This is a genomic window from Clostridium sp. LS, from assembly GCF_002760435.1.
Taxonomy (GTDB): domain Bacteria; phylum Bacillota; class Clostridia; order Clostridiales; family Clostridiaceae; genus Clostridium.
The window spans coordinates 57,672-115,342 of the sequence record NZ_AUUU01000046.1 but is presented as its reverse complement, the minus strand read 5'-3'; the positions used below and the strand labels follow the sequence as shown (position 1 = coordinate 115,342).

The 57,671-nt window shown below is 30.3% G+C and carries 55 protein-coding genes and 1 pseudogene (2 of these 56 cut by a window edge); 53 read left to right on the top strand and 3 right to left on the bottom strand.

Going from position 1 to position 57,671, the window contains the following annotated elements:
• Positions 1-541: the 3' portion of a caspase family protein gene (locus COL3_RS12225; RefSeq protein WP_008423770.1), read on the top strand. The gene continues 404 nt to the left of window position 1, outside the view; 541 of the gene's 945 nt are visible here — the last part of the coding sequence; its start codon lies off the left edge, out of view; it ends in the stop codon at positions 539-541.
• 45 nt (positions 542-586) lie between these two features.
• Here COL3_RS12225 and COL3_RS12220 read toward each other — a convergent pair whose 3' ends face one another.
• On the bottom strand, positions 587-802 hold the full coding sequence (locus tag COL3_RS12220) for a helix-turn-helix transcriptional regulator (protein WP_008423772.1): 216 nt from the start codon (positions 800-802) through the stop codon (positions 587-589).
• 181 nt (positions 803-983) lie between these two features.
• Here COL3_RS12220 and COL3_RS12215 point away from each other — a divergent pair, with 181 nt between their 5' ends.
• The 51 genes and pseudogenes from COL3_RS12215 to COL3_RS11965 all read left to right on the top strand — a co-directional run bounded on the left by COL3_RS12215 (position 984) and on the right by COL3_RS11965 (position 55,745).
• A complete protein-coding gene (locus COL3_RS12215; RefSeq protein WP_008423775.1) occupies positions 984-1,769 on the top strand; it encodes an AAA family ATPase in 786 nt (261 codons plus the stop codon).
• Positions 1,766-2,755, top strand: a complete 990-nt coding sequence (locus COL3_RS12210; RefSeq protein WP_008423777.1) for a ParB/RepB/Spo0J family partition protein — start codon at positions 1,766-1,768, stop codon at positions 2,753-2,755. The genes COL3_RS12215 and COL3_RS12210 overlap by 4 nt, the downstream gene beginning before the upstream one ends.
• Positions 2,748-9,290 (top strand): helicase-related protein, encoded by a 6,543-nt coding sequence (locus COL3_RS12200; protein ID WP_008423778.1) that lies wholly within the window; start codon positions 2,748-2,750, stop codon positions 9,288-9,290. The genes COL3_RS12210 and COL3_RS12200 overlap by 8 nt, the downstream gene beginning before the upstream one ends.
• 29 nt (positions 9,291-9,319) lie before the next feature.
• Positions 9,320-9,550, top strand: coding sequence for a hypothetical protein (locus COL3_RS12195; RefSeq protein WP_008423780.1), 231 nt, complete (start codon positions 9,320-9,322; stop codon positions 9,548-9,550).
• On the top strand, positions 9,551-10,267 hold the full coding sequence (locus tag COL3_RS12190) for a JAB domain-containing protein (RefSeq protein WP_008423782.1): 717 nt from the start codon (positions 9,551-9,553) through the stop codon (positions 10,265-10,267). It abuts the gene before it with no gap.
• A 25-nt stretch (positions 10,268-10,292) separates the two neighbouring features.
• Positions 10,293-11,282 (top strand): DUF3991 domain-containing protein, encoded by a 990-nt coding sequence (locus tag COL3_RS12185; RefSeq protein ID WP_008423785.1) that lies wholly within the window; start codon positions 10,293-10,295, stop codon positions 11,280-11,282.
• 155 nt (positions 11,283-11,437) lie between these two features.
• Positions 11,438-11,749 (top strand): plasmid mobilization relaxosome protein MobC, encoded by a 312-nt coding sequence (mobC, locus tag COL3_RS12180; RefSeq protein WP_008423787.1) that lies wholly within the window; start codon positions 11,438-11,440, stop codon positions 11,747-11,749.
• A gap of 9 nt (positions 11,750-11,758) precedes the next feature.
• The gene (locus COL3_RS12175; RefSeq protein WP_008423789.1) at positions 11,759-12,715 is read left to right on the top strand and encodes a relaxase/mobilization nuclease domain-containing protein; all 957 of its coding nucleotides are present in this window, start codon (positions 11,759-11,761) and stop codon (positions 12,713-12,715) included.
• A gap of 68 nt (positions 12,716-12,783) precedes the next feature.
• A pseudogene (locus tag COL3_RS29295) lies at positions 12,784-13,428 on the top strand (DNA alkylation repair protein).
• A gap of 33 nt (positions 13,429-13,461) precedes the next feature.
• On the top strand, positions 13,462-13,920 hold the full coding sequence (locus tag COL3_RS12165; RefSeq protein ID WP_008423793.1) for a ParB N-terminal domain-containing protein: 459 nt from the start codon (positions 13,462-13,464) through the stop codon (positions 13,918-13,920).
• A gap of 83 nt (positions 13,921-14,003) precedes the next feature.
• A complete protein-coding gene (locus COL3_RS12160; RefSeq protein WP_008423795.1) occupies positions 14,004-16,184 on the top strand; it encodes a VirD4-like conjugal transfer protein, CD1115 family in 2,181 nt (726 codons plus the stop codon).
• The gene (locus COL3_RS12155) at positions 16,174-16,524 is read left to right on the top strand and encodes an Mbov_0395 family pilin-like conjugal transfer protein (protein WP_008423796.1); all 351 of its coding nucleotides are present in this window, start codon (positions 16,174-16,176) and stop codon (positions 16,522-16,524) included. The genes COL3_RS12160 and COL3_RS12155 overlap by 11 nt, the downstream gene beginning before the upstream one ends.
• A 27-nt stretch (positions 16,525-16,551) precedes the next feature.
• On the top strand, positions 16,552-16,782 hold the full coding sequence (locus COL3_RS12150) for a DUF6133 family protein (protein WP_008423798.1): 231 nt from the start codon (positions 16,552-16,554) through the stop codon (positions 16,780-16,782).
• A gap of 51 nt (positions 16,783-16,833) precedes the next feature.
• A complete protein-coding gene (locus COL3_RS12145) occupies positions 16,834-17,064 on the top strand; it encodes a DUF6133 family protein (RefSeq protein WP_099716631.1) in 231 nt (76 codons plus the stop codon).
• A gap of 64 nt (positions 17,065-17,128) precedes the next feature.
• On the top strand, positions 17,129-17,962 hold the full coding sequence (locus tag COL3_RS12140) for a conjugal transfer protein TrbL family protein (protein WP_035283414.1): 834 nt from the start codon (positions 17,129-17,131) through the stop codon (positions 17,960-17,962).
• On the top strand, positions 17,962-18,171 hold the full coding sequence (locus COL3_RS12135; RefSeq protein ID WP_008423805.1) for a hypothetical protein: 210 nt from the start codon (positions 17,962-17,964) through the stop codon (positions 18,169-18,171). The genes COL3_RS12140 and COL3_RS12135 overlap by 1 nt, the downstream gene beginning before the upstream one ends.
• A 280-nt stretch (positions 18,172-18,451) precedes the next feature.
• A complete protein-coding gene (locus tag COL3_RS12130; protein ID WP_008423808.1) occupies positions 18,452-18,784 on the top strand; it encodes a hypothetical protein in 333 nt (110 codons plus the stop codon).
• A gap of 62 nt (positions 18,785-18,846) precedes the next feature.
• Complete coding sequence (locus COL3_RS12125; RefSeq protein ID WP_008423810.1) at positions 18,847-19,263, top strand: prepilin peptidase; 417 nt, start codon at positions 18,847-18,849, stop codon at positions 19,261-19,263.
• A 14-nt stretch (positions 19,264-19,277) separates the two neighbouring features.
• The gene (locus COL3_RS12120; RefSeq protein WP_008423813.1) at positions 19,278-20,084 is read left to right on the top strand and encodes an RcpC/CpaB family pilus assembly protein; all 807 of its coding nucleotides are present in this window, start codon (positions 19,278-19,280) and stop codon (positions 20,082-20,084) included.
• A complete protein-coding gene (locus COL3_RS12115) occupies positions 20,074-20,931 on the top strand; it encodes a ParA family protein (RefSeq protein ID WP_008423815.1) in 858 nt (285 codons plus the stop codon). Before COL3_RS12120 ends, COL3_RS12115 begins: the two co-directional genes overlap by 11 nt.
• Positions 20,931-22,295, top strand: a complete 1,365-nt coding sequence (locus tag COL3_RS12110; RefSeq protein WP_008423818.1) for a CpaF/VirB11 family protein — start codon at positions 20,931-20,933, stop codon at positions 22,293-22,295. Before COL3_RS12115 ends, COL3_RS12110 begins: the two co-directional genes overlap by 1 nt.
• On the top strand, positions 22,292-23,221 hold the full coding sequence (locus tag COL3_RS12105; RefSeq protein WP_008423820.1) for a hypothetical protein: 930 nt from the start codon (positions 22,292-22,294) through the stop codon (positions 23,219-23,221). The genes COL3_RS12110 and COL3_RS12105 overlap by 4 nt, the downstream gene beginning before the upstream one ends.
• 75 nt (positions 23,222-23,296) lie before the next feature.
• Positions 23,297-23,662 (top strand): type II toxin-antitoxin system RelE/ParE family toxin, encoded by a 366-nt coding sequence (locus COL3_RS12100; RefSeq protein ID WP_008423822.1) that lies wholly within the window; start codon positions 23,297-23,299, stop codon positions 23,660-23,662.
• Positions 23,655-23,939 carry a helix-turn-helix transcriptional regulator gene (locus tag COL3_RS12095; protein WP_008423823.1) on the top strand — a complete coding sequence of 95 codons (285 nt, stop codon included), beginning with the start codon at positions 23,655-23,657 and terminating at the stop codon, positions 23,937-23,939. The genes COL3_RS12100 and COL3_RS12095 overlap by 8 nt, the downstream gene beginning before the upstream one ends.
• A gap of 122 nt (positions 23,940-24,061) precedes the next feature.
• Positions 24,062-24,877: a secretion protein F gene (locus tag COL3_RS12090; protein WP_342590018.1), complete on the top strand. Its 816-nt coding sequence runs from the start codon at positions 24,062-24,064 to the stop codon at positions 24,875-24,877.
• An 11-nt stretch (positions 24,878-24,888) separates the two neighbouring features.
• Positions 24,889-25,296: a DUF4320 family protein gene (locus COL3_RS12085; RefSeq protein ID WP_008423827.1), complete on the top strand. Its 408-nt coding sequence runs from the start codon at positions 24,889-24,891 to the stop codon at positions 25,294-25,296.
• On the top strand, positions 25,287-25,841 hold the full coding sequence (locus COL3_RS12080; RefSeq protein WP_008423829.1) for a hypothetical protein: 555 nt from the start codon (positions 25,287-25,289) through the stop codon (positions 25,839-25,841). Before COL3_RS12085 ends, COL3_RS12080 begins: the two co-directional genes overlap by 10 nt.
• Positions 25,842-26,000: 159 nt before the next feature.
• Positions 26,001-26,534, top strand: a complete 534-nt coding sequence (locus COL3_RS12075) for a DUF6550 family protein (protein ID WP_008423831.1) — start codon at positions 26,001-26,003, stop codon at positions 26,532-26,534.
• A 71-nt stretch (positions 26,535-26,605) separates the two neighbouring features.
• Positions 26,606-28,333: a hypothetical protein gene (locus tag COL3_RS12070; RefSeq protein WP_008423834.1), complete on the top strand. Its 1,728-nt coding sequence runs from the start codon at positions 26,606-26,608 to the stop codon at positions 28,331-28,333.
• A gap of 10 nt (positions 28,334-28,343) precedes the next feature.
• Positions 28,344-28,910 carry an MT-A70 family methyltransferase gene (locus COL3_RS12065; RefSeq protein WP_035283401.1) on the top strand — a complete coding sequence of 189 codons (567 nt, stop codon included), beginning with the start codon at positions 28,344-28,346 and terminating at the stop codon, positions 28,908-28,910.
• 6 nt (positions 28,911-28,916) lie between these two features.
• On the top strand, positions 28,917-29,294 hold the full coding sequence (locus COL3_RS12060; RefSeq protein ID WP_008423838.1) for a DUF3846 domain-containing protein: 378 nt from the start codon (positions 28,917-28,919) through the stop codon (positions 29,292-29,294).
• 12 nt (positions 29,295-29,306) lie between these two features.
• Positions 29,307-30,371: a DNA (cytosine-5-)-methyltransferase gene (gene dcm, locus COL3_RS12055; protein WP_008423840.1), complete on the top strand. Its 1,065-nt coding sequence runs from the start codon at positions 29,307-29,309 to the stop codon at positions 30,369-30,371.
• A 120-nt stretch (positions 30,372-30,491) separates the two neighbouring features.
• Entirely contained in the window at positions 30,492-31,166 is a 675-nt protein-coding gene (locus COL3_RS12050) for a hypothetical protein (RefSeq protein WP_008423843.1), read from the top strand.
• Between the two features lie 20 nt (positions 31,167-31,186).
• A complete protein-coding gene (locus tag COL3_RS12045) occupies positions 31,187-33,025 on the top strand; it encodes a DUF87 domain-containing protein (RefSeq protein WP_008423845.1) in 1,839 nt (612 codons plus the stop codon).
• 128 nt (positions 33,026-33,153) lie between these two features.
• Positions 33,154-33,504 carry a hypothetical protein gene (locus tag COL3_RS12040; RefSeq protein WP_008423847.1) on the top strand — a complete coding sequence of 117 codons (351 nt, stop codon included), beginning with the start codon at positions 33,154-33,156 and terminating at the stop codon, positions 33,502-33,504.
• Positions 33,501-34,364 (top strand): GGDEF domain-containing protein, encoded by an 864-nt coding sequence (locus tag COL3_RS12035; RefSeq protein WP_008423848.1) that lies wholly within the window; start codon positions 33,501-33,503, stop codon positions 34,362-34,364. Before COL3_RS12040 ends, COL3_RS12035 begins: the two co-directional genes overlap by 4 nt.
• A gap of 111 nt (positions 34,365-34,475) precedes the next feature.
• A complete protein-coding gene (locus tag COL3_RS12030; protein ID WP_008423850.1) occupies positions 34,476-35,309 on the top strand; it encodes a C39 family peptidase in 834 nt (277 codons plus the stop codon).
• A 20-nt stretch (positions 35,310-35,329) separates the two neighbouring features.
• Positions 35,330-35,494, top strand: a complete 165-nt coding sequence (locus COL3_RS28740) for a hypothetical protein (RefSeq protein WP_164880675.1) — start codon at positions 35,330-35,332, stop codon at positions 35,492-35,494.
• Positions 35,460-36,455 carry a hypothetical protein gene (locus COL3_RS12025; protein WP_008423853.1) on the top strand — a complete coding sequence of 332 codons (996 nt, stop codon included), beginning with the start codon at positions 35,460-35,462 and terminating at the stop codon, positions 36,453-36,455. The genes COL3_RS28740 and COL3_RS12025 overlap by 35 nt, the downstream gene beginning before the upstream one ends.
• 23 nt (positions 36,456-36,478) lie before the next feature.
• Positions 36,479-37,096, top strand: coding sequence for a helix-turn-helix domain-containing protein (locus tag COL3_RS12020; RefSeq protein WP_008423855.1), 618 nt, complete (start codon positions 36,479-36,481; stop codon positions 37,094-37,096).
• Positions 37,097-37,265: 169 nt separating this feature from the next.
• Positions 37,266-37,454 (top strand): hypothetical protein, encoded by a 189-nt coding sequence (locus COL3_RS12015; protein WP_008423857.1) that lies wholly within the window; start codon positions 37,266-37,268, stop codon positions 37,452-37,454.
• Positions 37,455-37,483: 29 nt separating this feature from the next.
• Positions 37,484-38,710, top strand: coding sequence for a DNA cytosine methyltransferase (locus COL3_RS12010; protein WP_008423858.1), 1,227 nt, complete (start codon positions 37,484-37,486; stop codon positions 38,708-38,710).
• 24 nt (positions 38,711-38,734) lie between these two features.
• Positions 38,735-41,344 (top strand): DISARM system SNF2-like helicase DrmD, encoded by a 2,610-nt coding sequence (drmD, locus tag COL3_RS12005; RefSeq protein WP_008423860.1) that lies wholly within the window; start codon positions 38,735-38,737, stop codon positions 41,342-41,344.
• A gap of 14 nt (positions 41,345-41,358) precedes the next feature.
• Positions 41,359-42,981, top strand: coding sequence for a site-specific DNA-methyltransferase (locus COL3_RS12000; protein WP_008423862.1), 1,623 nt, complete (start codon positions 41,359-41,361; stop codon positions 42,979-42,981).
• Position 42,982: 1 nt separating this feature from the next.
• Positions 42,983-45,643 carry a DEAD/DEAH box helicase family protein gene (locus COL3_RS11995; RefSeq protein ID WP_008423864.1) on the top strand — a complete coding sequence of 887 codons (2,661 nt, stop codon included), beginning with the start codon at positions 42,983-42,985 and terminating at the stop codon, positions 45,641-45,643.
• Positions 45,636-48,980 (top strand): DISARM system helicase DrmA, encoded by a 3,345-nt coding sequence (gene drmA / locus COL3_RS11990; protein WP_008423866.1) that lies wholly within the window; start codon positions 45,636-45,638, stop codon positions 48,978-48,980. The genes COL3_RS11995 and drmA overlap by 8 nt, the downstream gene beginning before the upstream one ends.
• Positions 48,967-50,730 carry a DUF1998 domain-containing protein gene (locus COL3_RS11985; protein WP_008423867.1) on the top strand — a complete coding sequence of 588 codons (1,764 nt, stop codon included), beginning with the start codon at positions 48,967-48,969 and terminating at the stop codon, positions 50,728-50,730. The genes drmA and COL3_RS11985 overlap by 14 nt, the downstream gene beginning before the upstream one ends.
• Entirely contained in the window at positions 50,712-51,404 is a 693-nt protein-coding gene (locus COL3_RS11980) for a phospholipase D-like domain-containing protein (RefSeq protein WP_008423869.1), read from the top strand. The genes COL3_RS11985 and COL3_RS11980 overlap by 19 nt, the downstream gene beginning before the upstream one ends.
• A gap of 19 nt (positions 51,405-51,423) precedes the next feature.
• Positions 51,424-53,511: an AAA family ATPase gene (locus COL3_RS11975; RefSeq protein WP_008423870.1), complete on the top strand. Its 2,088-nt coding sequence runs from the start codon at positions 51,424-51,426 to the stop codon at positions 53,509-53,511.
• On the top strand, positions 53,490-55,196 hold the full coding sequence (locus tag COL3_RS11970) for an ATP-dependent helicase (RefSeq protein ID WP_008423871.1): 1,707 nt from the start codon (positions 53,490-53,492) through the stop codon (positions 55,194-55,196). Before COL3_RS11975 ends, COL3_RS11970 begins: the two co-directional genes overlap by 22 nt.
• A 132-nt stretch (positions 55,197-55,328) precedes the next feature.
• Positions 55,329-55,745, top strand: coding sequence for a hypothetical protein (locus COL3_RS11965; RefSeq protein WP_143327538.1), 417 nt, complete (start codon positions 55,329-55,331; stop codon positions 55,743-55,745).
• A 231-nt stretch (positions 55,746-55,976) separates the two neighbouring features.
• Here the strand turns inward: COL3_RS11965 and COL3_RS11960 are convergent, their stop codons facing one another.
• Positions 55,977-56,573, bottom strand: a complete 597-nt coding sequence (locus tag COL3_RS11960) for a tyrosine-type recombinase/integrase (RefSeq protein ID WP_008423873.1) — start codon at positions 56,571-56,573, stop codon at positions 55,977-55,979.
• Positions 56,574-56,981: 408 nt separating this feature from the next.
• Positions 56,982-57,305: a helix-turn-helix transcriptional regulator gene (locus tag COL3_RS11955; protein ID WP_008423886.1), complete on the bottom strand. Its 324-nt coding sequence runs from the start codon at positions 57,303-57,305 to the stop codon at positions 56,982-56,984.
• Between the two features lie 167 nt (positions 57,306-57,472).
• Here COL3_RS11955 and COL3_RS11950 point away from each other — a divergent pair, with 167 nt between their 5' ends.
• On the top strand, positions 57,473-57,671 hold the start of the coding sequence (locus COL3_RS11950) for an ATP-binding protein (protein ID WP_008423889.1). Its footprint extends 509 nt past the window's final position; 199 of the gene's 708 nt are visible here — the first part of the coding sequence; the start codon lies at positions 57,473-57,475; its stop codon lies off the right edge, out of view.

The window sequence follows — 57,671 nt, the reverse complement described above, 5'->3', positions numbered from 1 at the left end:
AGTTGACAATAATACTTCTTTTTTATCAGAAGGAATGACTGTTTTAACAGCGAGTAGGAGCAATGAATCAGCCATAGAGATTAATGGTTCAGGAGTATTTACAGCTTTAGTAGTGGATGCATTATATGGTGGAGCTTCAGATTTACGAGGATTTGTAACGCCTGGAAGCATATATTCATATGTTGATAGTGCTCTAGGACCATGGGAGCAACGTCCTGTATTTAAAACGAATGTTACGAGATTTACTCATTTAAGAAGGGTTAATCCACCTGTGCCGTTAGAAGTTCTTAGAGAATTACCTAAATATTTTGAAACACCTGAATCAGAATTTCAATTAGATCCATCATTCGAATATACCCATGAAAGTGCAGTTGAAGAAAACGTACAGGTATTTAAAAAATTACAAAAGATGTTTTCAGTAGGATTAATTGTGCCTTGTGGAGAAGAATATATGTATTTTGCAGCAATTAATTCAAAGGCATGTAGACTAACTGCTTTAGGCTATCATTATTGGAGATTAGCAAAAGAATCTAGATTATAATAAACTACTTGGACACTATTTTATAATTATATTTATATGACTGTTTTATATTTTCTCCCCATCCTGAAAAACAAAATATCCCTCAAATCTACACCCAAGAGCTTCAGCAATTTGCTGGAGCTCTTTTTCTGAGAAATTATCACGAGAAAGTTTATTCGATAAATTTTGATTAGTAGTGCCTGTTAACCTTGCAAGCTCCGATATAGTAATATTTTTTCTTTTTATTAAAATACGAATTTTTTCACCCATAGTTAATTGCATGTGATTCACCATCCTTAAATTTAAATATACACTTTTTAATGTGAATTTTCAATAATAATAAAAATAATTGATAAAAACAAAAGATTCTTCTTGAATAATAACATTTATAAGTGTAATATTAAATTAAATAGTGTGAATTAGAAAAGCAGGAAAAATGAATTTATAAAGGTGGAGGGTAAAAATGTGTAAAAGTAAAGTAATTTCTATCGTGAATCAAAAAGGAGGTGTAGCGAAAACTGTAACAACTTTAAACTTAGGATATGCATTAGCAGAAATGGGAAAGAAGGTATTACTTATAGACTTCGACCCGCAGAGTAGCTTAACAGTATGTTTTGGTTATGATAATACAGATAGTATAAAAACAACAATATATAATCTTATGGCACTGGCTATTGAAGAAAAAAGCTTACCTAAAAAGGAAGAATATATTATTACAGCAGGAAATATTGATATTATTCCATGTAGCTTAGAGCTATCAGCAATCGAAATAGCCCTTGTAAATGTTATGAGCAGAGAATTGGTTTTAAAATCTATAGTTGATGAAGTGAAAACTGATTATGATTACGTTATTATTGATTGTTCTCCATCACTTGGAATGCTTACTATAAATGCTCTTGCGGCTTGTGATAGTGTGATCATTCCTGTTACTCCTCAATATCTTTCAGCTAAAGGCTTGGAGCTACTTCTTAGGAATATTATAAGAGTTAAAAAGAGAATAAATCCTAAGATTGAGGTTGATGGAATACTTTTAACAATGTATGCAGAAAGAATGAAGCTTTCAAAAGAAGTATTAGCAATTATTCAGGATGCTTATGGTAGTAAAATCAACATATTTGAAAATAAAATTCCAACTTCTGTTAAGGTTGGAGAAGCCAATATGAAAAGTAAGAGTACCATAGAATATGATTCTAAAAATAAAGTATCCATTGCATATAGAGAATTTGCTAAGGAGGTGGCTGCAATATGAGTGAGAGAAAGTTAATGAGCTTAGATGATATGTTTGGAGATATCTCATCTGAAAAAGAAACTAATTCAGGAATAGCAGAGATTGAAATAGAAAAACTTGTGCCTTTTAGTAATCACCCTTTTAAGCTGTATGAAGGTGAAAGATTAAATGATATGGTAGAAAGTATTAAGGAGTTTGGAGTTATTGTACCTATAGTTATAAGACCTATAGGTACAAGCTATCAGATCCTATCTGGTCACAATAGAGTAAATGCTGCAAAACTTGCAGGAATACTTAAAGTACCAGCGGTTATTAAGGAAGGACTTACTGAAGATGAAGCTACTTTAATTGTTACTGAAACTAATTTAATTCAACGTTCTTTTGCAGATTTAAGGTATTCAGAGAGAACAGCTGCAATATCACAAAGATATAAAGCCATGAAGCAGCAAGGAAAAAGAAATGACCTTTTAGATGAAATTGAAAAGCTTGCAAACCCTTATAATATCAAAGATGAAGCAACTTTGTGCCAAGTTGAGACAAAGTTAAGAACAGATGAAAAATTAGCTCAAAGTTATAATCTTTCAAGAAATATGATAGCCAGATATGTTAGGCTTGGAGAATTAGATAGTGATTTAATGAATAGACTTGATGCTGATGAAATTGCATTTATGACAGCAGTAACAATATCATTTATAAAAAAAGAAGAGCAGCAAATTATAAACGAAATTTTAAACTCCAACAATTTTAAATTAGACATGAAAAAAGCCGAAGTACTTAGGGATTACTCAGAGAAAGGAAAATTAAATGAAGAAACAGCTTATTCAATTCTTTCAGGAGAACTTAACAAGAAAACAAAATCAAATAAACCCACTGCTATAAAATTGAAGCCAAAACTAATAAGCAAATATTTTGCACCAGAAGTTAAACAGCCAGAGATTGAAGAGATTATTGATAAGGCTTTAAAACTATATTTTGAAACACAGGGGAAGGAGGTACTTGATGAGTAGAATAACAGAGGTAAGAGAAATCTACGAAAAAGTAACAGGAATAGTTACAAGCAATAAAAAGGAGTGGAAAGAGTTCTTAGACTTTGCAGCAAGAATTTATAAGTATAACTTTGATAATGCAGTTTTGATTTATGCTCAAAGACCTGATGCTACCATGGTTGCTACTATGGAAATTTGGAATAAAAAAATAGGAAGATATGTAAACAGAGGAACAAGAAGCATAGCAGTTTTTGATACTTCAATGCCAACTCTTAGATTAACATATTTATTTGATATTAAAGACACTAATGGAGAACCTCATACCATTCCTAAGCTATGGAAGTTAAGTGATGCTATTAGTAAAAAATTTTTAGAAAGTATGAATGAAAAATATGAGTTAAATTGTAGTTCTATTGAAGAATTAATATTACAGATTACTGATATCAAGGTTAATGAAAGCTTTGATAATATTTTAGAAGGCTATGAACAGGATATTAAAGAAACGTGGCTTGAAGGTTTACCAGAAGAAGGGTTTATAAGTTGTTTTACTCAAACTGTTCTTGAAAGTATAAATTATATGGTGGCAAAAAGATGTGGAATAGAAGCTTCAAACTTTGACAGCGAAAATAGCTTTAGAGTAATAAATCATTTTAATACGCTGCCATTAACTTTTAGACTTGGAAATTCTGTGTGTAATATATCACAGCAAATTCTTAGAGAATTTGAAAGTGAAATAGTAAAAATAATAAAAAAGCAAAGGAGCGAAAAAAATTATGAAAGAGAACTTAAACTTAAGTTACAAGGAGATAGACGGAATATTTTATCCAGAGATACAAATATCCAGGAACAAGGAAGTAGATCAGAAGCCTTTAGGGAAGTACGGGCAGATGGCATTAAATTATCTAAAGAACAATCATCAGAGCAGATACAGCTTACTTTTAGCACAAGGGGAGCTGATGGAGAAAATGCATCAGGTGAACGAGGAAGCATATCAGAGGCTGGAAGTATTAATGGAGCAAATGCTGAAAACAGATCCAATAATGAATCCAGAGAATACAATGGAGAGCTTCAAGCACAGGAAGAGAATAAAGGAAACAGCAGAGGAGATAGTTCTTCACGAAATAGTATACAAAATGAGATAAAGCAAATAGATATTTTTGAGTCACAACAAAGTGGCTCTTTTTTTATTCCTGAAAATAAGCATAAGGGAGCTAAAAATATAGAAGATACTAAAAATGAAGATATTAGTAATAAAGGCGATATTCAAGATAAAATCTATGAGCAGGTTATTTATAAGCTAAAATCACTAAATGCTGATTATTATAAAAGTGTAGAGTTTGAAGAACCATCAGAAAAGAACCTTTACTCAAAGACTTTACAAAATATATCAAACTTAATTACAAGTCAAGTAGCATTAGAAGAAGTAAATATAGAAAGCAAGTTAGAAAAAATTCAAAATGTAATTGATAAAATAGTAAAAGAAATTACTTTTAATGATTTGGAGATAAATGTTGCTGTAAATAAAATAAACTCTTTAATTAATACAGAAGCATCAACTGTAGTAAATACAGAATATATAACTACAGGTAAAAATTCAACTTGGGAAGATTATAAAAATAAAGCCATAGAAAATTATGAAACTAATATTTTAGGGTGGCTAAATAACAATGAAGTTAATAGAAAACCTGAAACTAAAGGAAAAACAAATGCAAAAGAAAAAGATGAGAAAATAAACTACAACTATAGTCCAGATGATGAAATTGGAGTTGGAGGACTTAAAACTAAATTTAGAAACAATATAGAAGCTATTAAAACTTTAAAGGTTATTGAAGAAGAAAATAGATTAGCAACACCAGAGGAACAGAAAATACTTGCTAAGTACGTAGGTTGGGGGGGCATGGCTCAAGCCTTTGATATTAATAGCACAGGATGGAATAGTGAATATACAGAATTAAAAGCACTACTTTCTCCTGAAGAATATGCATCTGCAAGAGCTTCTACACCTAATGCTCATTATACTTCACCTACAGTGATTGAAGGAATATATAAAGCACTTGAGAACTTTGGATTTAAAACAGGTAATATATTAGAACCTTCCATGGGAGTTGGAAATTTCTTTTCTATGCTTCCAGACAGTATGAAAAATTCTAAGTTATATGGAGTAGAACTTGATGATATTTCAGGAAGAATAGCAAAGCAGCTCTATCAAAAGGCGGATATCAAAGTACAAGGCTTTGAAGAAAATAATTATCCAGATAATTTCTTTGACGTTGCTATAGGCAATGTTCCCTTTGGAGACTATAAGCTTCATGATCCTAAATATGATAAATATAATTTTTTAATACACGATTACTTTTTTGCTAAGGCTTTAGATAAAGTAAGACCAGGTGGAATTATAGCTTTTATAACCTCTAAAGGGACTATGGATAAAGAAAATAACAGTGTAAGAAAGTATATTGCAGAGCGTGCAGAATTAATAGGAGCTATAAGACTTCCTAATACGGCCTTTAAATCAAATGCCAATACAGATGTTACAGCGGATATTATATTTCTTCAAAAGAGAGAAAGGCTACAGGTTGTAGAAGAAAATTGGCTTCATGTTGCAAAAACAGAAGATGGAGTGCCTATAAATGAATATTTTCTTGATAATCCAGAAATGCTTCTTGGAAAGATGGTTTTTGACCAGAGAATGTTTGGTGAAGGCAGTAAATACACAGCCTTAGTTAATGATGATGAAAATTTTGATTTAAGTGAAGCTTTAGCTAAAGCAGTTGAAAATCTAAATGCTAATATAGTAAGTTTTGAAAGAGAAGAAGCTGCTACAGAAGATTTTATTCCTGCTGATTCTAATGTGAGAAACTACACTTACACCTTTATAGATAACCAGCTTTATTATAGAGAAAATGCTGCAATGAGAAAGATTGAAGCTACAGGAAAGACTTTAGAGAGGATAAAAGGTCTCCATGCTATAAGGGAAATCACTAGAGAAATAATAGATATTCAAACAAACGGATGCACCCAAGAAGAGTTAAAAGAAAAGCAGGAAATATTGAATAAAAGGTATGATACCTTTGTTGAAAATTATGGATATATAACAGCAAGAACCAATAATACAGCTTTTAGAGATGATAATGATTATCCCCTATTATGTTCTCTTGAGGTAGTAGATGAAAACAAAAATGTTACTAAAGCTGATATGTTCACTAAACAAACTATACGTCCTCTTGAAAAAATAACAGAAGTTGATACAGCCATTGAAGCTCTTACAGTAAGTTTAAATGAAAAGGGAACGGTAGATTTATCTCTAATGCTAGAAATTTATGATAGCACAAGAGAGAATATTATAAATGAACTTAAAGGTTTAATATTCTTAAATCCTGAAAAATATAATAAAGATGATTTACTTCAAGGATGGGAAACTCAAGATGAATATTTAAGCGGTAATGTAAGGCAGAAATTAAAATTAGCAAAGCTTTATGCTGAAACTAATCCAGAGCTTTTTACACAAAATGTAGAAGCCTTAGAAAAAGTTAAGCCAGTAAATTTAGAGGCTAGCGAAATTGACATAAGGCTTGGAACAACATGGATTGAAGAAAGAGATATAGAAAAATTTATTTATGAAACCTTAGGAACTCCAAAGTATGCACAAAACTCAGGTTCTCGTTATAGCAGCAATGAAATAAAAGTTCATTATAATAATTTCAATGCATCTTGGGTTATTGAAAACAAAGGTATAGATGGCTATTCCGTGGCAGCAACAGAAACCTTTGGAACTAAAAGGCTTAATGCCTACTACATTATTGAAGAAACTTTAAACCTTAGAACAGTTACAGTAAAAGACAGAATAGAAGAAGGCGATACTGTAAGATATGTAATTAATCAAAAGGAAACTATGCTTGCTAGAGAAAAACAAAATCAGATTAAGGAAGAATTTAAGAACTGGATATTCAGAGATCCTGACAGAAGAAAGAAGTATGTTGAATTCTATAATGAAAACTTTAATAACATAAGGCTTAGAGAGTATGATGGGAGCCATTTAACTTTCCCTGGAATGAATCCAGATATTAAACTTAGACAGCATCAAGTAAATGCTATAGCTAGAATTTTATATGGTGGAAGTACCCTTCTTGCTCATTGTGTGGGTGCGGGCAAGAGCTTTGAAATGATAGCAAGTGCAATGGAGCTTAAAAGACTAGGGCTTTCTAAGAAAAGCATATTTGTAGTACCTAATCATTTAACAGAGCAGATGGGAGCAGAATTTTTAAGATTATATCCATCAGCTAATATTTTAGTTACTACAAAGAAAGACTTTGAAAAGCAAAATAGAAGAAGGTTTGTAAGTAGAATTGCTACAGGCGCTTATGATGCAATAATTATAGGTCATACGCAATTTGAAAAAATACCAATTTCAAAGGAAAGACAAGAAAGAATGTTAAATTATCAGATTGACCAAATGACCTATGCTATTGAAGCTACTAAAAGAGAAAGAGGAGAAAACTGGTCCGTAAAGCAGATGGAGAAATTTAAGAAAAGTTTAGAGAGTGAACTTAAAAGGCTTCTTGATGAATCAAGAAAGGATGATGTTATAAACTTTGAAGAGCTTGGCATTGACACTATGTTTGTGGATGAAGCACATTATTATAAAAACTGTGCAGTATTTTCTAAAATGAGAAATGTGGCTGGAATATCCAATACAAGAGCTAAAAAAGCCAGTGATATGCTTATGAAATGCCAATATATCCATGAGATAAATGAAGGCAGGGGAGTAATATTTGCTACAGGAACTCCTATTTCAAATTCTATGACAGAAATGTATGTAATGCAGAGGTATCTTCAAAATCATGAGCTTGAAAGGCGAGGAATACAGCATTTTGATGCTTGGGCTGCTAGCTTTGGCGAAGTGGTTTCCTCATTAGAACTTGCTCCAGAAGGTACAGGCTATAGGTTTAGAAGCAGGTTTTCAAAGTTTACAAACCTTCCAGAACTAATGACCTTATTTAAAAATATAGCAGATGTTCAAACCTCAGATATGTTAAAGCTTCCAGTACCAAAACTTAAAGATGATAAATATATTTTAGTATCTTCAGAGCCAAGTGAGTTTATAAAACATGAAATGGAAAACTATGTTGAAAGAGCTGAAAGAATTAGAAATGGCATGGTTGATCCTTCTGTAGATAATATGCTTAAGATAACTAATGAAGCAAGACTTTTGGGAACTGATCCAAGGCTTATCAATAAAGAAGCAATAAATGAGACAGATTCAAAGGTTAATAAGTGCATTGAAAATATTTATGAAGAATACAAAAAATCAGAAAGTATAAAAGGAACTCAAATAGTATTTTGTGATGTTGGAACGCCTAATTCAGATGGGCGTTTTTCTGTTTATGATTCAATTAAAGCAGAACTAATAAATAAAGGAATTCCTGAAAATGAAATATGCTTTATCCACGATGCTAAAAATGAAATACAACGTGAAGAAATATTTTCTGATATGAGGGCCGGAAATAAAAGAATAATTATAGGAAGTACACCTAAAATGGGAACTGGAACAAATATTCAAGACAGACTAATTGCACTTCATCATTTAGATTGTCCCTATAGACCAAGTGATATAGAGCAGCGTGAAGGAAGAATTTTAAGGCAGGGGAATATGAACCAAGAGGTAAATATTTACAGATATGTTACCAAAGATACTTTTGATTCATACCTTTGGCAGATTGTAGAGCAAAAACAAAAGTTCATATCGCAGATAATGACTTCCAAATCTGTTGCAAGAAACTGTGAAGATGTAGATGAAACAGTACTGTCCTATGCAGAAGTTAAAGCTTTAGCTACTGGGAATCCCTTAATAAAGGAAAAGATGGATAATGATAATGAAGTATCAAGACTAAGAGTTTTAAAAGCTGCCCATGATAGTCAAAAATATACCTTTCAAGATAATTTCACTTTCAAATATCCAAAACTTATTAGTGAAGCTAACAGCCAGCTTGAATGTGTTATTAAGGATATTGATAAAAGAAATATGGAGAATGGTAAGGAGTTTTCAATAATTATAAATGGTAAGTTATTTGATGAAAGAGAAAAAGCAGGGACAATGCTTCAAAGTCTTTATGAGAAGATACCAAAAGGTGAAGAGCTTCATGTAGGAAGTTTTAAAGGTTTTGAATTAAAACTTAGAAAAAATCTATTCTATGAAAAGTATGAACTATTAATTCATGGTAATTTAAAATACACCGTAGACCTTGGAGATAGTGCTCATGGAAATATGCTTAGAATTGAAAATGTGCTAAATAATCTTGAAAACAAAATGGAGAATATAGAAACAAAGATTGAGGAATATAAAAGAAACTTAGAACAGTCAAAGATAGAATATGAAAAACCATTTCCTTATGAAGACGCATTAAAAGAAAAGCTTTCAAGACAATTTGAGTTAAACTCATTACTGGATCTTAATAAAAAAGACAATGAAGTTATAGTAGATGAAGATGCATTAAATAAGGAAGGTGAGGGAAATGAAGGGTTAAAAGAACAGGAATATGATGAAATGGCAATGTGAAAAATTTTTGAAAAGATTGGGTGAGGTAAGTGAATAAAAATAAAGGAATAAACAGAGATAATTATAAATATATAAGTTCTTTAATAGCACAACTTTTAGAACTTGATATAGACACTGAAGAAAAAATAACAGGGTATATTGAAAACTATGGAGTAGATAATTTTCTAAAAGACTATGATAAAATGGATCTTCCTTATGATACTTATGAAAAATTAGAAAGCTTAGGGATGATTATAGAAAATATGGGAGGTGTGGTGTAAATGGATAAGAATATGCCCTATACTGATAACTTTTTAAAAGGTTTAACCAATTTGACAGGTATTCCTATAAAGAAAATTCAAGAATATGCAAAAGAAAATAATCCTTTTAATATATTAGAGCATCCAAAAGTTATAGAACCAAATGAAAAGCAACTTCAAAAAATAGGACTGCTTAATGAATTTATAGCTTCTTACAACCTACTTAAAGTACATGAAAGTGAAAACAAAATTAAGTTTTCATCTCCTAAAGAAGCAGCTGATTACTTTATTCCATTATTAAGTGGTATAAAGGATAAAGAAAAATTTATGGTGGCATTTTTAGATAATGGAAACAACATAATTCAGACAAAAATAATGTCAGAAGGGAATATAGCTCAAGCAGTAATTTATCCAAGAGACATTTTAAAAGAAGCTCTAGCTTGTGATTGCAAAGCAATGATATTAGCACATAATCATCCAGGAGGTTCTAATTCCCCATCTAATGGAGATAAAGCATTAACACAAAAGCTTGTAAATATATTTTATCCCTTAGATATAAAAATACATGATCATATAATAGTTGCAGGAGTGAATTTTTGTTCTATGGCTGAAAAAGGTTATATGCCACAAGCTATAAATGAATTAGCTAGCTATGAACCAATAAAAATAGAAAATAAAAATATATTAGAAGAAAATCAAAGCTTCAATTCTCAGTTAGACGAGGAATTGGAGCTTTAACTTTATTTATAGGAGGGAATAGTTCATGGCAATGGAAAAACTAAGATTTACTGATGAAGAAATATCTAAAGCTGATAGTGTAAATATAATAAGCTATGCTTTAAGTGCAGGATATCCAGTAAAGCAAGTTACTTCTCGTTCCTTTAAAATAGAAGGCTATGGAGGTTTATATATTCATAGTGATGGCCATAAATGGAATTGGTTTTATCAGAATAAAGGTGGTGGAGCTATTCAGTTTGTAATGGAAATGGAGAATAAGTCCTGGGTAGATGCGGTAAAAACTCTAATAGGAAAAACAGATGAAATTGTACGATATAAACCTCTAGAAGTTATTGAAGAAGAAACAAAAGGAGAATTTATTCTTCCAGAAAAAAATACTACCTTTAAACATATTTTTGCATATCTTATTAATTCAAGGGGCATTGATAGTGAAATTGTAAGAGATTTTGTTAAAGAACATAAGCTATATGAAAATGCACATGGTAGCTGCGTATTTGTAGGCTTTGATAAGGAAAACAATCCTAAATATGCAAGTATAAGAAGTACTAATACTACAGGTAATTCTTTTAGATGTGATGTAAAAAACTCAGATAAAACCTATCCATTTTGTAAGGAAGGAAATAATAATACAGTATGTATATTTGAAGCTCCTATAGATTTAATGAGCTATCTTACATTGATAAAAAAACATAATATACGAAGCTTTGATAATCACTGTATTTCTCTTGGAGGAGTTGGGGATAAGGCTCTTGAATACTACTTAAAAGAAAATCCTAATATAAATAAAATAATGCTCTGTCTTGATAATGATGAGGCAGGGCATTTTGCATGTAATCAAATTTTTAATAAATATAAAGATAGATATGAAATTGTAAGGCATAAACCTAAAGGAAAAGATTTTAATGAAGATTTAATAGCTTTAGATGAGGAGTCGAAAGTAACAAAAATAAGTGAAAATGAAGCTATGTATGGAAGTAATGATTACTCAACTGAGTTTGAGGATATTAGTATTTAGAAAGGTAAAGAGTTCTTTTTTCAATATCCAAGAGGACTGAGCGAAAGCCATGGGCTTGAGGTGAAGGCAAGCTTCCTATTGGTATAGCCAATAGCTTGTGAAAAGTTGGGGAAATCCCCAAGCCCCTTTTAAAAAAATTAGAAAGAAGGGAAGGAATGAGGAAAAGAAATGTTCAAACTAATATTAGAATGACAGAAGATGAAGTAGAGCAAATAAAAAAGAAAGCAAAGAAAGCTAATATGACCTTTAGTAATTATGTTATAGCTTCAGCACTTAATAAAGAGATTGTGGTTATTGATGGAATAAAAGATTTTACTCACCAGCTTTCAAAGATAGGTACAAATCTTAACCAACTTACAAGGCTTTGTCATCAAGGGAAAATAAACTGTGCAGATATAACATCAGTAAATAAATTATTAAATGATTTATGGGAGTATTTAGTTTCTATAAGGAAACATAAAAAGTAAGGGGAGAAAATGGCTGTAATAGAATTTATTAATGCTTCAAATAACACCTATAAAGGAATGAAAAGAGCCATTAACTATATAAAGAATCCTATTAAAACTGAACCACATTTAGTTGGTGGAAAAGATTGTAGTCCAGATACTGCTTTTAATGAATTTGTAATGACTAAGCAAAACTATAAAAAAGAAACTGGAAGGCAGTTTATACATTTTGTACAGTCTTTTTCACCACATGATAAAGCTACTCCAGAAGCAATAAATGAAATAGGGAAAAAGCTTTTAGAACATGAAGACTTTAAAGATTTCCAAGTTGTATATGCTACTCATACAGATAAAGAGCATTTGCATAATCACTTTATTATTAATTCTGTAAGTTTCACAACAGGACTGAAATGGCAGCTATCAAAAGAACAATTAGAAAGCTTAAAAGAATACTCTGATGGGCTATGTAGAGATTATGGACTTATCATTGTTGATGGAGCTAAAGGAAATCATAAAAATAGAGGAGAACACAGGGCTAAAGATAAAGAACAAAGTTGGAAGTATGAGCTTTTCTTAGCAGTAAGGCAATGCAAATGGTGTAGCAGAAATAAGGAAGAATTTATTGAGAATATGGAGAAGCTAGGTTATAAAGTGGATTGGAGTGATGAAAGAAAATATATTACTTTTACTACTCCTAACGGTAAGAAATGTAGAAATAGAAAGCTGTATCCACCAGAACAATTTATTAAAGAAGCACTTCTTAAAGCTTTTGAATTAAATGAACAGCAAGCAACTAAAAAACAGCTTCAAGCAAAAATGGAACTTTTATTATCTGCCATTAAAATGTCATCTAAAGAAGATACAAATTATAATCAAGGACATTATCCTTTAACAGCTCTTGAAGGACAAGCAAGGAAGGAAAGAGCTATTGAGGAAGCTAAGGGAAGGGGATTAGATTGGGAAAAAAGTAATTACCAAGAAATTTAAATAAATTATATATAATGCTATAATTTAGTTATGGTAGATAGAAAACTGATGGAATAAGGGGTGAGGTTATGAATATATTTGAAATTTTTTATGCTTCAAGAAATGAAGAAAATTCTAAAAAAATGGCTGCATATATGAAGAATAAATTTGAGTTTCTTGGTATAGCAAAGCATGAAAGAGCAAAGTTAAGCAAGGATTTTCTTAAACAACATAAAAAAGATATATCTATTGATTGGGAATTTATATTTAAGTGCTATGATATGCCAGAAAGGGAATTTCATTATTTAGCTTTAGATTATATTTTGCTATAAAAAAAACAACTTGTACCAGAGGATATTAGCAGGATTGAGAAGCTTATTATAACAAATTCATGGTGGGATAGTACAGATTGTCTTGATGCTATTGTTGGTTATATGTGTTTGGAGTATCCACAATTAAAGGAATCTGTAATATTAAAATGGATTGATTGTGATAATATCTGATTAAAAAGGGTAGCTATAGATTTTCAATTGCAATATAAAGATAAAACAGATGTTGATATATTAAGAAAAGCGATACTTAGTAACTGTAACACAGATGAATTTTTTATAAATAAAGCTATAGGATGGTCACTAAGAGAATACTCAAAGACTGATAAGGAATGGGTCAGAAATTTTTTAAAAGAAAATAAATTATCTACACTAAGTGTTAGGGAGGCAAGTAAGTATCTTTAGATGTTAATAGTACTTACTTTTAAGGGAGATTTTATGTTAGAAGACAATTATCCAGGATATAATCTTATTAGAAATTTTAATCCAAAGGGAAAAACTTTTGTTTTTAATTTAAGTAAATATGATTGTTATAGATTAAGTAAGGGAAAATGCAGTATACAGTTTGAACAAGAAAAATATAAAGATGAATCTAATTCAATTTATTGCAAAGAATGTGATTATAGGTATTGCATATCATTAGCACATTCTTTAAAAGAAAAAGGAGTTACAAATAATTTATCACCAGTAAGGATAACAAGAAATTCTTGTGGACATTATGCAATTACTGATGGACAGCATAGGTTATGTTCAGCTGCTAATGCTAATATTAAGCTAGATGTATATGTTCAAGATTATGATGGACAGTGTCGAGTTTGTTATTGGAAGAAAAAAAGTATAAAATATAGAATAAAAGACATTATTAAAAAGAATGATGAGTTTCTAAGGAGATTATAAATGTACAAATTTTTTTGACTTGCCGAGAAGGTAGGTCTTTTTCATTTTCCCAAAATTAAATTCAGAAAGGAGCAACACCATCAATGAAATCCAAAAAGAAAAAACTTTTAATAAGCTTACTTATATTAGTGAGTGGCATTTTATTTAACCTTTATTTTTCAACAGTAATTCATCAGTTGCTTTCAAAGCAAATGATAGTTTTAGAAATTCCAAGTTTAATAATTTGTATCCATAGCATGGCGGTAAGTAGAGAACACTTATTGCTTTTTTTATGTCTTGATGGGTTTATAGCTTTATTTTCAATATTCTACTATGTAGCAAACAACAAGCCTTATCAAAGTGATTTAAGAGAAATAACACCTAAAATTTCAACTCCAGTGCCAGCGGGACAAAAACAATTTGGCTCAGCAGAGTGGCTTACAGAAAAAGAGAAGGATTCAGCTTTTAATAGCTTTACTCTAAATATAAATGACAACATGGTAAAGGCATTAATAGAACAAGGATATGATGATTTAAAAGAAATAAAGAAAGGATGGAATGAAAGAAATGAAAGAGAAGATGAAGGGGAAAAGAAGCAAGAAAAATGCTCAGAGAATAAAGAACAATTTAACATGGAAGGAGAAAAAGGAAATATTCAAGGAAAATCCAAAGATGAAACCTCAAAACGTTCAGGTGAATTTACCAAAGCTCTTTTACCGCAGGGTGGGATAGTTTTAGGTTGTAAAAAGTATAAGGGAAGTGAAAAGATTTATTTTATAGGAGAAGATGTTCATAGTCTTTGTATTGGAGCTACTCGTTCAGGCAAAACAAGAACGGTGGTACTTGAAAGCATAGGTACAATAGCACTTGCAGGGGAAAGTATGATATTAAGTGATCCTAAGGGAGAATTGTATGCATATACCTATCCTTTTTTAGAAAGGTTAGGCTATGAAGTTATAGCAATAGATTTTAAAAATCCTGAAAAGAGTAGTAGGTATAATTTCCTGCAGCCTATAATCGATGCAGTAGATAACAATGATGTTGCTAAAGCTATTGATGCAACTTGGGATTTAACCTCACAGCTTGTAGGAGAACCAAAGGGTGAGAGGATATGGACAGATGGTGAAGCTTCTATAATTGCAAGTGCTATTATGAGTGTGGTTTATGACAACAAAGATGACAATAACAGAAAATATCAGAATATGACTAATGTTTACTACTTTATTAGTGAGATGTGCAAGGCTACTGGTAACACTATGCCAATAATAGAATATGTTAAAAAGCTAAATCCCTCCCATCCTGCTAAAGCTTTACTTGCTATTTCAGAAGTAGCACCAAGCAAAACTAGAGGAAGTTTTTATACTGCAGCTCTTACAACTCTAAGATTATTTACTAATCCTTTAATCAATTCCATGACTAATGTAAGTGACTATAATCCTAAGGAAACAGGCAGTAAAAAGAGAGCTATATTTATAATACTTCCAGATGAAAAGACTACTTATTACACATTGGCAAGTTTATTTGTATCACAGCATTATATTGAACTTGTAAAAAGTGCAGATGAAAGAGGTGGAAGACTAAAAAACAGAGTAAATTTTCTACTTGATGAATTTGGAAATTTTGCTACAATACCTGATTTCTCTAATAAGCTAACCGTTGGTGGTGGCAGAGGAATCAGGTTTAATTTATTTCTACAGAGTTTTGCACAGCTTGATGACAAGTATGGAAAGGAGGTGGCAAAGACCATAAAAGGCAATTGTGAAAACTGGATTTATCTTCAGGCAGACGATATTGACACTCTTGAGGAAATATCAAAAAAGCTTGGGAACTATACAGTATCTACTTATTCTTTAAGTGCATCTCAAGCAAAATTTTCTACTCCATCCAGCTCTCAAAGTATTAATCTAACCCATAGAGCACTACTTGCAGCAGATGAAATAAGGCTAATATCAAGACCTTACAGCTTAATTACTTCAAGAAATAACCCTGTAATTATGTATTCACCAGATTTATCAGCTTGGGAGTTTAATAAAATGTTTGGACTTGGAGATAAAGAACATAACAGAAAAGTAAGGGAGCTAAGGCAAAACAGAAGAAAATCAAGAAACATAACCATGTCTGATATGGACTTATGGGGAATATGGCTTTACTATGCTGCAAAGGAGGAAATGGGATTAATAAAGCAATCAGTAAGAGATATGCGTATGCAGGTTTCTAAAATCCAATCAGGATATTTTTATGAAGAAAGCGAAAAGAAAGGAGAACTATACAGCGATGAAGATTAAGAATTTATTAAGGAAAGTAAAAGAAAAGGCTTGGGCAGTAATTTTAACTTTATACGCCGTATTTATGAGTAGCTATACAGTCTATGCCGATGATAATGTACAAAATAGCAAACTTGTAAAAGGTACAGAAAAACTTATAAATGACATAACAACTTGGCTTATGATATTTGCTCCAGTAGTAGCAGGAGTGCTTATAATATACTTCTTTATAAGACGTAGCGCTGCCGATGATATGGATCAGAAGAAGTGGAACAACAGAATTGTAGTTGCTATAGTTTCTTGCATAGGTGCAGTTATAGCTTCAGCTACATTAAATTTAATAATTGGATATTACAAATAATTTTTAAAAAAGTGGAGGTATTTATTAATGAGAAATTTAGTATTAATGATGCAATTACAAGCAATGAATAAGGTGAATTCAGTAAAGGAAGCCTTAAAGAACAAAAGCGGTGAGGGCTTTGTTGATACCGCAGTAAAGATTCTAATGTCAGTAGTAATAGGAGCATTAGTTCTTGGTGGATTATATCTATTATTTAAGGACACAGTTCTCCCTACATTAACTCAAAGAATAAAAGATATGTTCAATTTCAAGGGCTAAAAAGTTATAAAAAAAGTAAAAAGAAAATATAAAAAGTGGAGGTATTTATTAATGAGAAATTTAGTATTAATAATGCAATTAAAAGCGATGAATAAGGTGAATTCAGTAAAGGAAGCCTTAAAGAGCAAAAGTGGTGAGGGTTTTGTTGATACCGCAGTAAAGATCCTAATGTCAGTAGTAATAGGAGCACTTGTACTTGGTGGATTATATCTATTATTTAAAGATACAGTTTTACCAACATTAACTCAAAGAATAAAGGATATGTTTAATTTTAAAGGCTAATAAAACCGTTTAAAGGGCTTGCAAGTTTAAACTTCAAAGCCCTTTAAACTTGGAGGTGATGATGTTGGAGGCATTACTTGTAATGCTAATTGCAGGGATATTAAGTGGCTGCCTTGTATATGTAAATTCTCTTTTAAATGATCTTGTCCCGATAGCTCTTCATGCAGAAAAATATATGGATACTCTAATTGGTACAAATGGATTTACGGAAGTGTTTAATATATTTTTGGCTTTTGGTATATCTCTTATAGTGCTTAAATTTCTAAAGAAAGGCTTTGAGCAGTATGTGCTTTGGACAGAAGGTGATGCAGACGCAGATCCCTTAGTATTTCTTACTGGATTTTTTAAAGCGTTGGCAATAGCAATAAGTTTTCCTACACTATATCTTTGGCTTGCAACAATAGTTGAAGATTTAACAGATAAGGTAATAAATTTAATAAGTAAGGGAATGACAACAGATTTTTCAGCAGTAATAACAGGAATATCAAGTGCAGGACTATTTACAGCTATAATATCCCTGATATTTTTCATATGTTTCTTTCTTTTATACTTACAGTTTTTAATGAGAGGTATGGAAATATTAATACTAAGGATAGGACTTCCCTTAGCCTGTGTAGGTATTTTAGATGCAGATAAAGGAGTATTTAGAACCTATATACAAAAGTTTTTTCAATCAACTTTAGCTGTGATGGTTCAGATAGTGCTTGCAAAGGTAGGAGTAGCATTAATGCTTAATACTCATGTTTTTTGGGGAATAGCAGCCCTAATGCTTGCCATAAAAACACCAAGATTCCTTCAAGAATTTATTATCGTATCTGGTGGTCAAGGCTCTGGATTAATGGGAAATATATATCAATCTGTAAGACTTGTACAGATAGCGAAAGGAGCTTTTAAGTAATGGATTTAGTAAAAGAAATGGCAGATGCTTTTATGGTATTAATAAGAGCAGGGGCAGTACTTAGGGTAATTTACTGTCTTATTCGTATGGGAGCATCTGATGAAGAAAGCTCTATGTATAAGAAAAGAGCAAAAAACACAGCGATTTTTTATATAATAGCTGAGTGCATATGGCAAATTAAAGAATTAATAATGAACTATTATAGCTAAATTTTATCTTTAAGGAGTATTTCTATTTTACCAATAAATACACTAGGTTTAACTTTTAAACTGTTACAAATATTAAAAATAACACTAAGAGTAGGCTTTCTTTTACCTCTTTCTAAAAGGCTAATATAGGTTGTTTTAAATGAAATATGTGCCTCTATAGATGATGAAAGTCTTACGGAAGAAATTTTAGATATAAGCAGACAAATGGACAAACTTATAATTGATTATATAGAAGCAAATAAGAAAGAAGGTAAAAACGAAATAAGAATGGAGGATAAAAATGGAGCAATTTGAAAAAGAAACTTTATATATACCACTGGGACTTAAAACAAGAACAGAAATTTTTGAAGGTTTTGGGAAGGAAGAACTTTTAAAATCCATGGGAGCTACCTTTGTTGCAGCATTAATTGATATAGTAGTGTATCTAACAACAAGGAACACCGCATTTTGTGTGGTGTTCCTTTTAACTTCCATAGCAGGTTCAGTTATGATGCTTACACAAGATAAGACTAATATTTCAGTAGTGGATCAGATAAAATTCATGGTTAGATTTCATAAATCTCAAAAGGTTTATAGATACAAATATTTGGATGAATGGAATATAGGCACCTAACATTTACTTAATTGAATGAAAGGTGCTTTAATTTTGACTGAAAGAAAGGTGAAAAGTTAGGGATGGATATATTTGTTCTTAAGGGTATCTTGTATGTCTTAATTTTAGCCTATGCAAGTTTTTGTGATATAAAGACTAAAACTATTCCAGATAAGGTTCATATCGTAATAATTATTGTAGCATTAATCAAGTTAAACAGTTTAAATTCAATAATAGGCTTATTATTTGTCCCAATGCCATTTTTCATTACAGCTTTAATAAAAGGTGGAGGTATAGGTGGTGGTGATGTTAAGTTTATGGGAGCTAATGGATTTTTCCTTGGAGTGAAAGGAGGGCTTGTTGGAAGCTTTTTAGGACTTATCATTGCTATAACAGTAAATAAAATTTATTACAAAATTAAAAAGAAGGATAATAACATATCCTTTCCATTAGCACCTTATCTTTCGGTAGGGTGCTTTTTAACATATTTATTATTTTGAGGAGGAATTTTTGAATGAAAAATTTATTAAAAAACAGAACGGTAATAGGACTTTCAGCTATAGTTTTATCTCTTATTATATGCTTTGGTATAACACCATTATACAATAATGCACTACAGTCAAAGGTTAAAATAGTGAGGATAAGTAAAGATATTTCTAAGGGAGAAATTATAAGTGCAGATAAGGTTGAAATTATAGAAGTTGGCGGTTACAATTTGCCAAAGGAAGTTATAAAGAATAAAGAAAATGCAGTAGGAAAGTATGCTACAGCAGATTTAAGTAAAGGAGATTATATTTTAAGTAGAAAGATTTCAAATAGTCCTTTAGCAGAAAATAAATATCTATATAGTCTTGATGGTAATAATCAGGCGATATCAATAAGCATAAAAAGCTTTGCTGCAGGGCTTTCAGGAAAACTTCAAACAGGAGATATTATTTCTATAATTGCATCAGATTATGGTGAGCTTAGAGAAACTGTTATACCGAAAGAGCTTCAATATGTAAGAGTCCTTGCAGTAACTACTAGCGAAGGAGCAGATAGGGTTTATAATCAAAAGCAAACAAATGAAAAAGATAAGGAACAGGAATTGCCATCTACTATAACTCTTTTAGTAAATAGAACTCAAGCAAAGTTGCTTGCAGATCTTGAACAAAAAAGTAAAATCCATGTGTCCTTAATATATAGAGGTTCAGAGGAAAACTCTCAAAAATTCTTAGATGAGCAAAAGAAGCTTATAAATGATAATAAAGATAGTAGTACAGGAAATATGAGTAATACAGATAACTCAGTAAGTCAGGGGGCAAGTACAAATGAACAATAATAAAATAATTGCTCTTTGGGGAAATCCTGATGCAGGAAAAACTACTGTAAGCATTAAACTTGCTAAAGAACTTTCTACAAAAAAGAAAAATGTTATAGTGGTGTTTTGTGATGTGCTTTCACCAAGCATTATGACAATATTACCCTATGCAAAAGAAGAAAATAAATCTTTAGGTAGCATATTATCAGCTCCAGAAATAACTCAGGAAGATATTTTATCAAAATGCTTTACCTTAGAAAAAAATCCTTATATAAGTCTCCTAGGATATTCTCAAGGAGAAAATATATTTACTTATGCTTCTTATTCAAAGGAAAGAGCTGTTGATTTTTTAATACTTCTAAGGCATCTTGCAGATTATGTTATTATAGATTGTTCAAGTGTTTTTGCCTATGATACCTTATCAGCAGTAGCACTTGAAATGGCAGATAATGTAGTAAGGCTTTGCAGCAGTAATTTAAAGGCAATATCCTACTTCGCTTCTTATTTGCCACTGCTTGCAGGTAGAAGATTTAATGTAGATAAGCATATTAAGGTTTTATCAAAGGTAAAGGAGAAGGAACCAAAGGATCAGATAATAGAAATGTATAGAGGAATAAAATATGAGCTGCCCTATACAGAAGAAATAGAAAATCAATTTTTATCAGCATCACTTTTTAACCATCTAAAGGATAAGAATAGCTTAGAATATGAAAATACTATAAGAGCTTTAAGTAATTATCTTATAGATGAAAAAGAGAATACTAAAAACTCAATTTCAAAAAAGAATGCTGTAGAAATTAAATCAAAAATAAAAGAGATTTCCTTATTTAAAAAAGCTTTTGTCTTTGGGAAGGGAGGAACTAAGTAGTGAATAATGCAGCTTTGTTTTTCAATACAGGGAAAAACTTAAAAGAATTCCCAGACATACTACAGGATGTACAGGAACATATTTCAAATAAATATTCAAATCTTATTTCAGATAACCCAAATGAGCAGAAGGAGCAAATAAAATCCTATATTTCAAAATATATTATGGACTATTCCTTAGGGGTAGAGGGATTAAGTTTTGATGAACTTGTAGAAAAACTTTATTCAGAGATGGCAGAGTTTTCATTCTTAACAAAGTATTTATTTAGAAAAGATGTAGAAGAAATCAATATAAATCAGTGGAGAGATATTAAAATAACTTATACTAACGGAGAAATTCTGCCTACAAAAGAGAAATTCAATTCACCTGAACATGCTATAGATGTAATAAGAAGACTGCTTCATAAGTCGGGAATGATTTTAGATAACTCTCAACCCATAGTAAGAGGACACTTATCAAACAAAATAAGAATAACTGTATTTGGTACTGGTGTTATAGATGATGATAAAGGAATTTCAGCTTCTATTCGGATTGTAAATCCTCAAAAATTAGCAAAAGAGAACTTTATTAAAAATGGCACAGCTACAGAAGAAATGTTGGATTTTTTAAGTATATGCTTAAGATATGGCATAAGTATGTGTGTAACAGGAGCAACGTCTTCAGGTAAAACTACCTTAATGAGCTGGCTTTTATCTACAATTCCAGATGATAAAAGAATATTTACCATAGAAAATGGAACAAGAGAGTTTGACCTTGTGAAAACAGATGAAGAAGGAAAGGTAATAAACAATATAGTCCATACAGTAACAAGATATAGTGAAGATAAAAAGCAGAATATAGATCAAGAAAAACTCCTTGAAAGTGCTTTAACCTTTAACCCTGACTATATATGTGTCGCGGAAATGAAGGGAGAAGAATCCTTTGCAGCTCAAGAGGCAGCAAGAACAGGACATGCAGTAATAACTACAACCCATGCAAATTCCTGTGAAGCTACTTATTTTCGTATGATGACCCTTTGTAAAATGAAATATGATATAAATGATGACACCTTATATTCTTTAGTTACAGAAGCTTTTCCAATAGTTTTGTTTACTAAAAAGCTTGAAGATAATTCAAGAAAGGTAATGGAAATTACAGAGTGTGAAATACTGCCTAATGGTAAAAGGCAAATTCACACTCTTTTTCGTTATCATATTAAAGAGAATACAGTAAAAAATGGGAAAGTTAAAATAATAGGTAACTATGAAAAAGTAAAGGATATATCAAAGAGTCTTCAAAAAAGGCTTCTTGAAAATGGAATGCCATTAAGTGTACTAGAAAGCTTGCTTTCTAAAAATGTAGTAGAAGAAGGTGAAGAAAAATGACCTTATTAAAATTAATAGCTTTCTTAGGAATAATTGCAGGGAGTTTTATATTACTTTCCTTGTCACCTTTTGAATTCTTTGAAGCTATAGCAAATAAATTTAAAGGAAAGAAAAAAACTATTAAAACAAAGGTTAAAGAAGCTACAAATAAGAAAAAGCTAAGAGGAATAAAGCTTCTTCTTGAAGAAACTAAAGAAATACTAAAGATTACAGGAAAAACAGAAAAGTTTTATACTCTATGTGTAGCTTCATTTTTCTTATTTGTAATGGGAGTTATTGTAGCTGTATCTATGAATAACTTCTTTTTAGTTCCAGTGCTCTCTATAGGCTTTTCGCTTGTACCTTTTTGGTATATAAAATTTACAGCAAACTTTTTTAAAAAACAGTTAAATGCTGAACTTGAAACAGCTCTTTCAGTAATTACCACATCCTATATGCGAAGTGAAAGTATAATAACCGCAGTAGATGAAAATATAACCTATCTAAATCCACCAGTATCAGATGTATTTAAAGGTTTTTTAACTCAAACAAAGCTTATAAATTCTAATATGAAAATAGCATTAGAAAACCTTAGGAGCAAAATAGATAATGATGTATTCAGAGAATGGGTAGATGCAGTAATAGCCTGCCAAGAGGATAAAAACTTAAAAACCACCTTAACACCAATAGTGTCAAAGCTTTCAGATATGAGAATAGTAGGAGCTGAACTTGATTATCTTCTTTATGAACCTATGAAAGAGTTTATAACTATGACTATACTTTTAATAGGAAATATTCCACTAATGTATTTTCTAAATAAGGAATGGTACGAAACGCTACTATTTACTGGCATAGGGAAAGCAATACTTGCAGTTTGCATAACTGTCATATTTATATCATTAGCAGCAGTAATTAAATTAACTAAACCAGTGGAATATAAGAGATAAGACATTGACTAAAGTTATCGTATATGATAACATATAATTAATAAATGCATATATTATAAAGAGGGAGATATAAACGTGGATTGGAAGGTTGAATTCTACCAAAGAGAAAATGGTAACATCCCTGTAATGGAATTTTTATCATCACTCTCACCTAAAATGAGAGCAAAAGCATATAGTGAAATAGAACTTTTAAAGGAGCATGGCATTTATTTAAAAGAACCTTATGTAAAACCCATTAAAGGGCAACAATATAAAGGAATATATGAGTTAAGAATAAAATTAGGATCAGATGCATCAAGAATATTTTATTTCACTTATCAAAGAGACACTTTTGTATTGTTAAATGGATTTCTTAAAAAAACAGATAAAACGCCAAAGCTAGAGCTTGAAAAAGCAAAAAGGTATAAAGAAGATTTTGAAAAGAGGTGTGAAGATGAGTAAAGCAAGTGTTGATTTCTCAGTAATTAAAAAAGAACTTATGAAGGATAATGAGTTCAAAGATGAGTATGAAAAACTAAAACCACGCTATGAGCTTATTTCAGAAGTAATAAAAGCAAGAAGAGAACTAAATTTAACTCAAGAAGAATTAGCTTACCGTATAGGAACTCAAAAATCAAATATTAGCAGGCTTGAAAGTGGAAATTATAATCCCTCTTTAGACTTTCTTAGCAAGCTTGCAAAAGGATTAGGAAAAGAAATTCATATTGAATTAAGGTAATAAAAAATAATTGGAACATGCAAGGCAAAAGCTTTGCGTGTTTTTGTGTGAGGTGAAATTAATATATGTTAACAATACTAATTATTTTCTCCTGCTTATTCTCCTTTGGAGTATACATGCTGATGGCAGATTTGTTAAAGCTGCCTAGTTTAAAAGCTTCAAAGGCAGTAATAAGTATAAGCAGGAGAGAAAAGAAAAAGACACACAATGTGGAAATATATATATTACAGCTATCAACTAAGCTTTCAAAAATTATAAAGCTTAATGAGTATAAAAAAAGAAAACTTACAGCAATTTTAAAATCCGCAGAAATAAATTTAACTCCAGAAACCTATATTGCAAAAGCTTATGTTAAAGCAGGTTTAGTACTATTTAGTATTATTCCTGCTTTATTTATTTTACCAATAATAACTCCAGTAATCTTATTTTTAGCTATAGCAATATATTTTAAAGAAATTAAGGTGGCTGAGGATAAGGTTAAAAATCAAAGAGAGGAAATAGAATATGAACTTCCAAGATTTACTGCTACTCTAACTCAAGAGCTTAAAGCAAGCAGAGATATACTGTCTATTCTTGAAACTTATAAGCAAAATGCAGGAAAAGCCATGAAAAGAGAACTTGAAATAACTGTTGCAGATATGAAATCAGGAAGCTTTGAGGGAGCACTTACAAGGTTTGAAACAAGACTTGGAAGTTCAACACTTTCAGAGGTCGTAAGAGGGCTTATAAGCGTACTTCGTGGTGATGATGGAGTGGTATATTTTCAGATGTTATCCCATGATTTAAAGCAATTAGAACTTCAAAGGCTTAAAACACTAGCAGCAAAACAGCCATCAAAAATAAGAAAATATTCCTTTGCAATGCTTATGTGCTTTGTACTAATGTATCTTGCTGTAATGGGGATTCAAATAATGAAAACCATGGGGCAATTGTTCTAGGAGGTGGTGCAGTGATTAAACTTTTAAAAGAAAAGAAAGGCGAAGGATATATTGATACTGTAGTTATTATAATTGCAGCTATGATGGTTATTGCTTTTGCAGTAAAAATATTTCCTGTATTTGTGGCAAAAAATCAATTAAATACTTATGCCAATGAAATTATGAGAACCGCAGAAATTTCAGGAAGAGTAGGTACGGAAGTAAGTGCGAAGGTAGAAAGTTTAAAAGATCAAACAGGAATAAGTCCTGCTATATCATGGCAGGTAAATTACATTAGTGGAACAAATAAAGTACAGCTAAATGATGAAATTACTGTAACAGTTACTAAAACGGTGGATATAGGTTTCTTTAGTTTTGGCTCTTTTCCTATTGAACTTAAATCTAAAGCTACGGGGAGGAGTGAAGTGTATTGGAAGTAAAAAACATAAGAAGGATATTGAAGGAGAAAAAAGGAAATGCTCTTTCTCTTGCTTGTGCAATAGTTTTATCACTGATAATAATATTTAGTGCAGTATCAGAATACATGAGGCTTCAAATTATAGCAAAGGGAGTAAGGGATGCACTTCAAACTTCTGTAATAGCTGTGGCGACTCAAAATTATGATGATGTATATAATGGGCTACGTGAAGGATATAGTGGAGGCTATAATCTAAACCAAGCTAATTTATGGGAGAGTAAAGTAGATACAGGAGATATATTTACTTATCTTGATAATCTTTTAGGTTTAGAGAAAAATGGTGTATATCACATTAAATTTACGGGAAAAGAGACAGAATATAAGCTTTCAGATCTTAAAATAAATATTATAAATACACCATTAGCACCGTTAAATCCTAATACTTCAAATAAATTTCAAGCTCAAGCTACTATCCATATTGAAGTGCCTTTATCTTTTGGATGGGATAAGCTGCCACCACTACAAATAAACTTAAAGGTCAATGCAGGGTATACTTCTAAGTTCTAAAGTTAATTACATATCCACAGGAGAGCGTGTGGACAACGTGTGAATAAGTGAAAATAAAAAATTAAAAAAACATCTGGACAAAATACAAAAAGTATGTTTATTTTTTAACAAGGGCAAAAAAAACCGTTATGTTGAAAAAAATTAAGGGAGTGAATGTGGATGAAAAAACTTAATTTTAATGTAAAGAAAAATTTAACTGTAACATTTCTTGTTGTTTTAGCTATAGCTCTTGGAGCAGGCTTAATAAGTTATGTAAATAAAACACCTAAAACTAAAGAGGATAAAGTTTTATCAGATATTAATAAGGTAGATGAAGTTAAGGTAGACGAAATAAAAACAGAAAATGAAGAAAAAGCTAAAGTACCAGTTATTAATGCTGCTGATAGTACAGAAAAATCCTCTCAAAATAATGTTGTAAGTAGTAATACTGAAACAGCACCTAAAAAACCAGAACCACCAAAGGAAAAACCTAAGACTACAGATGATATAACAAATAAAAATAAAGTACCTACTTATCCTGAAAAAGCAGTAAAACCACAGAAAGAATCAAGTCCTAAGGGAGGAGAAAAAAATAACAAAGGACAAGTATATGTTCCAGGGTTTGGTTGGGTTAACGATGAAGGTGGTGGTGGTCAAGGAACAAATGTAACATCTGATGGTGATATTAATAAGCAAGTGGGTACAATGGATTAGTTTAATAAAAAAGTATTTTTAGAGAGTATGGTCAAAATCTGTACTCTCTATTTTTTTGGAGGTGTAAGCTTATGAAAAGAGTAACAGCATTTTTACTTTGTTTAATGTTAATAATTTTTTCTGTACCTATAAGTGTATTTGCTGAAGGAGATGGAAACTTTGACGGTGGAGGAGGTGGAATGGGAAATGGATCATCTCAAAACTTTTGGAATCCAGGGAATGATGGGGTAAGGATTACTGTTATCAGGTGTAGAGATCAAATGCCAGTAACTACACCTATTGATTTCTCAAATAAAAATCAAAATAATATAAAAATACATTTTGGAAAGAAATCAAAAATTCAATATAGAAACGGAAGTTCCTTGCAAGCATACACAAGTGTGTATAACTATTATATTCCATCTCAACCTATGCCAAGAATTATAGGTTCAAGTAGCTATACTATAAATATTGAAGCTACTAAAAAATACTTTTGTTCTGAATATGCTCTAAAATTAATTGCAAGCCTTACTGGTATGAATTATGAAAATCTTATAAGCGGAGATTATAAAATACTTATTGAACCTATAGCTTACATGACTTTTCAAGGAGTGTATATGGCAATGACTGCACATGAAGCAGCATTATATGATGAAAAACTTGGAGGAGGTTTAAGAGCAAAGATGGTAAGTTTATCTCATAAGAATTTGCCCCTTGCTTTGTTTTTACAAACTTCTGATTTAGGTTTTGCTGCTTGGTCAGGATCGAGTAATCAAAAGGTATCAAATACTCAAATAAAAGCCTATTTAGGACTTGGTGTCATAAGGTTTAGTGAGGCGGATAAGGGAGTAGATATTGATAGTAATTCCTATGAATATAGATGTGACACAGATGTTATTACTTCAATAACTGTAAATACAGATAGAAGAAGAACACCTGACAATCCTGTATCTGTAAGCTTTAGAGTAAATGGACAAAACTACACTGTAAGTAATATTTATATTCCAGAAGGAGAATCTCAAAAGGTTTGGTTTAAATGGCACACTCCCAAAACACCACAAACATTAAATATAGATGTAAGTATAAGTGGAGCATTTGCAAATAAAGCAAATATTACAGCCAAAATAGTAGACCTTAAAGAAAACACTCCACCAAATCCTACTGCTAATGATAAAAATCCAAGTTTTAAAGCTTCTAGTATTCCAAGTAAAGCTCCAAAAACTTCTGCTACATGGGGAAAATGGGATTGCTATTGGGAACCTAAATGGGAATGGCAGGCAAACTGGAGCTGGGTTAGTACAGGTAAAAACACAGGATACTGGGTTGATAATGGTCATTGGGTTGATAGAGGAGATTGGAAATATAAATGGATAAGTTACTATGCTTATCTTTCAGCCAATATGAACCTTCAGCCAGATGCTAAAGTCCCTACAGCCTATTCAAAAACTATGAAATCAGGATATGGAATAAACTTAAATGTAAATTCTAATCTTAGTTCTAATGCTCCAAGCTCATCCATAACAGGTGCTCAAAATGTTATTTCTTATTATCCTGAATTTAATTATAAAACTTATAATAGAGTATTAGAAATGATAACAGCAGGTTATTCCTCAAGTTTTCAGCTTAGAAAAAATAAATATTCTACCTATAATCAAAGAGTACATTTTACTCCAATATGGTATCCAGATGGAACCTATTCTGTATATGCAGAAGTAATAGATGTATGGACACCAGAGGGTATGCTTTCTGTTAATTTAAATGATTATGTAAACATAAAAGGCAGCTTGTATGACGATTGGCATATAGGCCCACAGTTTTAGGGTGAAACCTATGAGGTTTAATATAATTTATGCTGATCCACCTTGGAGCTATAAAGTGTATTCTAAAAAAGGTAGAGGAAGATCTGCTGAAAATCATTATAATACTATGAGTCATGAAGATATATACAATCTTGACGTAGCAAGTTTAGCTATGGAAGATTGTATTTTATTTTTATGGGTTACTTTTCCTAACTTACTTGTAGGGCTTGAAACTATGAAAAGATGGGGATTTACTTATAAAACCTTAGGGTTTTGCTGGGTAAAGAGAAATAAGAAAAGTCCAAATTGGTTTTGGGGACTGGGATTTTGGACAAGAGCTAATCCGGAAATATGCCTAATTGGAACTAAAGGTCACCCTAAAAGAATATCAAAAGCAGTTCATTCAGTTATAGATTTACCTATTGAAAAGCATAGTAAAAAACCTGAGGAAGTAAGGAAAAGAATAATTGAGCTTTGCGGAGATTTACCCAGAGTTGAACTCTTTGCACGAGAAACTCATGAAGGATGGGTTTGTCTTGGTAATGAAATTGATGGCTTAGATATTAGAGAAAGTATTAAAAAAGTAAAGGAGATGTAAAAACTTATGAGAGTATTAATAGTTCAACCTCAAATAAGGCCTTATGTTGCAGAAATAGAAGAAGGTTTAAAACCTATGCAGGAGATAGTTGGAGGCTCAATTGAAATGGTAGACTTAGATGATAATACAAGCCTTGTTTGTAATGAAGAAGGTAAAATAAGAGGTCTTGAAGGAAACAGACGTATCGGCAGAGACATAATTGCTGGTACGTTTTTTCTTTGCGGCTTTAATGAAGATGGAGCATCTATTTCACTAACAGATGAGCAGATTTCAAAATACTATGAAAGGTTTAGAGAACCAGAGTATTATTCTCGGGAAGAAGTAGAAGACTCAGCTTTTATGGATGTTTATGTACCAGATTATGAAGATGATATGGAGATATAGGAGGGAGAATACTTGAAGTTTATTGATTTGTTTAGTGGTATAGGCGGATTTAGATTAGGACTTGAATTGGCTGGACATGAATGCGTAGGTCATTGCGAAGTAGATAAATTTGCAGATAGAAGTTATAGAGCTATGTACAGTTGTGAAGGAGAGTGGTTTATTAATGATGTCAGAAAAATCAATCCAAAAGAAATGCCCGAATTTGAATTGCTATGTGCAGGATTTCCTTGTCAAAGTTTCTCAATTGCAGGAAAAAGGAGAGGATTTGAAGATATTAGAGGAACTATGTTCTTTGAAATTGCCAGATTGGTTAATGAAAGAAAACCTCCACTTCTTCTTCTTGAAAATGTCAAAGGACTGCTATCGCATGACCAAGGCAGGACTTTTAAAACCATCCTCAGTACACTTTATGAATTGGGGTATGATGCTGAATGGCAATTGCTTAACAGCAAAGATTTCGGAGTGCCACAAAACCGTGAAAGAGTGTTCATTATTGCACATATTAGAGGAAGAAGTTTCACAAAAATATTTCCTATCATCAGTTGCAACCCAAAAACTCTTAAGCAGCTTATAGGAGGTAAACAAGGACAAAGGGTATATAGTATAGATGGTTTAAGTACAACATTAACTTCTCATGGAGGCGGTCAAGGAGCAAAAACAGGATTATATTTTGTTGACTTAAATTTAAAACCTCAAGTAACTGAAAATGCAAGATGTATAAAAGCAAGATATAATTCTGGAATTACAAATAGAGCTGCAGATAATAGCGGAGTTTTAGTTATTCCAAGAGCTGTTCTTACCCCAGAAAGATTTAAAAAACGTCAAAATGGGCGTAGATTTAAAAATGAAAATGAACCAATGTTTACTTTAACAACACAAGATAGACACGGAATATTATTGGGTGGGGCGATAAGAAAACTTACGCCCCTTGAATGTTTTAGATTGCAAGGATTTCCTGATGAATTTTATTATAAAGCACAATCAGTCAATTCAGATAGCCAGTTATATAAGCAAGCTGGTAATTCAGTTACCGTTTCAATAGTATATGAAATTGGCACAAGATTAAGAGTAGAGTGACTAGAATTTTAGATAATATGCACTGCTTAAAGAATAGCAAAAATGAGGATTATGAAAAAAAGATATTAATATTAAAACATGAAAGAATTAAAGAAGGATTAGAGCTATAGGAGGTGCACCATGAAACCTATTATACCAATTGTTATGTTATTACTATGTTTAATTTGTGGAGGTTTAACACTGCTATTTTTAAAGAAAAATAGTAAAAGGACAAAGGTTACAGAAAATAAAGAGCAGAAAACTGCTAATGAGTTTGTAAATGTAAAAGATGTTAAAGAACGCTATTTATATACACGAGATGGCTACATTATCATGTATATAAAAATTAATCCTATAAGCATTGATTTGCTATCAGAAAGAGAAAAAAAGCTTTTATGTAAGACTCTCACAGCAGAACTTTCCAGTGAGCAAAAGCCTTATAAGTTTTTAGCAGTATCAAGACCAGTAGATATTTCACCACTTATAAATGAGTATACTGGTATTATTTCAAATAGCTCAGATCAAAAGCAAAAGGATTTGTTAAGAAATGAAATGCTTGTAATGAGTAATTATGCCTTATCTGGAGAAGTTGTTGAAAGGCAGTTTTATATAATGCTTTGGGAAAGGTATGAAGAAGATATAGAAAGAGAAATATCTAAAAGATGCTATGAATTTAAGTCAAAGTTTGAAAGTGGAAACATACAATGTGAAATATTAAAGCAGCAGGATATAGTAAGGTTATGTAATCTTGTAAATAATCCAGCTTATACAAATATAGAGGATAGTGAGTTTGAAGCCACTATCCCTATTTTTTAATAGAAAAGGGAGATGTGAAAATGATAAAAAATAAAAATACCTTAAATCAAGAAATATTATTAAACAAATCCTTGCTAAATATAATAACTCCAATGGGACTAGAAATAAAAAGAAACAGCTTAGTTATAGGCGAAAATACTGGAAAGGTATATGGAATAGTTAAATATCCTCAAAAAGTTGATTATGGATGGCTTTCTAAAATTACTAATATACCAAGTACTATTGTCAGTATAACCTTTAAACCTATTGATAATTCTTCTTTTATCGAAAGTCTTTCAAGAAATGTAATACAAAGTCGTGGGGCAGCAGAAAGTGCCAAAGACCCACTAGCTCAGAAAAGGGCAGAACGTTCAGCTTTAGATGGAGAAAAGATAATGGTGCAAATAGATCAAAACGGTGAAACTGTTGGACTTATGGGAATTACCATTATGCCAATATCAAGAGAAGATGAAAATTTCAATAAAGTTTGCAGAAAAACTGAAAGTACCTGTGCCATGAGTAAATGTAAACCAAGAAACCTGTCAAACTTGCAAGAACAGGCATTTAAAAACTGTTCACCCTTTTATACTTCAGATGAAAATATAGAGCAGATAGTAAGCAGAATAGTTCCTTTATCCACCTTTGTAGGTGGATTTCCTTTTTCATCAAGCGGTTATAATGATGGAACAGGTTATTATTTTGGAAGAGATTCTAGTGGCGGATTAATTATACTGGATACTTGGAAGAGGGGAAATGATAGAACCAACACTAACATGGTTATAATGGGAGTAGCTGGTGTTGGAAAGTCTACAGCAGTTAAGCATATAGCCTTATCTGAATATATGAAAGGTACTAAAATTATATTTGTAGATCCAGAAAGAGAATACAAAGAGCTATGCGAAGCTTTAAATGGAGATTGGATTAATGCAGGTGGAGGCAGCAATGGAAGAATAAATCCACTCCAAATAAGACCAACACCAGTAGATGATAATGATGAAGTTTATAAAGATGAAGGTCAAGGCATGGGTGATATGGCTCTTTATATTAAGAATTTAGAAATATTTTTTAGTCTATACATTCCATCCTTAACAGATAGAGAAAGAGCTATTCTTAAAGATTGCTTAATTGAGCTATATAATAACTTTGGCATAACTTGGGATACAGATATAAACCAATTAAATAATGAGGATTTTCCTATATTTTTAGACCTTTATAATTTGATAGATAAAAAAGCAAAGGAAAAAGAAAAAACAAGAAAAGAAAGTGAAGCCAATATTTATGATGACCTTGCTCTGCTTTTAAAAGACATAGCCATGGGAAGTGATTCTTTTCTTTGGAATGGATATAGCTCTATTAAGACTAACACAAGATGTATTTGTCTTGATACCCATGATTTACAAAATACTAATGACAATATTAAAAGGACTCAATATTTTAATATTCTTACTTGGTGTTGGCAGGAGATGAGCAAAGATAGAAATGAAAGAGTATTGTTAATCTGCGATGAAGCTTATCTTATGATTGATACCAATGTACCTCAAAGTCTAGTATTTTTAAGAAATGTTGAAAAGAGAGCAAGAAAATATGAAGCAGGAGTTGCTATAATAAGCCATTCAGTTGTAGATTTTCTTGATCCACAAATAAAAATGTATGGACAGGCACTTCTTGATATACCTTGCTTTAAAATTATAATGGGTACAGATGGCAGAAATTTACAAGAAACAAAGGAACTTTACAATTTAACAGATGCAGAAGAAGAGCTTCTTGCAAGTAAAAAGAGAGGCAATGCCTTATTCATGATTGGGTCTAAAAGACTTCATGTTGTGTTTGAGATACCTGAATATAAATTTGAGTATATGGGGAAAGCTGGGGGAAGATAAATAATATAAGAGTAATATTATTAAACTATGGAATTTATCGACAATAAAATAAATTTCAAGTAAAATAATAGAATAATTAGACAATTTATGATAATATAGTTTATGAAATTAAGGAAGGTGACATATTTATGGGATATAAATCAGAAGGAACTAAAAAAGCTGAAATAAGTATGAGATTTTCAGAGTTTGAAATGCCTCCTATGCAAGACATATTAATTGTTGGTAAGAAAGCTCCAATAGGTCCAGAGGCTGCTAGAAGAATGGTAGATATATTATCTCCTGATCAATATGAAATAGTTAAAATAGAACATCAGTGCGTGGAAGCAATAGTTGTTAGAAGGACTATCTTAAATATGCTTCCGCAAGATAAACTTATTCCAATAATAATGGAGGAGGTTGAAAGGATTGCTAATGAAGATATGATTATAAAGGCGCAAGTTAATATAACTATCAATGTTAGCAAATCTATAGATTTATGATACAAAGGGTTTTAGATATAATAGATAAAAATTTTTATAAAGTAGACGTATTAGATGGAGTAAAAAAAGTTCAGGAAATTTTTTATCAAAATAACATAGAGTGTTCTGCCGTTTATGATAAGAAAAAGTTAGTGGGAGTCTTAACTTTAAGAGAATTAGGAATTGCAAATCCTAACAGAATAGTTGCGGATGTTATGACTAATAGATATATTTGCGTAGGCTCAGAAACCTCTACATGGGAAATTAAAAATTTATTTGATTTTAATCAGAACATAGATGTAATATTTGTAGAATATAATAGTAAAGTTGTAGGGGTTATTACGAAAAGTCAATTAAAGATAGAATTGGGAAGACATATTGATTTACTAACGGGTTTATATAAAAGCGATTATTTATTTTATAATATAAATAGTTTAATAGAGCAAAGAAAAGAAGTTTCATTAATATTTATAGATTTAAATAATTTTGGATATATTGATAAGAAGTTTGGACACATAAATGGAGATAAAGTTTTGAAAATTGTGGCAGATTTACTTAAAAAAAATATACAACCAGATAATTTTTTATGTAGATATGCAGGGGATGAATTTGCAATTTTGACTACATATAATGCGAATAAATGTAAAATTCTTTCTAAAAAAATAGTAACGGCAATAAAAGATTATAATTATCCTTATAATATTCCAGTTTCAGCATCTGTTGGCATAGCATGTTGTAATTTCAGTGACAGAATAATTGACGATAGGATAGAAACAATAAGAAATTTAGTAAATGTAGCAAGTTTAGCATCAACAAAAGCAAAACAGAATAATAATGATCATATTATTATTGAAGATTTTGAAACAGGTATAACGGCATAAAATCTTAATAAATCTATAGTCTAGTAACAATTTGTATATTAGTTTAGAGAAGGATATGTAATAATTCAATTCTTCTTTTTTAGTTTAAAAATAATAATGGAGGCGGGTTCTATGCTATTAGATCCGAAATCAGCAGCTACAATTGCTAAAATAGTAATTCAAGCTGCAAAAGATGATGAAACCAGAAATAAAATAATTTTTATATCACTGGCACCGATTATTTCGGTGCTTTTAATTTTGGCTTTTATTGTATATATTCTTACAAATCCACTTGAAATGCTAAGTAGCATTTTCTTTGGAAATGAGTTAACACAGATTAAAAATATAAGAAGCCAGTATGGATATGAACAGTTGATAAATTCTAATGACAATAGTTATTTAGAAAGTAGTGGATTAGACTTTTCAGGAGTATCTTTTAAAGATGGAGTAACAGAAGTGTTTTATTATAATCAAGCTGATGAAAGGTGGAAGGACAAGCCTTATGGAAAAACAGGTACTATAGGAAGAAGTGGTTGTGGTCCGACTTCTCTTGCTATAGTTGTGTCAAGCCTTACAGATAAAAAGGTTGATCCAGTTCAAATGAGTCAATGGTCTTATGAAAAAGGCTATTACTGCGAAGGGGTGGGTTCTTACCATACGTTAATACCTAATGGGGCAAAACACTTTGGACTTAAAGTAGAAGGCTGCACTTCAAGTGAGCCACAAAAGATAGTAGATGCTCTTGCAGCGGGTAAACTTATAATTGCTATTATGGCAGAAGGACATTTTACAAGGAATGGTCATTTTATTGTGCTTAGGGGAGTAACAGCAGATAAAAAGATTTTAGTTGCTGATCCAGTAAGCAGGACAAGAAGCGAAGAAAAGTGGGATTTATCAATAGTATTAAATGAAGCAAATAAAGGAGCAGATGCAGGAGGTCCATTTTGGATAATCAGTAAACAATAAATAGAAAGGGGTAGAGTACTTTGAAAAAGAAGTTATTAATAGAGCTATTTATATATATTGTAATTGTGGTTATAGGGGTCATTTTACTATTTACTTATAAACCTAAACACAAACCTATAGATATACCAGCAGACTATAAGGTGGCAAGGGGTGAGAGCAGTGCTTTTGTATCTATCAAGCAATGAAAACATAGGAATATTGGATTTTTTATCTAAGGAAAAAGGTATGGTAATTAAAAAGCTTTCAGGGGAATTCTATTTAAAAAAGTTTGTAATTCATGACATGAGAAATTTAAGTCACTACTCTTATTTTGCTATAGATTTAAAAGCTCTTAAAGATACCGAAAATGAAATAATTGAAGCAATAACAGCCTTTAAAGCCATGTATGATTCAAGAATAATAATCTTTGCTGAAGGATTAAAAAGAGAAGACGAAATAATATCAAGGCTTATAGAAGAAAAAATCTACAACGTTATAATTTCTAAAGAAATACAAGAGATTAAAGATGAAATATTAAAATGTTTAAGCAATATAGGAAAGACAGAGGAAGATTGGAACATAAAAGGAATTCATGAAAATCAGTATACATTTAATTATAAAAATATAAAAATAGCAGTTGCGGGAGTATCATCAAGAGTTGGTACAACTACAACTGCTTTTAATATGGCAAGATTTTTATTTAATATTGGAGCTAAGGTAAGTTATACAGAAGCTAATGACAGTGACCATTTAAAAGAAATAGCCGCTTATTATGAATTCTTAAAGATTGAAAATTATTATAGGTACAAAGGAGTTGAATACTATCCTAATAAGCAATTTCCTAATGATGTAAACTATCAAATCTTTGATTTAGGAAGCTTAAACAAAGGAAATATAGCAATATTTAAAAGCTGTAATATTAAAATTTTATGCAGTGGAAGCAAGCCTTATGAGCTTATAGAAACATATGAAACAACTAATTCTGTAAAAGATTTTAATTATAATATTTTGTTTACTTCAGTATCTAATGAAGAGAATTTTAAAATAAGAAAAAGCTTTGTAAACAGAAAGGATAATATACATTTTCTTAAATATTCACCAAGTCTATTTGATGAAAAGATTAATGAAGATATATACAAAGAAATAATTAATGACTTTATTACCTAAACTTGAAGAGAGGAGGAGCTATTGTGAAAAAAGGAGAAATGCTTGATAAAGTATATAAATCAAATCTACCAAGCAGAGCAAAGCAAATAATGTTTTATTTTATAAATAGAGCTAATGCAGAAGGAACCTGCTTTCCTTCTGTAAAAACTATAGCCAGTGACTGCGGAGTATCAGAAAGAACTATACAAAGAAACATGAATATTCTTGTAGAAGAAGGATTCATTATTAAAGAAGAAAGATATAGGGATAATGGGGGACAAAGTTCTAATCTATATAGACTTCAAATAAAGCCTGAAAATAATAATATTAAACCTAATGCTAATGAAAATAAGTTAGATGAAGAAAAGCTAAAAGATATTGAAGTGAAAGAAGAAATAAGCAATATAGAGAATATTGAAGTAGTTAATTTTGAGGATTATGAAGAAGAAAAAGATGTTATAGAAAATGAAACAAAGAAAGAAAAAACGTATATAGTAGATGTTTCAATGGGCGTTCCTTCGAATAAAGCAAATCTTGTAAATAAATATAATTGTCACCCTAGTATTTTCTATGAAATAGGTAAAAAAAGAAAGCCGATTACAATCATGTCAGCATTAAGTTCACTATGTCATGGGGAGAGCGACAATTTGTACCCTCCATGAACTATACAATATAAGGTTTATAGGGATATTGAAAGATAAATATATAAGATATCATGTAAATATATGGTGAAATATAAAATAATGCATCTAAATTTATTGTAATTCTACGTTAAAGCGAATAAAATAAAAAGTGGGATATTATATAATTTTCAAATTAACGAGGTGCAATATGAAGGGATACATTACAGTTCAGGATGCAGCTGAAAAATGGAATATTACTATAAGAAGAGTACAAGCATTATGTGCAGAGGGAAGAATCAAAGGAGCTACAAAACACGCATCTGTATGGGCAATTCCAGAAAATGCCGAAAAGCCATCTGATGCACGTATTATATCAGGGAAATATAAAAAAGAATAAATATTTAGAAAGTAGGATGAAATTAATATATGAATTTTATTGACTTATTCGCAGGAGCAGGAGGACTTTCAGATGGATTTGTCTCAGCAGGCTTTAACCCTATTGCACATATAGAGATGAATGAATATGCATCATTAACATTGAAAACAAGAACATGCTATTATTATTTAAAAGAACATAGAAGGATAAACGTGTATTATAGATATCTCAGAGGGGAAATTTCTCAAGAGGAATTATATAATTCAGTACCAAATGAGCTACTATCAACAGTTATAAATGAAGAAATATCAGATAAATCCATTGAGAATATATTTAACAATATTGACAACATAATTCGTGAAAAACAAATTAATAAAATTGATGTTATTATTGGTGGCCCACCATGTCAAGCATATTCCCTTGTAGGTAGGTCGAGAGACGAAAATAACATGGAAGATGATCCTAGAAATTATTTGTATAAACAATACGTGAAATTTTTAAATAAATATCAACCAGATATGTTCGTGTTTGAAAATGTACCAGGAATACTTACAGCCAAAGGTGGAAAAACCTTTAAAAACATTATCGCTTTTATGAAAAGGGTTGGATATGAAGTAGAAGCAAGACCATTAAATGCTAGTGATTTTGGGGTGTTACAAAATAGAAGAAGAATCATTATTATTGGTTGGAGAAAAGGAAGCGGATTAAGATATCCAGATTTTCAGCCTATTAAAGTTAATGCAATAGTAAATGATATTCTAAGAGATTTAAGTCCATTAAATCCAGGGGAAGAGATTAATGAATACGTAGAGCCTATAAATAAATATTTAAGATGGAGTGGTATAAGAAAGAAAAATGATATTTTAACTCACCATATGTGCAGAAACCATAACGAAAGAGATAGAAAAATATATAGATTGGCTATTAATGCTTGGAATGATGGACATAGAAGATTAAAATATACAGATTTGCCAGAAGAGCTATGTACTCATAAAAATAAAGAGGCTTTTTTAGATAGATTCAAAGTAGTAGCAGGAGATATAGAAAGTGCCCAAACAATGATGGCACATATTTCAAAGGATGGACATTATTTTATTCATCCAGATGCTAATCAATGTCGTTCTTTATCAGTTAGAGAAGCAGCTAGAGTACAATCTTTTCCTGACAATTATTATTTTGAAGGCCCTAGAACTGCAAAATTTGTTCAGATAGGCAATGCAGTTCCACCATTAATGGCAAAAGGTATTGCAGAAAAGATTAGGGAAATGTTAGAGTAACGTTATTTTGGGGGAATTAGAATTATGGGAGATAATATTTTTATACAACATTATGCAAGTATAAAAAAGGAGTTTTTGAAAAACAATCCATATAGTTGTTTAATAGGTTCTAATATTGATGTTAATCCACATCAAGTAGAAGCTTTTTGCTCAGCAGTATCTTCTTTAAAAACTGGAGGTATTATACTTGCGGATGAAGTTGGGCTAGGTAAGACTATAGAGGCAGGGCTTGTATTAAAATATGTTATTCAAAATGGTGGTAAAAGAGTTTTATTGATTATGCCATCAAATCTTAGAAAACAATGGCAAATAGAACTTGAAGAAAAATTTAATATATATTCCATAATTGTTGACAGCTATAATATGGATGAATATTATGAAAAGGTTGATCTAGAAAATAAAAATGTTGCAGTAATAATATGTTCTTATAATTATGCTTCTAAAAGGAATGATATATTTAGTAAGACAGCATGGGATTTTATTGTATTTGATGAAGCACATAAATTAAGAAATGTTCATAAATCAGGGACAAAGACATCAAAAAATTTATATCAATTAACAAAAGGAATTCCTAAAATTCTCCTTACTGCAACCCCTATTCAAAATAACTTATTAGACTTATATGGATTAGTTTATTTTATAGATGAGAAAATATTTTTTGATAAACAGATATATGGAAAAAGATATTTGAAGGATAAAAACTATGAAGAATTAAAGAAACAAATAAACCAAGTTATACATAGAACTTTAAGAAAAGATGTAGCAGAGTATTTATCTTTTAAAGAAAGAATTTGTGTAACCGTTGATTTTAAATTATCACCTTCAGAAGCTATATTATATAAGATGGTTAATGATTATTTGAAGAGGGAAATCTTGTACTCAATTCCGTCTTCAAATAGAACCTTAATTACAGTGGTTATAAGAAAGCTATTAGCTTCATCAAGTTATGCTGTTGCAGATACCTTTGAAGTTTTAAAAGATAGACTTGTATTATTAAAAGAAAGTACAAGAATTGAAAGTGTGGATAAAGGACTTGATTACTTTTTCTCATATTTAGATGATGATAGTGAAGATGAGGAAGAAGATAAGATTATTGAATTATATGATAAGGAAAAAGTAAATGAATTTATTCAGCATGAAATAGATATAGTTGATAACATTATAAAGTTAGCTAGAAGTATAGACAAAAATGCAAAGGCAACTGCATTGTTTAAAGCACTATCTATTGCATTTGAAAGGCAAAATGAGCTAGAAATAGATGAAAAAGTAGTTATATTTACAGAATCTGTTAGAACTCAAGAATATCTTTTTAATGAACTTATAAAAAATGGATATGAGAATGAAGTTTTAATTTTTAATGGAAATACCTCGGATAAACGTACTGGAGATATTTACAGAGCATGGAAGACTAAAAACTTTGGGAAAGTATTTGGCAGTCGAAATGTAGAAGTAAAACATGCTATAGTTGATTATTTTAAGAAAAACTGTAAAATTCTTTTGCTTACTGATGCTGGTTCTGAGGGTTTAAATCTACAATTTTGTAATACTGTAATAAATTATGACTTGCCTTGGAATCCACAAAAGATAGAGCAGCGTATTGGTAGATGTCATAGGTATGGGCAAAAAAATGATACAGTAGTAATTAATTTGTTAAATACTGAAAACTTAGCAGATAGAAGAGTTTATGAAATTTTATCTCGAAAATTTATGTTGTTTCAAGGGGTATTTGGTGCATCAGATCAGGCACTTGGATTATTAGAATCAGGAATGAACTTTGAAAAAAGGATATTACAAATATACCAAAACTGCGATAGTATAGGTGAATTTAATAAAGAATTTAAGGCTCTTGAAAAGGACTTTGAAAGGAAAAGAAATACTAAGTTTAAAGAATTAAAATCACTACTTATTGAGGAAAAAGATAATACTAAAGGTGAATATTATAAAAAATTTCTATCAGATATATTTAAATATTTAGATGAAAATGAGAGCTTAAAAAATGTTAATAAGCCAAATGAAAAAATGAATTTACCAGCAGCTTTTAAAGTAAGAAGTTCTGCTTTAAATAAATATAATTTAAATCATGGATATATTTTTATAGGTGGATTTTACAATAATGATAAAATTATATATCCAGTTTTAAGTGTTTTTGATGAAAGAAAGAATAAAGTAAACTTAGACGAAAAAAGTATACTTGATGTAATTAAAAATATTGATGAGAACACAGTAGAAAAAATAGATATAAAAGAAAATGAAGTGGAGAAGTGTGGCAATGACATCTATGAAGAATTAATTTTAAATTATTATAATCAATACCAAGGGCTTATTCAGTATAATAATTCTAAAATAAATAATTGGTCAGAAATTAGAAAAGAACAGTTTAATTTAGAAATAGAAGCTATAACATCTGAAATACAAGAAATTATGGAGCAGTGTGCTGCAACTAAAGTTTTTAAAGAAAAAATAGATTATAAAAAGAAAGCAGAAGAAAGAGAAAAAGAACGTAACAATATTATTATAAAATATCATGAAGCTATTCAGGAAATAGAGGATGAAGCAAGTAAGCTTAAAGAAGATTTTAAGAAACAGTTTGATATAAATCCTTATTTGATAGTTAGATTAATACTAAAGTTTTGAACGGAGGAACAATAATGCTAAAACAAGGTAAACTTGAGTTAACTTGGGTAGGAAAATATGAAGAGAAAAAGATAGAACCAAGAATATTAATAGAAGATAAGTCAAAATCCTATGGTGATCCTAATACTGAAAATATGCTAATACATGGTGATAACCTTATAGCTTTAAAGGCTTTAGAACAGGACTATGCAGGGAAGATAAAGTGTATATATATTGATCCACCATTTAATACAGGAGCAAGAATTAATGCTGACGGAGAAGAAATAGGTTATGAAGATGGTATAGAACATTCAGAGTGGTTAGATATGATTGCAAGAAGGTTAAGAATATTAAAAGAATTATTGTCAGATGATGGAGCAATATTTGTTCATTTAGATGATAACGAATCGGATTATTGTAAGATTATTATGGATGAGATATTTGGCAGAAAAAATTATATGAATAGAATAACAGTTATATCTCGTTCTCCTTCTGCTTTTAGCACTGTAAATCCAGGAGTTTTTAAAGCTGCAGAACATATTTTATTTTATGCAAAAAAAAGAGAATTATTAATTGAAAATGCTTCTAGGGTAAAAAGAACACCAGATTATGCTTATAACAAATGGATAGTAAATCCTGATGATTATTATACTAACTGGAAATTTATTACCGTTTCACAAGCTTTTGAAGAAAATAACAATGTTCGTAGTAAAAAACCTGAAACGCTGATTGAAAACTATAATAAATTTATAGTAAACAATGCACATAGAATATGCCGCTTAACAGCTATTAGTGATACTGGTGCAGGTAAAAAAATAATTGAAGTTAAGAAGAAGTCTATAGAAAATCAAGATGTAATTTATAGAGTTGAAAGATCTGGGTTAGATGATGTATATATTGTTAATGGTCAACAGATTTCTTTTTATATAAAAAATGTTAGGGAATTAGATGGAGAATTAGCTGCAACAGCACCATTAACGGATGTGTGGAGTGATATTGCATGGGAAGGTATAGCAAATGAAGGAAGTGTAACATTTAAAAAAGGCAAGAAACCTGAAAAGTTAATTAAGCGTTGTCTTGAACTTATAACTAAGGAAGGAGACATAATACTAGACTCATTTTTAGGATCAGGAACTACAGCCGCTGTTGCTCACAAAATGAATAGAAAATGGATAGGTATTGAAATGGGGCCGCAGTGTTATTCACATTGTCTTAAAAGGTTAAAAGGTGTAGTTGATGGCTCAGATCAAAGCGGTATATCAAAAATTATTAATTGGCAAGGTGGAGGAGGCTTTAAGTTTTATGAACTTGCAGAACCATTACTTATTAAAAACTCTAAGTTGCCAATTTATAGTATAAATCCATCTTATACTTTTGACATGATGGCTGAGGCAATATGTAAAATAGAAGGCTTTAAATATAAACCAATTGGAAATTTTCATGGGAAGTCTTCTGAAAATAGATTTATTCATGTAACTAATGAATTTGTTAATAGTAAATATGTATTCTCTCTTGTTAATGAGTTGGAAGAAAGACAATCTTTGTTAATATATTGTACTAAAATGCAATCAAATATTAATCTGCCAGATAACGTTGAGATAAAGAAAATACCAAAAGACCTTTTAAATAAGTGTTCCTTTGAAAGCGAGGGAATGTAAAATGAGTATTGTTGATAAATTAAATTGGGCAATGAGCCTTAGAGAACCTCAACTTGAGGCTCTTAAAACTTTAGATAATATATGTTCTAAAATAGATTATAAAACCTATTCTAAAGAACAGGCAGAAGAAATAGCTACAGAAAACTGTCAAACACAATCCAAGATAAAGGTAGATGATAATCTTGGTTTTCCTTCTTTCTGCTTTGAAATGACCACAGGTATTGGAAAGACAAGATTAATGGGGGCTTCCATATATTATTTATATAAAACTAAAGGCTACAAGCACTTTTTTATATTGGCTCCAGGGAATACAATATATGATAAACTTCGTAAGGAAGTAATGCCGCACCATCCTAAATATATGTTTAAGGGATTAGAAGCAGAAATGGGAAGACCTAAGGTATATGATGGTGAGAATTATTTATCCTATCCTGTAAAATATGTTCAAGGTGAGATAGAAATTGATAATTCTTCAGAAATTCAAATATTTATTTTTAACATTGGTAAAATATTTAATAGAGGAGATGTGCAATTTAAGTTCCATGAGTTCCAAGAAGCATTAGGAAAATCCTTTGCGGAAGTACTTGCTAGTTTTGACGATTTAGTAATTTGTATGGATGAGGCTCATAGGTATTATGCTCCTGCATCTATGAAAGCTATAGATTATTTGAAACCAATATTAGGATTAGAGTTTACAGCTACACCAAAATCAACAAATAAAAATATTATTTACAGCTATGGATTAGCAGAGGGAGCAGGAAAATTTCTTAAAATACCTGTAGTTATGGGGAGAACAAATACAGCAGGTTTTACTGAAAAAGATATTGAAGAAATGAAAATAAAGGATGGTATCAAGCTGCATGAGCATAGAAAAGCTACAGTTTATAAATATTGCAGTGAAAATGGATTGCCTCAAGTAAAACCTATAGTTCTAATATCCTGCAAAGATACAAACCATGCTATGGAAATAAGACAGTTAATAGATTCTGATTCCTTTTTTGACGGAAAGTATAAAGGTAGGGTTATAGAAATACATTCAAAAACAGGTAGCGTAGAAACTGAAGACAATATTAAGAAGCTATTAACTATAGAAGAAAATACAAATCCTATTGAAATAGTTTTGCATGTGTACAAACTTAAGGAAGGATGGGATGTTAATAACTTATTTACGATTATTCCTTTAAATGCTGCAAAAAGTGAAATATTGGCATTGCAGACTATAGGAAGGGGACTACGTTTACCTTTTGGGAAGATAACTGGACAGGAAGAATTGGATACATTGGATATAGTAGCACACGATCATTATAGGGAATTAGTTGATGAGATAAAATTAAATCCAGTATTTAAGAAGCGTAACCTAGATGAAGAAGAAATAGAGCAAACGGAAACAGTAGAAATAGAACCAGAGCTTAATAATGTACAGTTAGAATTATTTGAAAAAGCAATAAGTTATACAGATATGAAATCCTTTCAGGATATAAGTGATATTAGAATACAGGAAGACTTGTATAAAGGATACTTAAAAACCTATGCAAAAGAAGTAAAGGCAAAGGATAATTCTGATATCCAGCAGATGACATTATTTGAACTGGAAAAGACTGTTGAGGAAAAGATAGATGAAAATTCAAAAGAAGCCTTTGAAGAACTCTCAAAGACTAAAGATAAAGCAAAAATTACTAAAACACCAATACTCAAAAAAGATGAATTTATTGAAAAAATAAATAAGTTAAAGCAATTCGCTATTTCTGTACCTAAAATAAGTATAGGATACAGTTCTACAGTAAAGTTTAAACCAATTACAGTTAAGAAAGTGATTAATAACTTTGAATTGGAGCAATCATACATTGAAAGATATGATGTTATAAATAATAAATTGCTTGAAACACTTGAAGCAGTAGCATTAGAAATTGATGATCCAGTAAATGAACTTGCATGTATGCTTCTTGAAAGCGTACCAGAGTTTAGTTCGGAAGATGCTGACTATATATTAAATATTGTTGAGCAATATCTTAAACTTATTGAAGGTTCTTATGAAGATAAGAAAAAAATAGTAAGAAGATATGCTACTTTAATAGTAAATGAGATAAAAAAGCAAATTTATGCAGCTAAAGAAGAGCATACAGAATTTATATATAGAATAGAAAAAGACCTGATTATTTTCAAACCTTTTGTAAAAAATATAAAACCAGGTGGAAGTGTTGATTTTTACAAGGATATAAAAGATAAAAAGAACATTAGACAATACTTGTTTACGGGATATAAAAAATCTTATTATCCTGAATATGGTTTTGACAGTGATGATGAAAGAAGATTCTCAGTTATATTAGAAGAAGATAAAAAGGTATTAAGATGGATTAAGCCACCGCTAAATCAGATGGGACTGTTTTATAAAGCAGGCAAGCAATATAATCCTGATTTTATTTTGGAAACTACAGATTCAAAATATTTAATTGAAATTAAAGCTAAAAATGAAACGGAAGATAAAGATGTTCTTGAAAAGGCTAAAGCAGCAATAAAGTGGTGTAAGTGTGCAACAGAAGTGGATGCTGATAAAAAACAATGGAATTATAGACTTATTGCAGGGGACAAGGTTATTATAGGGAATTCTTTCATGTACACAGTTGGTTTGAGTGAAAATTTGGAGGGAATTGAGAATGAGTGATAAATCTTATAGTAAAGTTAGGGACAAGCTACTTGACGTTTTAAAAATAGACTTAATGGGGCCGTTGGAAGAAGAAGAGAAGTTAGATGAATCACCACTAAGCAGTTATATAACAGGAATGCTATATCCTAGGAAAATTTCTGTATCTACTGATGTAGAATATGAGAATAATGATTTTATGTCAGCAATGGATGAAGAACATATAGATAACGAAGAAGACGAAATAGAAGAGATGGTTGGAGCTAAGTTCAAGCTTCAATCTTCTATGGGAATAAGATTTTATGTTAATAGCGACATAGAAAAATTAAAAGTTAAAGTAAAATGGGGACAATATTATAAAGATAAGATAAAACCAGATAAAGATAATGATGAAGAAAATAAAAAGAAAACTGGTAGGACTGTGTTTGTACGTGTTCCAAAGGAAGAAGAACTTATTCTTGATATAGGAGATAAAAACAGAAATATAGAACTAACTCTAAAAGATGATCCATCTATTAAAATTAAATCATCGCAAATTCGACTTAAAAGTGGTGCAAAATTAGTTGCAGTTTATTTGGTTAATGGAAAAGAAACCAGTGATGATAGAGACTTTGAAAATGTAATGTTTCAAGCAGAACTTATAGTTAGAGGGTTGGAAAATCAACCTGTTTTTGAACCAGAACATCTTTGTCGAGATATTGAAATAGAAGATGAATTTTATTATGAAAAAAGACCAATTTATGCTCGTGGCAATGGGTGTGCTGCAGATTGGACTAAATCAGAAGGAGACAAGGCTATAGAGGTTAAAACTGTTTTTATACCTGAACATGAAATTGCTTCTGTTAGTCCAAATCTTGAAGGATTTTCAGAAGATTATTTTTCTATGAAGTTTATGGCTAAGCCTTCAAATAAAGCTGAAACAATTAGGAGATTAAAAGCTTTAAATAGTGATTACTTTGAATGGATTAATGCTTTAAAAAGCAATTTTAAAATGCAAGAAGAAGGCTTTAAAGATAGAGGAGATAAAATTATTAATTCATGCATAGAAGCTTATAACAGAATTTCTAAAGGTATAGAGCAAATAGAAAGCAATGATTATGCTTTTAAAGCCTTTTGCTTTATGAACCAATGTATGTATTTGCAAAGAGGAATGAGTGAATTCTCAAAAAAATATGGTAGCGGTATAAAGTGTAGTTTTAGAGATGAAGAATTTTGCAAAAAAGATCATAGCAAATGGAGACCATTCCAAATAGCATTTATACTTTTAAATATTTCTGGATGTATAAATCCTATAGATAATGAACGAAAAAATGTTGACTTGCTTTACTTCCCAACTGGAGGAGGAAAAACTGAGGCTTATTTAGGATTGATTGCATTTGTAATTGGACATAGAAGATTAACTGCAAGTAATGAAAAAGAATTTGAAAAAGATGGTGGAGTAACAGTTATTTTAAGATATACATTAAGACTTTTAACTACTCAACAACGTGATAGATTAACTAAAATGATATGTGCAGCAGAAATGATTAGAAGTAAAAATGAAAATAATTATGGTAAATCACCAATTTCAATAGGATTTTGGGTTGGAGGTGGAGTAACTCCAAATAGTTTTAATGAATTTAAGTTTAATAAAGAAGATCCAACAGCTAGTGATAAAGCCGTAAATAAACTTACTAAGCAAATTATTACTTGTCCTTTCTGTGGGAGTGAAATAAATAAAGAGGATTATGAAATTGACATTGAAAAAGGAGAAGTAAATATTTATTGTCACGATGCTAATTGCTATTTTTATAAATATAAAGAAAAGCCAATACCAGTTTATATTCTAGATGAAGAAATTTATAGAAAATGCCCAACGGTAATTATTTCAACAGTAGATAAGTTTGCAAGGCTTCCTTGGGATGAAAAAACTGGATTAATCTTCGGTAGAACAGATAGAGTTTGTGAAAGGCATGGATATATAGCTTGTGGAGAAGACCATCCAAATCGCCATAATAAAAAAGAAAATTTAAGTGCAGCTAAAGTTGTTGAAACAAGACAATTCTATCCACCAGAACTTATAGTTCAAGATGAATTGCATCTTATAACAGGTCCTCTCGGAACAATTTATGGAGGTTATGAAACTGTAATAGAAGAAATGTGTTCATTTACTAGAAATGGGAAGAAAATATTACCTAAATACATAGTTTCTACAGCAACTATAAAAAACGCAGATGAACAAATAAGGTGTTTATATGGAAGGAATAGTTTCTCTCAATTTCCACCAAGTGGTTTTGATATTGGAGATAGTTATTTTATTAAAGAAATTAGTTTAGCTGATAAGCCCTTTAGAAAATATTGTTCAGTTTGTGCCAGTGGGCAGTCAATGAAAACTACTGTACTTAGAATATATGCAGTTCTACTTCAAACAGTTAAGGAGTTATTAAATGATGAAGATTATAAAGAATTTATAGATCCTTATTATACTTTAATTGGTTATTTTAATAGTATAAGAGAATTAGGTGGTACTGTAAGGTTATTACAGGATGACATTCCTAAGAGAATAAAAAGAATAAAGAAAAGATATGGATATAATCAGGAAAGATTCTTAAAGAGAACAAAAGAAATTACCTCACGTATATCTTCTTATAAGATTGCAGAACTATTAGAACAATTAACTCTATCCCATGACAATGAAGAATGTTTAGATGTTGCAATAGCTACAAATATGATTGCAGTTGGTATGGATGTTGATAGACTTGGGTTAATGACTGTAATGGGACAACCTAAGCAGAATTCTGAATATATTCAAGCCACAAGCCGTATAGGAAGAAGGTTTCCTGGGCTTGTAGTTACCATTTATAATCCATATAGACCGAGGGATTTATCTCACTATGAAAACTTTAAAGGGTTCCACTCACATATGTATAGATATGTAGAAGGAACTACTGCAACACCATTTTCTGCTCGTGCAAGAGATAGAGTTCTTCATGCAATAGTTGTAGCTTTATTAAGATTAAAAAATGAAGTTATGGCTGCTAACAAAGGAGCAAATAGTATTTGTGATATTGAAAATGAAATAATAGAAGAAACAAAGAAAGTAATAATAGAAAGGCTTAAGGTAGTATCAGCTAAGGCAAAAGAAGATACATCTTTTGAAATTAATCAATTTATTGAAGATTGGAAATGTTTATCAAAAGAAGAAAAAGAGTTATATTATTATATTAAAAATACTGAAAAGTATAATAGATTGTTAAATTATTACAACGAATATTGTACTGCTAAAGAAAAACCTACACTTAATTCAATGAGAGAAGTTGAAAGTTCATCGGCACTTTATTATTTTACAGAGGAGGCTAATAAGAATGAAAATAAATAAACTGGGTGAATTAAGACCTAACCAATTAATAACAACTTTTGGTCCAGGCTCCATATTAGATGCTCTTAATGATTCGGTAACAGTCTTAGATATTAATTATTGGACATCTTATGGAAAAACAATATATGATTCAAGATTAGCTTCTTACTTAGGAGTGGATTTTTTTAAAACACCTAAAGCTTCTTTTATTGGGGATATTCCAGTAGTATCATTTCCAAGCTATCATGTTTGTTCTAATAGTAGGTGCAATAACTTATTTGACATTACAGAAAATTTTAACTTAGATAAATATATTCAAAACGGTCCAGTGTGTCCTTTATGTGGTTTTAAAGCATATCCTGCCAGATTTATTACGGCATGTACTGATGGACATCTTGATGATTTTCCTTGGAGATGGTGGGTTCATAAAGGAGAAACTACTTGTAAAAAAAGTATGAAATTAATTTCTACTGGAAATACATCATCATTAGCAGAGTTAATAGTTCAGTGTGATTGTGGGGCTTCAAGAAATATGAGTGGCGCAACAAGTCCAGATAATTTTAGAGAATTAAAATGTAGTGGTAGACATCCCCATAACCCAAGAATAATTAAAAATTCAAAAGGAGTATATTCTACTTGCAAAAAACAAGTTATTCCATCACAGCGTGGAGCTTCTAACGTTTATTTTTCTGTAATAAGAAGTGCAATATCAATTCCACCTTGGATAAATCCATTATATTCATTAGTTGATGAACACTACAGGGACATTATCAATTATAGGGATGATTTTGGTGAAATGGGAGTAACAAAAGTTTATGAGAAGTATTTTAAAGAAAGATGCTCAAGAGAAGAATTTAATGCTGCAGTTAAAAAAAGAGATGAAAAAATAAAAGAGTTTACTGAGATTAAAGAAATGGAATATGCAGCGATTACTCATCATGATGATATGATATACCAAACAAATGTAAAATACTTTAAAGCAGAGGAAGAAGCCGTTCCTAATTATCTATCAAAATATTTTTCTAGGATTATTAAAGTTCATAGATTAAGAGAAGTAATGGTATTACTAGGTTTTATGAGAATGGAAGCCCCTGAACCAGAAGTAGATGATCCTAAAAATATAGTGCCGCTAACAAAAAGTAAAGTAGAACCTTGGCTTCCAGCAGTTGAAATAAATGGTGAAGGAATTTTTATTGAGTTTAATAAAGAAACAGTTAAAGAATGGAAGCAAAATCTAAAAACTCAAAAATTATCGGAAAAATATAAGAGTTATTATAGCGAATTTTGTCAATCAAGGGGATGGACAAAATTTAAGGAAAGAAATGCGGAATACGTTCTCTTACATACTTTTGCTCATTTAATGATTAAGGAAATGGCTATGCTTTGCGGTTATTCATCATCTGCGATTAAAGAGAGAATATACAGTAGTGAAAACATGTGTGGCGTATTACTTTATACTGGAAGTGCTGATAAAGAAGGATCTTTAGGTGGATTAGTTGAAATGGGTGAAATAAGGAGTTTTAATAAACTATTAAAGCAGGCATTGGAAAATGCACTGACCTGTACAACAGATCCAGAATGTATGGCAAATGAGCCTTCTGATGAAAGATTAAATGGTGCTGCTTGTCATTCTTGTGCAATGATTTCAGAAACAGCCTGTGAAAATGGAAACAGATTATTAGATAGAAAACTTGTTGTACCTTTAGCTATAGATGGAGATTGTAGTTATTTTAAAGATTTGGTGAAAGAACTATGTGGAATGGAAGTATAAGTGAAGCACTTCTTATAGAAACCATTGTATCAGATATTGAAAAAATTAATGATATTTTGGATTTTAACTTGAATTTTAAGGAATCTCTTATAGAAATTAATAAGAGATTCCCCAATCTATCTGTTGAAGAAGCAAATAGATTACTTCAAGTTGCAATTGGTTTATATAATTATAAAAATACTGAAAAGGTTGAGATTGTAATAACAGCACCAAATAGTTTCAAATTAAATGCCAGAAAGACCAGTGCAATCATAAAAGAATTAATATTTAGTGCGGAGAAGAGTATAACTTTAACAGGTTACTCAATATCCGACTATGCTATAGAACTATTTGATGAGATAGTTAATAAAAGTAGACAAGGTATATATGTAAATTTCTATCTTAATGATTTTGAGAATAAAAAAGAGCATTTAGACAAGCTTTTATTGTATAAGAGTAGGTATTTAAATATTTATGATTATAACAAAAACACAAAAGACAAGATGGCAGCTCTTCATGCCAAAGTAATAGTTATAGATTCCTATAAAACTTTTATTTCTTCTTCAAATCTATCTTATCATGGAATTGAAGGAAATATTGAAATGGGCACAGTTATAGAGTCTTTTAAAAAAGCAGAATTAGTTGAGGGGATGCTAAAAGAGCTTAAGAGGCAGAAGGTGTTTGAAAAGATATAAAGAAAATGAGGGGAATTAAATGTATATTTCAGAATTAAAATTGACTAATTTCAGGGGATTTAAAGATTCAACTAAAATCCTTTTTACTGAAGGTACTAATGTAATAATAGGGCACAATAATTCAGGGAAAACTACTGTCATAAAAGCATTAGAATTATTGTTTGACAGTGAGAAGAATAAGAGATTATGTATAGATGATTTTAGTAAAAATATATCGATTGAGGAGCTAAAAAGTAATCCACCCAAAATAACAATAACAGCAAAACTTGTTGAATCTCAAAATGAAGAAGATTATTCAGATGATTTAGTAACAGTATCAACATGGCTTACGAAGATTGAAAAGCCATATGAAGCTTTAATTACATATGAGTTTTTTCTTCCAGAAAAAGAAATTGATGATTATAAAAATATTATTGAAAACATTAAAAGTGATGATGTCAATGATTATTGGTATGAAATTGATTATAATTGTCTAAGAAAATATACGTATAAAATTTATGTAGGAAATCCTGAACATAAAAATGTTATAGATGGAGAAACACTAAAAAAATTTGATTTTCAATTTCTAACAGCAATAAGAGATGTAGAAAGGGATATGTTTACAGGAAAGAATTCCTTACTTAAAGAGGTTATAGATTTCTTTATAGATTATGAAGTGAAAATAGATGAGAAATTAAAGGACAATGAAAAAAGAGATGTGATTATCGAAAGAAAAAAAGAATTTTCTAAGAATGCAAAAATTCTTATTAATTCGCTTGAAAATAGGATGAGTGCAGGAAAAAAGCATATGCTTAAATATGCAGAGGAAACAGGAGCTTCGTTTGAAAAACTAACACCATCATTTGAAGGTAGAATTCTTGATACTGAACTTTATTCGGCTCTTAAATTGATAGTTGAAAATGAAACTGGAATAAAGCTACCTGCAAATCAAAATGGATTGGGATATAATAATCTAATTTATATTTCATTACTGCTTGCTCGAATGCAGAAAAATGCTTCAGGAGAGTATTTAGGTACTAATGCTAAAGTGTTTTCTATGCTTGCAATAGAAGAACCAGAAGCACATTTGCACCCTAATATGCAATATAAGTTTTTAAAATTCTTAAATGAAAATAAGGAAACAGAAGTACGCCAAATTTTTATTACATCTCATTCACCTAATATTGCAGCAGCTGTTAATTTGGATGATATTATTGTGTTGTATAAAGATAATGATGAAGTGAAAGTAGCTTATCCAGGTAAAGTATTTACAGATACAAAAGAAGATAAAATATCTAAAAACTATGTTCAAAGGTTTATAGATGTGACAAAAGCAGATATGTTTTTTGCTAAGAGTTTAATTTTTGTAGAGGGGATAGCAGAACAATTACTTGTACCAGAGTTTGCCAAGATATCAGATTGTGACTTAACAGATGCACATGTTTCAATAATTAATATTGGTGGAAAATATTTTGACCATTTTCTAAAATTATTTGATACATCTAAAAGCAATTATGCGATAAAGAAAAAAGTAGCCTGCATAACGGATTTAGATCCATCAAGAAAGAAAAAAGAGAAAAATAGTAAATGGGAAGTGTGTTTGCCTATTGCTATTGACTGTGAAAAAGATAAATATGATTATAATCCTTGTTCTAATAATGTTGTAGATAAGTACTGTGGAAGAAATGGAGAAGATGTTATAAGAGTGTATTCTCAAGAAAAGTATATAGGTTGCACTTTTGAGTATGATTTAATATTATGTAACCCGACAATCAAAGAATTACTTACAGATTCTGTAAGTAATTCTAGTGAGATAGAATTATTAATGGAGGGATTAGAACAAAATAAAGATATTGATTACTTTATAAATATCTTAAATGAGGGTGCATATAAAGATGAAATTTGTGTAGCTTTAGATAAAAGTAATCTTAAAACTAAGGATAAAATAATTCATATTATAGCAGGAAGATATTTAAAATCAATAAAAAAAGGTGTAGTTGCACAGGAGTTAGCATATACAATATCAGAGAATTATAAAGAGCAAGAATCCGCAGATAAGGAATCTTTTGAATTAGTTATACCAAAGTATATTAGTGAGGCGATAAGATGGATTTCTCTACAGCACTAAAGTTGAAAGATAGTGATGAATTAATTGATATTGAAACTAACTTTAAATTATGTGCTGGTCCTGGTGCTGGAAAAACGAGATTTTTAATAAATCATATTAATAACATTATTTTAACTTCAGAGAGAATTTCTAAAGTTAGAAAAATTGCGTGCATTACATATACTAACGTAGGTGTAGATACAATAATAAGTAGGCTTGAAGATTTCATTGATTATGTAGAGGTAGGTACTATACATAGTTTTTTATATAAAAATATTATTAAGCCATATTTATGGGGTTTAAATGACGAGTTTAGTTTCCCTTTAAATGCTATTGATGGACATGATGAGTTTGTACCTACATATAGCATTCTAAAAGAATGGAAAGAAAGTACAAAACAGCAAAGAGTCAGAGATGATAAAGCACTTGCCAAAGCTTTAATGAGTTTAAAATGGAATCTAAAAGATAACGGAAATGTAGAACTGGGATTCAAATATAGTAGTAGTGGAAAGATTGATGGATATAACATTAAAAAAGCATCTTATATAGAATATAAAAAAATATGCTGGAAACAAGGATTAATAAGTCATGATGATGTTCTATTTTTAAGTTATAAGATACTTGAAAAACAACCACGAATATATGATATTTTACGTGCTAAGTTTCCTTATGTTTTAATTGATGAATTTCAGGATACAAGCCCTATTCAGTCTAAAATTATAGAAATGATTGCTGAAAAAGAAGCTGTAGTCGGAGTTATAGGAGATGCATGTCAATCAATTTATTCATTTCAAGGTGCGGATGTTCAAAGATTTATTGATTTTACTTTGCATGATATGAAATTATATATGATTAATAATAATTACAGAAGCACTCAGCAAATTATTAATGTATTAAATGATGTAAGAAATGAAAAAACTTTTAAACAGAATAGTCCTGATAACAAAGATGGTAAAAAACCAGTTCTGTTAGTAGGAGGGTTCTTAGACGCTTATAATAAAGCAATTCAAATATGTAATGCTAAATCAGTATGTACTTTAGCATTTAGAAATGATATGTCTAATATTTTAAAATATGGGTTTGAAGATTATTTTTCGACAGATGCCTCAGATGAATTGATTTTTTCAGATTCCGATAGAGGGAAAATGATTTTTTATGTTATAAATAGCTTAGAATATTGCAGGCAAAACAAAATTAAGGATGCTATTAAATATATGAAAAAAGCCTACAGGAAGTATAAAGAATTTGGTGATAAAGAAGCGGTTTTGAATATAAAAAGATTAATGAATAATTATGATAAATTTAAAGAAATAAGTATCAAGGATTTTTATAATAGTTATTTATTTGGTTTTAATGGGACTAAGGGGAAAATATCTTCAGGGAATATTAGTCAGTATTATAGCCAATTGACATATAATAAGGTATCAGTGGCAGTTAACATAGCTGATGATAATAGTATGCATAGGACTATTCATAAAGCTAAAGGAGATGAATTTGACAATGTACTTTTGCTAATGCAACCAAAAGAAAATTACGATGAGAATAAGGAATTAAGTTTTTTATTAAATCCAGATATAGATATAGAAGCAAATAGAGTTTATTATGTTGCATTAAGTAGAGCTAAAAATAATTTATTCATAAATGTTCCTCAATTATCGGATGAAAATAAAAATAAACTTAATAAATTCGATATTATTTACCTTTAGTTTAAGAATTAGAGTCTACCTTAAAATTTTATTAGTCCAATGTTTAACATATTAAAATAAAAGAGAAATAATTCATAGTAGAGGTGAGAAAGGTTGCTTTCAAAACAAAATATAATAACCACAATAAATTCCTTGAGTAATAAAAGAAAAATCTTTTTTTCGGAGGCAGACTTTCAGTTTGCACTTTCTTGGGAGCTGCAAAGGCATATGCCCAAAAGTGATGTTAGATTAGAATACTCTCCTGCACATATTGATCCATCTATGCATATTGATATTCTTCTTAAAGAAGAGGATGAGTTTTATCCTATAGAATTAAAATATGTAACTGCTGCTTGTGATACTATTGTAGATGGAGAGAGGTATTTATTAAAAAATCATGGAGCACAAGATATAAGAAGATATGACTTCTTAAAGGATATTATGAGAATTGAAAAACTCATTTATAACCATAATGAATATAAGAAGGGGTATGCTATTTTTCTAACTAATGACTATAGTTATTGGACAAAGTCCTCCGCTAAGAAAACCTGTGATAGGGTTTTAGAATAAATCAAGATGAAATAAAATCAGGGGAACTTAAATGGGGAGAAGCAGCAGGAATAGGAACTAAAAAGGGCAGAGAAGGCAGGGAAACTATAAATTAAACTGGCAGGATTAAGTAGTATTAGTGATGAAGAATGGGGGATTTAAAATTCTTATTGTTGAAATTAAAAAAAATCAACATCTCCACAAATTTTATAAAAATAAGAGATGTTGTTACTTTTATTTAAAGATTAAAAATCAAACTAATTCGGATTTACCTTCAAGTTTCGCATACATTCTTTCTTGCTGCTTAGTTGTAAATTGGAAATATATCTCAGTATTTGATACTGATTTATGACCTAACCACCATTGTAACTCTTTTATATCCATATCACATTCAGCTAGATGAACAGCAGTAGTATGCTTTAATGCATGAAAATGATGTTTGGATTTGTCTTCTATTTTTGCTAATATACAGTATTTTTTCATAAGATAATCTAAAGTTTGCCTTGAAATCGGCTTATTTTTTTGGCTTTTAAAAATAGTATCTTGGCTAGATAAAATCATACTTTTATCTATATATTTATTTAATACATCCATTGTTTTTTTATCAAGTCTTATCGTATTATTGTTGCTTCCTTTTAATCTATTACAATATAATTCCCCTTTTGAAATATTATAATTTTCAAGTTTTAACAGTGAAATCTCAGAAGCTCTAAGACCGCATCTGTAGGCTAATCTAAAAATTGCTAAATCACGTAATGCATGACAAGAGTTTGAGTGTTCAATAGAATTGAAAAGATTAATTGCTTCAGTTTGAGTTAAATATTTGATTTTTGGCTTAGTACTATTCATTATATTGTTTTCTCCTTAGTTTTAAATAATACAATATAAATATTTTGTACAATTTTATTATAATACAAATTCCATACTATGCAAGTATTGTTTTTATTATAGCTAATATTTGGTATAAATAAAAGATATTGTGGGTTATCTTGTAATATAATTACAAAAATAGCGTAATTTTTACTGGTTTTTCTTTTATAATAATTACTATAATTGTACAAAATATTTATTCTGTTCCAATAAATGATATAATTATTTATTTTAAAAGTCAAAAAATAACATTTATTATAAATAATTAGATAAAATAAATGAAAATATATAAACTGTAAGTTATAAAAAATCCAGAGTACCGTAAAATGAAATCAGTAAAAATATTGGATAATTGTTAAGTTGAAAATAACTGTTATCAAATAATTCTTAAGATTTGACAACAGCTTTTATAAGTTCATAAATTAATTTTTTCTTCTTGATGCTACACTTGCTAATTAACTCAGCAATTTCTGAATCTAAATAATTATTTGATTCCTCATCAATACCTGTAAGTAAAAAGGATATAGGGATATTAAGAATGGTCGATATTTTATAAAGCATTTCTAAATTTATTTTAGTTGTACCACGTTCAATTTTGCTTATATAAACATTTGATACATCAAGCATCTCTGATAGTTGATTTTGAGTAATATTTTGTTGGTTACGATAATTTTTAATTCTTAAGCCAATTAATGTATAATCTAAATTCATTTTCATCACCCAAAAATAATATATCAATAAGCTGTTAATGAATACAGAAACCAATAATTTAACATTGAACTAATATGTTAAATTTGATACAATTATAACTAATACAAATATAGAAAACAGGGTTGATTGACTAAGACAAGTTAATATTATAGTAGAAGGTGAGTCTATTGATATATAATAGTGAAAAATCAATGATAGTGTCTAAAATCATTCACGATATTAAAAATCCTATAAATGGGATAATGGGTTTTTTACAACTTCTTGAAGATACTACTTTAAATAATCAACAATTAGAATATGTTAATTATATAAAAGAATGTGCTGATCTAATTTTAACTATTACAAATAATCTGTTAGATTTAGCTA

What these genes read in the sequence shown, in the direction of transcription:
- COL3_RS12160 (WP_008423795.1), top strand. Translation starts at nt 14,004, where the DNA reads ATGAAATCCAAAAAGAAAAAACTTTTAATAAGCTTACTTATATTAGTG.
- COL3_RS12000 (WP_008423862.1), top strand. Translation starts at nt 41,359, where the DNA reads ATGCTAAAACAAGGTAAACTTGAGTTAACTTGGGTAGGAAAATATGAA.
- COL3_RS11960 (WP_008423873.1), bottom strand. Translation starts at nt 56,573, where the DNA reads ATGAATAGTACTAAGCCAAAAATCAAATATTTAACTCAAACTGAAGCA.
- mobC (WP_008423787.1), top strand. Translation starts at nt 11,438, where the DNA reads ATGAGGAAAAGAAATGTTCAAACTAATATTAGAATGACAGAAGATGAA.
- COL3_RS12010 (WP_008423858.1), top strand. Translation starts at nt 37,484, where the DNA reads ATGAATTTTATTGACTTATTCGCAGGAGCAGGAGGACTTTCAGATGGA.
- COL3_RS11985 (WP_008423867.1), top strand. Translation starts at nt 48,967, where the DNA reads ATGAAAATAAATAAACTGGGTGAATTAAGACCTAACCAATTAATAACA.
- COL3_RS12095 (WP_008423823.1), top strand. Translation starts at nt 23,655, where the DNA reads ATGAGTAAAGCAAGTGTTGATTTCTCAGTAATTAAAAAAGAACTTATG.
- COL3_RS12150 (WP_008423798.1), top strand. Translation starts at nt 16,552, where the DNA reads ATGAGAAATTTAGTATTAATGATGCAATTACAAGCAATGAATAAGGTG.
- COL3_RS11955 (WP_008423886.1), bottom strand. Translation starts at nt 57,305, where the DNA reads ATGAATTTAGATTATACATTAATTGGCTTAAGAATTAAAAATTATCGT.
- COL3_RS12065 (WP_035283401.1), top strand. Translation starts at nt 28,344, where the DNA reads ATGAGGTTTAATATAATTTATGCTGATCCACCTTGGAGCTATAAAGTG.
- COL3_RS11980 (WP_008423869.1), top strand. Translation starts at nt 50,712, where the DNA reads ATGTGGAATGGAAGTATAAGTGAAGCACTTCTTATAGAAACCATTGTA.
- COL3_RS12060 (WP_008423838.1), top strand. Translation starts at nt 28,917, where the DNA reads ATGAGAGTATTAATAGTTCAACCTCAAATAAGGCCTTATGTTGCAGAA.
- COL3_RS12075 (WP_008423831.1), top strand. Translation starts at nt 26,001, where the DNA reads ATGAAAAAACTTAATTTTAATGTAAAGAAAAATTTAACTGTAACATTT.
- COL3_RS12045 (WP_008423845.1), top strand. Translation starts at nt 31,187, where the DNA reads ATGATAAAAAATAAAAATACCTTAAATCAAGAAATATTATTAAACAAA.
- COL3_RS12155 (WP_008423796.1), top strand. Translation starts at nt 16,174, where the DNA reads ATGAAGATTAAGAATTTATTAAGGAAAGTAAAAGAAAAGGCTTGGGCA.
- COL3_RS12165 (WP_008423793.1), top strand. Translation starts at nt 13,462, where the DNA reads ATGTTAGAAGACAATTATCCAGGATATAATCTTATTAGAAATTTTAAT.
- COL3_RS12190 (WP_008423782.1), top strand. Translation starts at nt 9,551, where the DNA reads ATGGATAAGAATATGCCCTATACTGATAACTTTTTAAAAGGTTTAACC.
- COL3_RS12125 (WP_008423810.1), top strand. Translation starts at nt 18,847, where the DNA reads ATGGATATATTTGTTCTTAAGGGTATCTTGTATGTCTTAATTTTAGCC.
- COL3_RS12175 (WP_008423789.1), top strand. Translation starts at nt 11,759, where the DNA reads ATGGCTGTAATAGAATTTATTAATGCTTCAAATAACACCTATAAAGGA.
- COL3_RS11995 (WP_008423864.1), top strand. Translation starts at nt 42,983, where the DNA reads ATGAGTATTGTTGATAAATTAAATTGGGCAATGAGCCTTAGAGAACCT.
- COL3_RS11970 (WP_008423871.1), top strand. Translation starts at nt 53,490, where the DNA reads ATGGATTTCTCTACAGCACTAAAGTTGAAAGATAGTGATGAATTAATT.
- COL3_RS12070 (WP_008423834.1), top strand. Translation starts at nt 26,606, where the DNA reads ATGAAAAGAGTAACAGCATTTTTACTTTGTTTAATGTTAATAATTTTT.
- COL3_RS12090 (WP_342590018.1), top strand. Translation starts at nt 24,062, where the DNA reads ATGGCAGATTTGTTAAAGCTGCCTAGTTTAAAAGCTTCAAAGGCAGTA.
- COL3_RS12115 (WP_008423815.1), top strand. Translation starts at nt 20,074, where the DNA reads ATGAACAATAATAAAATAATTGCTCTTTGGGGAAATCCTGATGCAGGA.
- COL3_RS12035 (WP_008423848.1), top strand. Translation starts at nt 33,501, where the DNA reads ATGATACAAAGGGTTTTAGATATAATAGATAAAAATTTTTATAAAGTA.
- COL3_RS12030 (WP_008423850.1), top strand. Translation starts at nt 34,476, where the DNA reads ATGCTATTAGATCCGAAATCAGCAGCTACAATTGCTAAAATAGTAATT.
- COL3_RS12015 (WP_008423857.1), top strand. Translation starts at nt 37,266, where the DNA reads ATGAAGGGATACATTACAGTTCAGGATGCAGCTGAAAAATGGAATATT.
- COL3_RS12145 (WP_099716631.1), top strand. Translation starts at nt 16,834, where the DNA reads ATGAGAAATTTAGTATTAATAATGCAATTAAAAGCGATGAATAAGGTG.
- drmD (WP_008423860.1), top strand. Translation starts at nt 38,735, where the DNA reads ATGGGAGATAATATTTTTATACAACATTATGCAAGTATAAAAAAGGAG.
- COL3_RS12130 (WP_008423808.1), top strand. Translation starts at nt 18,452, where the DNA reads ATGGAGCAATTTGAAAAAGAAACTTTATATATACCACTGGGACTTAAA.
- COL3_RS12210 (WP_008423777.1), top strand. Translation starts at nt 1,766, where the DNA reads ATGAGTGAGAGAAAGTTAATGAGCTTAGATGATATGTTTGGAGATATC.
- COL3_RS11975 (WP_008423870.1), top strand. Translation starts at nt 51,424, where the DNA reads ATGTATATTTCAGAATTAAAATTGACTAATTTCAGGGGATTTAAAGAT.
- drmA (WP_008423866.1), top strand. Translation starts at nt 45,636, where the DNA reads ATGAGTGATAAATCTTATAGTAAAGTTAGGGACAAGCTACTTGACGTT.
- COL3_RS12220 (WP_008423772.1), bottom strand. Translation starts at nt 802, where the DNA reads ATGCAATTAACTATGGGTGAAAAAATTCGTATTTTAATAAAAAGAAAA.
- COL3_RS12215 (WP_008423775.1), top strand. Translation starts at nt 984, where the DNA reads ATGTGTAAAAGTAAAGTAATTTCTATCGTGAATCAAAAAGGAGGTGTA.
- COL3_RS12135 (WP_008423805.1), top strand. Translation starts at nt 17,962, where the DNA reads ATGGATTTAGTAAAAGAAATGGCAGATGCTTTTATGGTATTAATAAGA.
- COL3_RS12200 (WP_008423778.1), top strand. Translation starts at nt 2,748, where the DNA reads ATGAGTAGAATAACAGAGGTAAGAGAAATCTACGAAAAAGTAACAGGA.
- COL3_RS12120 (WP_008423813.1), top strand. Translation starts at nt 19,278, where the DNA reads ATGAAAAATTTATTAAAAAACAGAACGGTAATAGGACTTTCAGCTATA.
- COL3_RS12105 (WP_008423820.1), top strand. Translation starts at nt 22,292, where the DNA reads ATGACCTTATTAAAATTAATAGCTTTCTTAGGAATAATTGCAGGGAGT.
- COL3_RS12050 (WP_008423843.1), top strand. Translation starts at nt 30,492, where the DNA reads ATGAAACCTATTATACCAATTGTTATGTTATTACTATGTTTAATTTGT.
- COL3_RS12040 (WP_008423847.1), top strand. Translation starts at nt 33,154, where the DNA reads ATGGGATATAAATCAGAAGGAACTAAAAAAGCTGAAATAAGTATGAGA.
- COL3_RS12185 (WP_008423785.1), top strand. Translation starts at nt 10,293, where the DNA reads ATGGCAATGGAAAAACTAAGATTTACTGATGAAGAAATATCTAAAGCT.